Below are 55095 nucleotides of genomic sequence, written 5' to 3'. Positions count from 1 at the left end.
TTTCAAAGGCGCCGCCCCCAGGCCTGGTCCATCATTGCGGCGAGGCGGAAATCACGGTCGGTCAACTGCTTCCTCGCATGCGTCGTCAATTTGACATCCACGCGGGAATAACTGTTGCTCCAGTCGGGATGATGATCGAGCTTTTCCGCAGCCAACGCGCATTCTGTCATGAAACCGAATGCCTCGGCAAAAGATCGGAATTTGAAGCATTTGCGAATAGCAAGACCATCCGCCGAAAGCTCCCAGCCTTCGAGCTTGGCCAACTCCCGGCTGACCTCGTCCGGTTCCAGCAATTCGTAACTCATGGGCGCAACGCCCTTTCAGAAACAGCTCTCTTAGAAATAGCTCTTCGCCGTTTCCGCGTCACTATATTCGTAGGCGTAACTGTCATCCCTCAAGGAAAAGATCTCTTCGGTCACATATGGACCTCCGCCGACGGATTCCTTTGAAGACAGGAGCACGAAACGCGAGACCTTGAACGGCGCGGTATGAAAATTGCCCCGGCCCGAGAGGTAGTGCACCACGTCGTCGAGACGGCAGTGCTTCAATCTTGCAAGTGTCACATGCGGCATGAACTTGCGCGGATCGGGCGGCAGTGCGATCCGCTGGCAGATCCGCTCGATTTCGGCCTGCAGCGCCAGCATATCTGGAGAAATTGAGACACCGGCCCAGATAGAATGCGGCTTCTTCGATCCGAAAGAGCCGATACCTGTCAGTTGCGCCTGGAATTCGGGCCGGTCGATCCGGTCCAGCCGATCAACGATCTCGTCGGCGGTACGGTTGTCGACATCGCCGATGAAGCGCAGGGTGATATGATAATTCTCGACGTCGATCCATCGCGCGCCCGGTATTCCACCCCGAAGGAGGGACAGGCTCAAGGCAACATGGCGCGGGACTTCGAGGGCGGTGAAAAGTCTCGGCATACGCAGAACCTCCTCGAATCTCTAGCAGATATCAATAGCGGAACACGCAATCTCGTTCCGTGCAAGTTGTTATTTTGTGGCCGAACCGATCTCCCCCAAAAATGATTCCACCATGGGGAGAGTACGCTCGACCATCACGGCCACGCCCTTTGCGTTCGGATGCATTCCGTCTTCGAGCTGCATGCCCGGCACGGTCGTGACCCCGTCGAGAAAGAATGGATAGAGCGGCACGGCATGTTTTTCGGCGAGCCGTTTGTAGATCGGGTTGAACTTTTCCGCATAGTCGCCCCCCATGTTCGGTGGCGCCAGAATGCCGGCCAGGAGAACCTTGATGCCGCGTTCCTTCAGCCGCGTCAGCATAGCATCGAGGTTCTTTTCCGATTGTTCCGGCGCAATGCCGCGCAGCGCATCATTAGCGCCGAGTTCGAGAATGACGCCGCTCGTCCCGTCCGGAACCGACCAGTCGATGCGCGAAAGTCCGCCGGATGTCGTATCACCCGAAACGCCCGCATTGGTGATCGTCACATTCAGCCCCTTGGCTTTCAGCGCCGCTTCCAGCTGGGCCGTATAGGACTCCGAGGGCGCGAGCTGATATCCGGCCATCAGGCTGTCGCCGAAACCAACCAGATTGATCGCCTTCTCCTGCGCTCTCGCCGAACCTGAGCCGGCAAAGAGAGCAACCATGACGATGAAGTGAAGAAGGCTTGCTTTAAAACTCAACTCACGTCTCCTAGATTTCTACAACTGCGCTGCAGCAAAAGCCCGGCACTACTCCATGGATATAGGGTTATTCGCTTTGACTGAAACCGTTATCGACCTCAAAAATGCCGACCTCACTCTCGGAAGCGCTGCAGCCTCCGTCCATGTACTGAAAGGCATCGACCTGACGATCGCAGCCGGCGAAGCCGTCGGCATCATCGGCCCGTCCGGTTCCGGCAAGTCGACCCTGCTGATGGTTCTGGCCGGTCTCGAACGGTTGGACAGCGGCGAGATCTTCATCAAGGGCGAGCCCCTTCACAGCTTTTCCGAGGACGTTCTGGCGGAATTCCGCGGCCGCAACATCGGCATCGTCTTCCAGTCCTTCCATCTGATCGCCAACATGACGGCGCTGGAAAACGTCGCCGTGCCGCTGGAGCTCGCCGGCGTTTCCGACGCCTTCGACATTGCCAGGCGCGAATTGACGGCGGTTGGCCTGGGCGAAAGGCTCAGCCACTATCCCGGCCAGCTTTCCGGTGGCGAACAGCAGCGCGTGGCGATCGCCCGTGCACTCGCCCCCTCGCCCGCGCTGCTGATCGCCGACGAGCCGACCGGTAATCTCGATACCGAAACAGGAAGGCAGATCGCCGATCTTTTGTTTTCAAAGCAGGCCGAGCGCGGCATGACGCTGCTTCTCGTCACCCACGACAACAGTCTTGCGGCTCGCTGCTCGCGCCAGATCCGCGTAAGATCCGGCGAAATCGTCGAGGATAGCGCCGACCGCACCGCCGGTCAGGCGGTGTCGGCATGAGTGCGGCGATCGCCCGTATCTCCATCGCCTTCCGTCTGGCGCTGCGCGAAATGCGCGGCGGTCTCGGCGGCTTCTACATTTTCCTCGCCTGTATCGCACTTGGAACCGGAGCGATCGCGACCGTCAATTCCGTCTCGACGGCGATCACCGGTGCAATTGCCAATCAGGGCCAGGCACTGCTCGCCGGCGACATGCGCTTCGAACTCAACAACCGCGAAGCCAGCGAAAAGGAACGTGCCTTCCTTGATGGCCTCGGTGAAGTTAGCGTCTCGACCGGCTTGCGCTCGATGGCGCGGATGCCGGACGGCTCCGGCCAGGCGCTGGTCGAGGTCAAGGGTGTCGACGGCGCTTACCCGCTCTACGGGCAGATGCAGACCGATCCTCAGCAGCCGATTGACCAGCTTCTGGCACAACAGGGAAATACCTTCGGTGCCGTCGCCGCGCCGCTGCTTCTGGAGCGGCTGGGCCTTTCGGTCGGCGACGAACTCCTTCTGGGAAATACCCGCCTTGTGCTTAAAGGCACGATCGTCAATGAGCCCGACGCCCTTTCCGATGGTTTCGGTTTTGCACCAAGGCTGATGATCAGCGGAGATGCCCTCGCCGCATCCGGCCTGATCACCATCGGCAGCCTTGTTGAGCATTCTTACAAGATTCGTCTCGAGGACCCCTCGACCCGATCCGCAATCGTCACCCGCGCAAACCGTGATTTCCCCGATGCCGGCTGGTCGGTGCGCACCAGCGATCGCGCCGCGCCTTCGCTTGCCGAAAATATCGACCGTTTCTCGCAATTCCTCACGCTTGTCGGCCTCACGGCTCTCATCGTAGGCGGCGTCGGCATCGCCAATGCGGTGCGCGCTTTCCTCGATGCCAAACGGACGACCATCGCCACATTCAAATGCCTCGGCGCTCCGGCCTCGGTCGTGACGATGATCTATCTTTTCCAGATCATGCTTCTGGCCGCGATCGGAATTGTCGTCGGCCTCGTGATCGGCGCGATCTCGCCCTTCATCGCCTTCCGTTATCTCGAAGGCGTGCTGCCCGTTCCCGAACAAGCAACCATCTATGGCGGCGCTCTGGCGATAGCGTCCGCCTTCGGCCTGCTCGTCACCTTCGCCTTCACCATCCTGCCACTCGGCCACGCGCGGGAAGTGCCGGCAACGGCGCTGTTCCGTGAACAGGGTTTCGAGGCAAGGCGCCTGCCGTCATGGCCCTATCTGCTCGCAGCCGGAGCGGCACTCGCGGCACTCGCGGCGCTGGCTATCTTCTGGGCCGACGACCGGCGCATCGCCTCCGTCTTCCTTGTCGCGGTTGCCGGAGCCTTCCTTCTGCTGCGAGTGGTCGCCGCCGGCATTGCGGCGCTTGCCCGACGGAGCCCGCGAGTCAACTCGCCCGCCCTCCGCCTGGCGATCGGAAACATTCACCGCCCCGGCGCACTGACGCCATCCGTCGTATTGTCGCTCGGCCTCGGTCTCGCGCTGCTCGTGACACTGGCGCTGATCGACGGCAACATGCGCAATCAGCTGACCGGGCGCATCACCCAAGGGGCGCCGAACTTCTTCTTCGTCGACGTCCAGAGCGCCGAAGTCGACGGCTTCCGGCAGCTGTTGAAGACGCAGGCTCCCGAAGGAAAGGTCTTCGAGGTTCCGATGCTGCGCGGGCGCATTCTCGCCTTCAATGGCAAGGACGTCAGCCAGATGAACGTCCCGCCGGAAGGCCGCTGGGTTCTGCGCGGCGACCGCGGCATTACCTACGCGAAGAACAAGCCGGAAAGCTCGACGCTGACCGCTGGCGAATGGTGGCCGGAAGATTATGACGGCGAACCCCTCGTCTCCTTCTCTGCGGAAGAGGCGGGCGAACTTGGCCTGAAGCTCGGCGACACCGTCACCGTCAATGTTCTCGGCCGCAACATTACCGCAAAAATCGCCAGTTTTCGCAATGTCGAGTGGGAATCGCTCTCGATCAATTTCGTCATGGTCTTTTCGCCCAACACTTTCCGCGGCGCGCCCCACGCCTGGCTGGCAACCTTGACTGAGCCATCAGCTTCTGCAGCGAAGGAAGCCGAAATCCTGAGAACAGTAACCACGGCCTATCCGACGATCACAAGCGTCAGGGTCAAGGATGCGATCGACCTGGTCGATCAGCTGGTGGGTCAGCTTGCAACCGCCATCCGGGCGGCAGCGGCAGTCGCGCTCGTCGCGTCGGTTCTGGTCCTGGCCGGCGCGCTCGCCGCCGGCAACCGAGCCCGCACCCATGATGCGGTCGTGCTGAAGACGCTCGGCGGTACCCGCCGCATGCTGATGCGTGCCTTCGGTTACGAATACCTGATCCTCGGCACGGCGACCGCGGTCTTCGCACTGCTTGCCGGCGGATTGTCGGCCTGGTTCGTGGTTGCTCGCATCATGCGCATGCCATCCTCCTTCCTGCCGGACGTCGCAGTACTCACGCTTGTGATCTCGCTGGTTCTGACGGTCGGTATCGGCCTTATTGGCACCTGGCGCATTCTCGGCCAGAAGGCGGCTCCGGTGTTGCGGGAACTCTAGGGTCATTCCAGCATAAGCCAGAACCGGCTTTGCGTCCGGGGTTACACCAAAACAAAGAGATAGGACGGTTTCGCGGTTCGGAGAAGCGTGAAAACGCCCTGGTCACTCAGGGGTTGCAAAATACCGGAAATATCCGTCGAATTCGCGCAATAATATCCCAGAGGTTGCTAAATTACACGCGCAGTTGATGTTTTCCAGCGGCGAACCCCTTGTATGCAAAGCGATCTCGCATCATATTCTACGTCAGGCTTGCTGGAGCTCCGCAGCGGCGCCTGGGTCATATATTAGGGGGCCCGACACCGTAGTAATTCCGGAGCTTAAAGAGGAAACAATGGCTGACTTCAACAACTACCAGAACCGAATGGCGCAGTCCCGTGCGCAGTCCGGTGAGATGATCGATGCAGGCCTGCGCGCCTACATGCTTCGGGTCTACAACCTGATGGCACTCGGACTTGCGATCACCGGTGTTGCTGCTTACGGCACCTATGCATTCGCGGCCTCCAACCCGGCCGTTGCACAGGCGCTTTACGGCGGTCCGCTCAAGTGGGTTATCATGCTGGCTCCGCTGGGCATGGTGTTCTTCCTGAGCTTCCGCATCAACAAGATGAGCGTTCCGGCTGCGCAGATGACCTTCTGGGTCTATGCCGCACTGATGGGTCTCTCGCTGTCCTCGATCTTCCTGGTCTTCACCGGCCAGAGCATCGTTCAGACATTCTTCGTCACCGCAGCATCGTTTGGCGCCCTGTCGCTTTACGGCTACACGACGAAGAAGGACCTGTCCGGCCTCGGCTCGTTCCTGATCATGGGTCTGTTCGGCCTGATCATCGCGTCGATCGTCAACATCTTCCTACAGTCGTCTGCAATGGGCTTCGCGATCTCCGCCATCGGCGTGCTGATCTTCGCTGGCCTGACCGCGTACGACACGCAGAAGATCAAGGAAATGTACTGGGACGGTCACGACTCCGCCACGACGGGCCGCATGGCCATCATGGGCGCACTGACCCTGTACCTCGACTTCATCAACCTCTTCACCTTCCTGCTGCAGTTCATGGGCAACCGCGACGAATAAGCGGAAGAGTGATCGTTACGAAGAAGGCGGCTTTCGAGCCGCCTTTTTTGTTGCCTGGTTTTTTGAGCAAGCCTAGGCTGGACACAGTTTCAAACCAACATCCCGCTTGTTCCCCGCCATGACATTTTCCATTCGCAATGCTACTGCGGCCGACCTTCCGGCCATCACCGAAATCTATCGTGACAGCGTGCTGAACGGCACTGCAAGTTACGAAATCACTGCCCCCGACCTGATCGAGATGACCAGCCGCCAGTCCGGCATCATCGAAAAAGGGTACCCCTATATCGCAGCGGAAGCGGAAGACGGCAGCCTTCTCGGCTATGCCTATGCCTCAGCATTCCGCACCCGCCCGGCCTATCGCTGGCTAGTGGAGGATTCGATCTATCTCGCACCCGAAGCCCGCGGCAAAGGCGTCGGCAAGGCCCTGCTGAAGGAATTGCTGATCCGCTGTGAAGCGCTCGGCTTCCGGCAGATGGTAGCCGTCATCGGCGGCGCCAGCCCCGCTTCGGTTGCCGTCCACAAAAGTCTCGGCTTCGAGATGACCGGCACGCTGAAAGGCACGGGCTTCAAACATGGGAAATGGCTGGATACAGTCCTGATGCAGGTCTCGCTTGGTGAAGGCACTAAAACCGACCCGGATCTTGCAGCCTATCCCGGAACGCTGTTTGCGGGATAACGCGGACTCGTAAGCACCCATCGCTGCGCATCAATCGATCAGCTTCAAAGCCTTGTCGAAAACCTTCAGCACCTGCTGCAGTTCATGACCCCGTTTGATAATCATGCCGTTAGTGCTGATCACCGAATAGGCGCCCTGTTTGCCGGCAAGCTTGGGATTTTTCTCCACTCGGAAAAGCGGCATCTCACCGGATCGTTTGAAGATGGAAAAGACTGCCCGATCCTTCAGATGATCGATCGCATAGTCCTTCCACTCGCCTTCACCGACCATGCGGCCGTAAATCCAGAGAATGGCATCCAGCTCGCGCCGGTGAAATGTCACTGGAACAGGGTCAAGGCTCCGCTTGTATTCGCTGAGACTGACGACAACGGCCGCATCCTGGGGCCGCGCGCCCGCTGGCAAATCAGACTGATCGGCCATCAAAGCTCCAAACGTTACATGTCTTTGGTATGACAGTGTGCCCGACCCGTACAAAAATGCAAGTCATCGAGAAGGCTGCAGCAAGCGTCCCCCGCCGGGACAGATTTTTTCATCTGCCTAAATTCGGACAAAACAGCGCCAAAATCGGCATACATGTTGCGGCTGTTGGTTGGCGCGTTTAGCGCCATTGGCCCGGTCAGGTGCATTGACCCTTACCCCCAGCCCCCCAATGTTTCCGGGCCGGGCCATCCAACAACTTTCCAAGCTCATCGAAAAAAACGGCCGCCGGTTTCGCCCCAGGCAAAGACCGGGCACGATTTCCTGTTTTGAAAAAAGGCAGAAACGTCTTCGGAAAATATCCGGTCAGTCTTTTTTGCGGCCTGCCATCAAGACCGTCGCACCGATGATCGAGGCAGGCTCGCCTCCTGAACCAGATGTCTGCAGGAGGATGGCGCAGCCGTCCTTTTTGGTCTTGCCAAGCGCCTTGCCGGGCAGTTTCAGCGTCATCTTCTGGCCGTTCCACATACCGACCGACTGCACGTCGTAAACGGCATGCCAGTATTCCATGTTCTTGCCGCTGTTTTCGCCCTTGGTCACGTCCACCTGCTGGTGCTTGGTGAAATAGGCAACCACGACATCGGCCTGTCCCTGCCCTTCGCCGATCTCGATCTCGATCTCGTCCGCGTGCATGGTAGCAGCGACGGGGACGGTCAGGCCCTTGCCGGCTTTCTGCAGATCATTGACCTTGCCATTGATGACCGTCTGATCGGTGCCCTTCACATGCTCGCGGCCGTTGATGATCGCCTGCGGCGTGTAGACACCACTGCGCCCCATCGTCTTGGCGTAACCATATTGCCGCTCGGTGTTTTCCTTGGAGGACAGCGTGTCGGTCCAGCCGAGATAGTTCCAGTAGTCCACATGATAGGAAAGCACCACGAGATCACCCTGGGCCACCAGCTGCGACAGCGTGTTGTCGGCCGGCGGACAGGAAGCACAGCCCTGCGAGGTGAAAAGCTCGACGACGCCCTTTGGCGACCGCACCTCTCCGGCCGATGCGATACTGCCAACGAGCAGGCTCGCAAGGACGATAACGGCACGCAAGGCAAACGGCATGGATGACGAACCTTTTGTCAGGGCAATCGCAAGAAGCGGTTGCCATCGGCAGGAAAGAAAACAAATCTCTGGGCTGGCGGAAAATAACCATCCACAATTTCAAGAGAAAGTCACGATGGGGTGAGAACGGAGAATGTGATTAATCGTCGCCTTTTGGTTGTAAAACCAACTTGGGTAACACCGAAGGATTAGACGAGCTTAAGCAAACCCTGCGCGAGATAAACCGCACCTACGCCAGTCACGACCCAACGGGTCCAGGCGCGAAAATTTGCATCCGTCATCTTCTGCAGAATGCCGTTTCCGGCCCGTGCGCCCAGGATCGCAATCGGTGCAGCAATCAGCACAGCGATCGCGTCCACAGTCGGCAAATGCGAGGCTGCATCCCAGTAGAAGGCGATCTTGGCGAGATGCGACAACGTCTGGATCGACGCCTTGGTGGCGATGATCTTGCGGCGGTCCATCTGGGTGCGGATGAAGAAGATATCGACGGTCGGACCGGCGACACCGACGCTGATCGTCATCGCGCCGGAAAGAAGCCCCGCCAGAAACGCATGCGACGGCCGTGAGGCGTCAAGCTGCAATCTGTTGACCGGCAGCCAGACAAGGATCGGCATCAGCCCGACGCCGATCAGAACCACGATCAGGCTCGGCGTATAATTGGTCAGGAACAGGACGACCGCCGACAGCGCTACCCCGGAACACAGGATGGAAAGGATCCGCCAGTCGATATAGGCGCGAGAAAACCAGGCGCGCGATCCGTTCGATACCATCTGGATGACGCCCTGGATCGCGATCGCGGTGCCGACGGGATAGAGGAAGAGCAGAACCCAAAGCAGGATCAACCCGCCGGCCATGCCGAAAATGCCGGAAAGCAGTGACGTCAGAAAGACGGTTACGGCCATTCCGATGAAGATGATGAGAGACAATAGAATACGCCTGAGAGGTCGAGCAGCCCCTCATCCGCCTGCCGGCACCTTCTTCCCCCGCGAGCGGGAAGAAGGGATGTACCGCACCGTTCTGCCACATGTGCAACAACGACGTAGGCCACGTCCCCTCTCCCCGCAAGCGGGGAGAAGGTTAGGGTGAGGGGCGCCCCAATTATTGAAAACCACCCGCCGGAATGCCCGGCGGGTGGCTGATGTCGTTAAGCCGCGAGATCCCGCAGAACCGTCTGCAGGATGCCGCCATTGTTCATGTAGATAACCTCGTCGAGCGTATCGATGCGGCAGAGGATGTTGATCTCCTTCACCGTGCCGTCGCCATAGGTGATCTGGGCGGTCTTCCATTCGCGCGGCTTGATATCGCCTTCGAGGCCCTCGATGGTGACGACTTCGTCACCTTTGAGGTTGAGCGAAGCCCAGGTCGTACCCTCTTCGAAGACGAAAGGAACGACGCCCATGCCGACAAGGTTCGAGCGATGGATACGCTCGAACGACTGGGCGATCACTGCCTTGACGCCCAAGAGGTTGGTACCCTTTGCAGCCCAGTCGCGCGACGAACCGTTGCCATATTCAACACCGGCGAAGATGACCAGTGGAACGCCCTCTTCCTTGTATTTCATCGCCGCATCGTAAATCGACATCTCTTCCTTCGACGGATAGTGGATGGTGTAGCCGCCTTCCTTGCCGTTCGGGCCGAGCATGTGGTTGCGGATGCGAATATTGGCGAACGTGCCACGCATCATCACTTCGTGATTGCCGCGACGCGTGCCGTACTGGTTGAAGTCTGCAACGGCGACGCCGTTTTCGGTGAGATAAGCACCGGCCGGCGAGGACGCCTTGATTGAACCGGCCGGAGAAATGTGGTCGGTGGTGATCTTGTCACCGAAGAGACCAAGCACGCGGGCGCCCTTGATATCCTTCAGGCCCGAGCCCTTTTTGCCCATGCCGACGAAGTAAGGCGGGTTCTGCACATAGGTCGACTTGTCGTCCCAGGCATAAGTCTCGCCATCGGGGATCTGCACCGCCTGCCAGTTCTCGTCGCCCTTGAACACGTCCGCATACTTGCTTTCGAACAGTTCGCGAGTGACGTATTTGGCGATGAATTCCTGCACTTCGGCAGATGTCGGCCAGACATCCTTGAGGAAGACCGGCTGGCCATCGCTGCCGATCCCGAGCGGTTCCGTCGTCAGGTCCTTCTGCACCGTACCGGCCAGCGCATAAGCGACGACGAGCGGCGGCGAAGCCAGATAGTTGGCCTGGACATCCGGCGAGATACGACCTTCGAAGTTTCGGTTACCGGAAAGCACACCCGAAACGATCAGGCCCTTGTCGTTGATCGTCTTGGAAATCGGCGCAGGCAGCGGGCCGGAATTTCCGATGCAGGTCGTGCAGCCGAAGCCGACAAGGTTGAAGCCAAGCGCATCGAGATCATTTTGCAAGCCGGACTTGGCAAGATATTCGCCGACGACCTGTGATCCCGGTGCAAGCGAGGTTTTCACCCATGGAGCAGTCTTCAGACCCTTGGCAACAGCGTTACGGGCCAGCAGACCGGCAGCGATGAGAACCGAGGGGTTGGACGTGTTGGTGCACGACGTGATGGCGGCAATTGCCACATCGCCATGGCCGAGATCGAAATCCGTGCCTTCGACGGCATAACGGTTATCGAGCTGACCCGGCTTCTTGTAGTCGCTTTCCATCGAACCGGCGAAACCGGAAGCAATGTTTTCCAGTGGAATGCGGCCTTCCGGGCGTTTCGGACCGGCCATGGAAGGCACGACATCGCCGAGATCGAGTTCCAGCGTGTCGGTAAAGACAAGTTCGGAACCATCCGTATCACGCCACATGCCCTGCGCCTTCGAGTAGGCTTCGACGAGCGCGATACGCTCCTTGGTGCGGCCCGACATGTTGAGATAATTGACGGTTTCGGCGTCGACCGGGAAGAAGCCGCAGGTCGCGCCGTATTCCGGGCCCATGTTGCCGATGGTGGCACGGTCGGCGACCGGCATGTTGTCCATGCCCGGACCGAAGAATTCAACGAATTTCGAAACCACGCCCTTTTTGCGCAGCATCTGCACGACGGTGAGCACGAGGTCGGTCGCGGTGACGCCCTCTTTCAGCTTACCCGTCAGCTTGAAGCCGATGACTTCCGGCAGAAGCATCGAAACCGGCTGGCCGAGCATCGAGGCTTCCGCTTCGATACCGCCCACACCCCAGCCGAGAACGCCAAGGCCGTTAATCATCGTGGTATGGCTATCGGTGCCAACGCAGGTATCGGGATAGGCGGTGACTTCACCGTCTTCTTCATTGGTCCAGACGGTCTGGCCAAGATATTCGAAATTCACCTGGTGGCAGATGCCGGTGCCGGGCGGCACGACGCGAAAATTCTTGAACGCCTGCTGGCCCCATTTGAGGAAGCGGTAACGCTCGCCGTTGCGCTGGTATTCCAGCTCCACATTGCGGGCAAAGGCAGTCGGCGTGCCGAATTCGTCGACGATCACCGAGTGGTCGATCACGAGATCGACGGGCACGAGCGGATTGATCTTTTCCGGATCGCCGCCGAGCGATTTGATGCCGTCACGCATGGCGGCAAGGTCGACCACCGCCGGAACGCCGGTAAAGTCCTGCATCAAAACGCGGGCCGGACGATAGGCGATTTCGGCCTCGGTCAGCCCCTTATTGCTCAGCCATTCGGCAACAGAGAGGATCTGCTCCTTTGTGACGGACTTTCCGTCTTCGAAGCGCAGCAGGTTTTCGAGCAGCACCTTCATCGAGAAGGGCAGCTTGGAAACACCCGCCAGACCGTTCGCTTCGGCCTTGGGCAGTGAATAATAGACATAGTCCTTGCCGCCTACGGTAAGGACGGAACGACATTGAAAGCTATCGATAGACTTGGTCACGGATTAGAACCCCGCTGATATCAAGAGCCAACACGCGCGTGCGGACGCCTATGCATTAGAAATGCACTATAGGATGCGGGTGCGACCATTTCCGCTGTCCGCACGAGAAGATTTTGGTCTTCAGGTCCGGCGCTGAGTGGAAATCACGCCGGCCGCTGGCGTGGTTGCTATGTATATAGATAGTTTCTAAGAACCTTCCAGACACTTTGTCGCAGCGGGCAAAAGATTTTTTGCGGCTAGATGATTGAGAACTTAAACAAGGTTTCCGTGATGCGGCTGACGGCCGAAAACTTGAGCGCCAGACGCGGCGAAGACCTGATCTTCAAGGATATTTCCTTCACTTTGGAAGGGGGCGAAAGCCTTGTCCTGACGGGGAAGAACGGCTCGGGAAAGTCGACACTGTTGCGCACTGTGGCCGGGTTGTTGCGGCCCGAAAGCGGGCGAGTGACCTGGGAGCAGGATGGTGTAAAGGCTGAAATGCGCGCCGCCGAAGCCTGCCACTATCTCGGCCACCGCAATGCGATGAAGGCCGAACTGACGGTCTCGGAGAACCTTTCCTTCTGGCGCGATTTCCTCGGTGATTTTAATGGAAATGCCGGCATGAGCATCGGCGAGGCAGCCGAAGCGGTCGGCCTCGGCGGCATCACCCACCTGCCTTTCGGATATCTCTCCGCCGGCCAGCAACGCCGCATGGCCTTCGCCAAACTGCTCGTCGCCTGGCGCCCGGTCTGGATCCTGGACGAGCCGACCGCCGCGCTGGATGTGAATGCGGAAGAGGTGTTCACCGCGCTGATCAAGGAGCATCTGGCCGCTGGCGGCATCGTGCTTGCAGCAACCCACCAGCCGCTCGGACTGGAAGATGCGCAGGAATTGCGGATGACGGGGTTTGCCGGGGTGATGGAGGAGATGTGGTGACCCACTATCGTCTCGCCCAGTCAGCCCCCCTCTGCCCTGCCGGACATCTCCCCCACAAGGGGGGAGATCAGCTGGGCGCACGCTCTTCAGACCACTTCAGTCTTGCCGCAAAGCGCATGCTTTTTGGAAGAGCGACAGTCAGGCCGCTTGTGATCTCCCCCCTTGTGGGGGAGATGCCCGGCAGGGCAGAGGGGGGCAGCTCCACCCAGCAAGGCAGCGGTCCTCCTCCAATGGCCAGTAGCGGCACCAACGGAGATCAGCCAGAATGACCGTCCTCCTCCTCCGCGACCTGAAACTCTCAGTCCGCGCCGGCGGCGGTGCGTTGATCGGCGTGCTGTTCTTCATGACGGTCGTCGCCGTTATCCCCTTCGGTGTCGGCCCCGATCTCAATCTTCTCTCCCGTATCGGCCCGGCCATCGTCTGGATCGGCGCACTTCTCTCCGCGCTCCTCGGCCTCGACCGCATGTTCCAGACCGACCGCGAGGACGGCTCGCTCGACCTGATCCTGATGCAGGAACACCCACTGGCGCTGACAGTACTGGTCAAGTGCCTCGCCCACTGGCTCGGCAACGGACTACCGCTGGTCATCGCCTCGCCGCTTCTCGGCCTGTTCATGAACATGAGCGAAGTCGCGATCGGCGCGACCATGCTGACGCTTCTGGTCGGCACACCGGCGCTGACCTTCATCGGCGCGGTGGGTGCTGCCGTGGCCGTCGCTCTTCCCCGCGGCGGCCTGCTGGTCTCGATCCTCGTCTTGCCGCTGGCGATACCGGTATTGATCTTCGGCGTCAGCGCGTCTTATGCCGCTGTTGAAGATCCCGCCCCCTTCATGCCGCCTTTTCTGATATTGGTGGCCATCACGATGTTTTTTGCGGTGATCGGTCCTATCGGCGCGGCACTCGCTTTGCGAAACACGGCCGATTGATTAGAATCATTCTCGAAAACGCACGACCCGGTTAGAAAGTCCAATGCCCGAAAGCCTTGCCATCACGAAAATCTCCGATCTGGCCAACCCGACACGCTTCCTCGGCCTGGCGGCGCGTATCCTGCCATGGATGGCCGGCATCACCGCGATCCTCTTTGCAATCGGGCTTTATCTCACCTTTGCCAGCGAAGGCGATTACCAGCAGGGCATGACGGTGCGTATCATGTATGTGCATGTGCCGGCTGCCTGGCTGTCGATGATGTGCTATTCGGTAATGGCCATGTCGGCGATCGGCACGCTGGTCTGGCGCCACCCGCTGGCCGATGTTTCGCACAAGACGGCAGCGCCGCTTGGTGCAGCCTTCACCCTCATCGCCCTTGCCACCGGATCGCTCTGGGGCAGGCCGATGTGGGGCACATGGTGGGTCTGGGATGCAAGGCTGACTTCCGTTTTCGTGCTGTTTTTGATGTATCTCGGCCTGATTGCGCTCAATCGCGCCATGGACGATCCAAGCCGTGCTGCCCGCGTTTCGGCCGTGCTGATCCTGATCGGCTTCGTCAACATCCCGATCATCAAGTTTTCGGTCGACTGGTGGAACACGCTGCATCAGCCAGCGAGCGTCATCCGCATGGGCGGCCCGACGATCGACAAGGAATTCCTCTGGCCGCTGCTGATCATGGCCATCGCCTTCACGCTGTTGTTCTTCACCCTGCATATCGGGGCAATGCGCAACGAGATCTGGCGCCGCCGTGTCTCGGCACAACGCCGCATGGCCGCCCGCATGGCAGGCCGGACACCGGCGAAGGAGGCGTAAGATGAGCCATACGTTCTACATCTCCGCATCCTATGCCGTCGCCGCCATCGTTATGCTCTGTCTGATCGGCTGGGTCTGGCTCGATGGCCGTGCCCGCCAGCGAGAACTTGCAGAACTGGAAGCCTCCGGCATTCGCCGCCGCTCCGCTCGCCCTGCCCCAACAGACGGAGCCTCGTCATGACATCCGGCACGGAAGAGGCCAACCTCAAACCAAAGCACAACCGCAGCCGCTACGCACTGGCGCTGATCCCGCTTGCCGTCTTTGTGGGCTTTGCCGCGGTCGCCGGAAAGATGCTCTACGATCAGGACGTCAACGGGCTCGACGTTTCCGCCATCCCGTCTGCGCTGATCGGCAAGACGGCGCCATCGCTTGCCTTGCCGCCGCTGGAAGGTTCGAACACTGCCGCCCTTACGGATGCCGCCATCAAGGGCAAGCTGACCCTGGTCAACGTCTTCGCCTCATGGTGCGTGCCCTGCCGGCAGGAACATCCCATCCTGAAGCAGCTGGCGAACGATAGCCGGCTTAACATCGTGGGCATCAACTACAAGGACCGCAACGACAACGCCCTGCGTTTCCTCGGCGAGCTTGGTAATCCCTACAAGGCGATCGGCGTCGACCCGAATGGCAAGGCTGCGATCGACTGGGGCGTCTATGGCATTCCGGAAAGTTATCTGGTCGGCCCGGACGGTACGATCCTTTACAAGAAGGTCGGTCCCTTCGATGAGCGCGGCCTGACACAGCAACTATTGCCAGCGATTGAAAGGGCTTCGGGCGCAGCCAAGAGCTAACTTTATCTTTAAGAAACGATCCTGAGCGGCGGCGGTCCCTCCGGCGGCCGTTGCCCTTCGGTCACAACCCTGTTGCGACCGGAATTCTTGGCCGTATAGAGACAGGCGTCCGCCCGCGCGAGGGCATCATGCACGGAATGATCTCCGGGTGCGGTGGCCGAAACGCCGAAACTCGCTGTAATCATCCCATCGACCCCATGATCTTGCCAGCTCATGGCGGCAAACCCGAACCTCGCCTTTTCCACCATATCCGCCGCTTCCATTCGGCCGATACCAGGCAGAAAACTTACGAACTCTTCGCCCCCAAAACGCGCGATCGCAACACTTCTGAGGTTCGCTCTCAAAATCTGCGCAAACCCGATAATGACATGATCGCCGGCAGCATGGCCGAAGCGATCATTGACCTGTTTGAAGTAATCGATATCCCCGACGATAACAGCCCCTGCAGGAAAGGCACCTCCCTTTGCTTCGGGCAAAGCCAGCTCGAAACCGCGTCGGTTGAACAACCCGGTGAGAGGATCGCGGCACGCCGCATCACGATGACCCATAACCACATCCGAGACGACCGAACCCAAAACAGCCAGCGCCATGATGAAGCCGACGATGCTCGCCGCCATCTGCATCAGAAAAGCATATTCGGAAGACAGGAACTGGTCGAGTGAATCAAAATTGCCAGCAGACGTGGAAACAAGGAGAGCCGTCACCCGGATGGCGGTCTCCAGCACAACCATCGACGCCATAACCACGAGCAAACGATCAATCGCCGACTTGGCAAATCTCCACACGGAAACGATTGCAATACCAAGCAGCACCGCCAACGATGAATCGCCGATTGCAAGCTGCGATCTCAGATCTTCCTCGACAAGGATAAACCAGCAGACGACCGCAAAAGCCGTCAACGTGAAAAGCAGCCGCGGCAGCAACAATGTCGGGCGCCTGAACCTGACAAGCATGGCATGGCCATAGAGAAAAAATGCTGCGTAGAAGAACACGTTCGAGAGCACTGCCTGTGCAGGCAAAGGCAGCGCATAGGCAAGGATAGGAAAGGCAAAGCCGAGCGCCGCCGAAATGTAGCCCAGCCCCCAGTAACGAGCTGAGCCATCGGACCATCGGTCGGCGATCAGAAAAATGCTGCCGAAAACCAGAAAAATGAACGGCAAGAGATAGGAAAAATTATCGGTCTGTTCCATCTGACCCTGCGCAGAAAGCCTTCATGCATCCTGTCGGTTATGAAAAAGCCCTAGGCCCAGAACGTTAACATTTCAACGACAGTGGGGCTCGAAAAGGTACCTCTGCACAGGTTCAGCCGATGGCGCTCTGCCATGTCCTGACCGCATCTATCGGCCAGATCAACATCAGTACATTGAGCGTGAGGTTGTCACGGATCAACCAGCCGGTGAAAAGCTCGAAAACGATTGCGACCGTGACGGTCAGCCAGACGGGCATGCGGGAAGCAAACAGAAACCCGAGTGTCATGAACACCGTATCCATTGCCGAATTGAGGATGCTGTCACCCGAATAACCAAGCGCCATCGTCGCATTGCGATACCGGTCGATGATGAGCGGCGAATTTTCCGCGATCTCCCATGCGGCCTCGATGAAAACCGCCAGCGCCAGACGCTCGGAGATCGACCGGCGACGCAGGAGCAACCAGCCAAAAGCATAAAACAGGAAGCCGTGAATGATATGCGACGGCGTGTACCAATCGGCCAGATGCTGCGAGTTTCCCGGCGAATTCACCCCCGGTTCGAACAGCTTCACATATCCGCATTCGCAGATCGGCACGCGACCCATGAAATAGAGGATCGTGATCTGCAGCAGAAAAAGGACGAGTGCCGCGATCAGCCAGCGCCGGGAGACATCGTCGGTTTCCGGCGTAAAGGTCGTCACTTGTCACCTTCGGCAACGGTGTCCTGCACGGTGTGGCGCATGATCAGCGGCATCTGCGACAGCGTGAATAGAATGGTGATCGGCATCGTGCCCCAGACCTTGAAATTCACCCAGGCCTCGTCGGAGAAATTGCGCCAGACGACCTCGTTGAGCACGGCGAGAAACAGGAAGAATATCCCCCAGCGCAGGGTCAGCTTCTTCCAGCCCTCCGCGTCGAGATTGAACGCTGCATTGAAGACATAACCGAGCAGCGATTTGCCGAAGAACAGACCGCCGAGCAGCACGACGCCGAACAGCGTGTTGACGATGGTCGGTTTCATCTTGATGAAGGTCTCGTCCTGAAGCCAGATCGATAATCCGCCGAACACCATGACGACCACGCCCGAGACGAAGGGCATGACCGGCAGATGCTTGAAGACAATTTTGGAAATGACCAGCGAGATCACGGTCGCAACCATGAACAGCGCGGTGGCGATCAGCAGCGGCCCGCCAATGGCAGACAGTGCTGGAAACTTGCCGACAAGCCATTCGCCGCGCAGATTGCCAAAGAAGAAGACCAGCAAAGGCCCTAGTTCCAGCGCCATTTTCAGGCCCGGTTTCTGCTTCTCTTCCTTGGTCGGCGTAATATCGCTTTCGATCGTCTGCATAGGTCCCAACTTATTGTCTGTCGTTATCTGGAGCCAAATCGTTTTTCTGTGTCATCAATGCGGCGCAGGCGTAAGCCCTGCAATCGCCTCAGCAAAATCCTTCGCCTCGAAGGGTTCGAGATCATCAATGCCCTCGCCGACGCCGATAAAATAGACCGGTAGGCGATGCTTGGCCGCGATCGCGACCAGGATGCCGCCTCGCGCGGTCCCGTCGAGCTTGGTCATGATCAGACCGCTGACACCGGCAACATTTCGGAAGATTTCGACCTGGTTCATGGCATTCTGCCCGGTCGTGGCATCGAGCGTCTGCAAGACGGTATGCGGCGCTTCAGGATCGAGCTTGTTGAGAACACGCACGATCTTTTCGAGTTCCGCCATCAGTTCCGCCTTGTTCTGCAGCCGGCCGGCGGTATCGATGATCAGCACGTCGGATTTCTTTTCCTTCGCCTTAACATAGGCGTCATAGGCAAGGCCCGCCGCATCGGCGCCAAGCTTGGTACCGATGAATTCCGAATTGGTGCGATCCGCCCAGATCTTCAGCTGTTCGATAGCGGCAGCACGGAACGTATCGCCGGCAGCGAGCATGACCTTGAGGCCCGAGCCCGAAAGCTTTGCCGCAAGCTTGCCGATCGTCGTCGTCTTGCCGGTGCCGTTGACGCCGACCACGAGAATGACATGCGGCTTGTGATTGAGATCGAGCTGCAGCGGCTTGGCGACCGGCGCCAGAACCTTGGTAATTTCGGCCGACATGATGCGCGACACATCCTCGCCGGTCACGTCCTTGCCATAACGCTCGGCAGACAGACTCCCGGTGATCCGCATCGCGGTCTCCACGCCGAGATCGGCCTGGATCAACAGGTCTTCGAGGTCTTCCAGCGTCTCGTCATCCAGCTTGCGCTTGGTGAAGAGAGCGGCGATCTGCCCTGTCAGTTGCGAAGACGTCCGGGCAAGCCCGGCGCGTAGACGCTGGAACCAGGTCAACTTCAGCGGCGGCACGACTGCCACGACTTCCGGTTCGGATATCGAGGTGGAGAAACCCTTGGGGAGGACTGGGGCTGAGTCAGCGGACGCATTACCCACCTCTGTCCTGCCGGACATCTCCCCCACTGGGGGGGAGATCGGCTGGGGACTTACGAGCTGCTCCACATCAACCGTCGTATTTACAGCAGCGTGACCTTCGGAAAGCTCAGTATCTGGGGCAACAGCACCCTGTCCTTCAGCACCCTCATCAAAGGCAACCGGCGGCAGCGCATCCGTGACCTCCCCCCCTGTGGGGGAGATGCCCGGCAGGGCAGAGGGGGGTGTTTCCGCGGAAACGCCACCATCTGTCTCCGCCGCAGCCTCCGCCTCCAGCAGCGACAGAGGCACGATGCCGAGATCCGATGTTTCTTCCGCGCCTGCAAGAACCGCAACCGCTTCATCATCCCCCACGACATCGTCCGAAGGACCGCCGGCTGTCTCGATTTCGGCCGGTGCGACCGGATCAACCGGCGTCACAGGTAATTCCTCGACGGCAACGACGCCCGATACAGGCGACTGGTCTTCAACCGGCTTTTCGACCGGCTGCTCAGCGGGCCGATCGGCTGGCTTGTCGCCGAAGGTGAAGACGCGTTTGATGAAGCTTACCATTACTTACAATCCGTTTCGGTCAGGCCGCCTGCTCATGGGCAGCCAGAAGCCGCATGTCGAGATGTTTGCCGTTATGTCCAGTAATCATAACGCGCTGAATGTCGCGGGGAACCAGTCCCGGCGCTGCAACCAGCGAAAAGTTTTCCGTATGCGCCATGCCATTGTTTTCAATGATGACGGTCTGCTCGGTTCCGACCATCCGGTCGAGATGCGCAAGATGCAGCGCCTCGCCACGGGCGCGAAGCCTCGCGGCGCGCTCCTTGACCCGCACCCGGTCGACCTGCGGCATGCGCGCCGCCGGCGTGCCGGAGCGCGGACTGTAGGGAAAAACATGCAGAAATGAGATGCCGGCCTCTTCGGCCAGGGTCGCAGCCCCTTCGAACATCTCTTCTGTTTCGGTTGGAAACCCGGCGATCATATCCGCACCAAAAGCGATTTCCGGCCGCAGCCGCCGCGCCTGTTCCACGAAGGCAAGAGCCTCGGCTCGGGAATGACGACGCTTCATCCGCTTCAGGATCATGTCGTCGCCATGCTGCAGCGACAGATGCAGATGCGGCATGAAACGCGGCTCGCCAGCGATCAGGTCCCAGAGATGACTGTCGGCCTCGATACTGTCGATCGACGACAGCCGCAGGCGAAGAATTTCCGGTATCTGCTTCAAAAGCGTCTTGGCGAGATAACCGAGCGTCGGATTGCCCGGCAGATCCGTGCCATAGCTCGTCGCATCGACGCCAGTCAGCACGATCTCACGATATCCGCTTTCCGTGAGCTTTCGTGCTTGCTCGACAACTGCCCCCATCGGCACCGAGCGGGAATTGCCGCGCCCATAGGGAATGATGCAGAAAGTACAGCGATGGTCGCAACCGTTCTGCACCTGGATGAAGGCACGCACATGCCCGTCGATATGCTTGACCATCTGCGGCGCGGTCGCCTTGACGCTCATGATGTCGTTGACGCGGAGTTTCTCTTCCGCCGAAACGCCGAAATCCGGCAGGCCGCGATAGGAAGTGCTTTTCAGCTTTTCCTCATTGCCGAGCACGGCATCGACTTCCGGCATGTCGGCAAAGGTTTGCTTTTCCGTCTGCGCCGCACAGCCGGTGACGATGATGCGTGCATGCGGATTCTCCCTCCGCGCCCGTCGGATCGCCTGCCGCGCCTGCCGCACCGCCTCGCCTGTCACGGCGCAGGTATTGACTAGCACGGCATTGTTCAAGCCAGCCTTTTCGGCTTCAGCCCGCATCACTTCCGATTCATAGGTGTTGAGCCGACAGCCGAAGGTTATGACCTCGACGCCGCTCAATTTGCCTTAACCTCAAGTTCCGTATCGCGCGAAAACGTGCCGGTTTCAGGATCGACCTTGCCCGACCATTCCCATTCGGCAGGTCCCGTCATCACCACATGATCGTTTTCCCGCCATTCGATAACGAGCGGCTGGCGACTGGGTGCGGAAGCGACATCGATCGTCACCTTCCGGCCGGTACGACCGGTGCGGGCGGCAGAAACGCCAGCGGCACAGGCAGCCGAACCGCAGGCAAGCGTCAGGCCCGCGCCGCGCTCCCAGGTGCGGGTGCGCAAGGAACTGTCGCTCGTGACCTGCGCCAGCGTGATATTGGCCTTTTCCGGGAACATCGGATGGTTTTCCAGCATCGGCCCGAAACGCTCCAGATCGAAGGTCATCGGGTCCTTGTCGACCCAGAAGACCGCATGCGGATTGCCCATCGACATGGCGGACGGCGAATGCAGGATCGGCGCATCGATCGGCCCGATCTGCAGTTCGATCCGGCTGGTGTCGAAAAACTCTTCCGACAGCGGGATCTTGTCCCACTGAAAGACCGGCTTGCCCATATCGACGGAAATCGTGCCGTCCTCATGCTCCTGCGCATTCAAGATGCCGGCAACCGTCTGGAAGGTGAAGGTCTTGCGGCCGGTCTCTGCAGCCAGTGCCTGCACCACGCAGCGCGTGCCGTTGCCACAGGCCTGCGCCTTTGTGCCATCGCAGTTGAGAATATCGATCCAGGCATCGGTGCCTTGGGCCCTGGGATCATGGATCGCCATGATCTGGTCGAACTCGGTGGCCGGATCGGCTGCAAGAGCGATCGCCGCCTCAGGTGTCACCTTGTCGGTGCGACCACGCATGTCGACGACCAGGATCTTGTTGCCAAGCCCGTTCATGCGCGCGAATTCGACCTGTCCTGCCATGATGATATCCACTCTTCGGGCCGTCAAACCAGCAATGGCCCACTCTTCAAGGCGTATATGGCCGAAAGTGCTGCAAATTACCAGTGGCGGCGCATATGCCTAAAGATTGGCGCAAAGCCGCAACGCGTGTTAGGGGAGCCGCAAAAACGAGGCTTCACGATGTTACCCTGGGTTCAACTGGACAGCGCAAAGATACCGGACGATGGCGGCGAACTGCGCCTGAAACAGCGGGGCCAGGAATTCTCCATCATGCTCGGATCCAACGAGCTGATGAACAGCCGGCTGAGCGGTTCGGAAGAGGCGCTTGCAACGCTCTCCTGGGAAAAGATCAAGGACCGCTCTAAGCCATCCATCCTGATCGGCGGCCTCGGCATGGGTTTCACGCTCCGTGCAGCGCTCGCGATCGTCCCACCGGATGCCACCGTCACCGTCGCCGAACTGGTACCGGCGGTGGTGAAATGGGCGCGCGGACCAATGGCCGAGGTCTTCAAGGGTTGCCTCGACGACCCGCGGACGAAAATCCATCAGGGCGATGTCGGTGAGCTGATCCGCGGTTCAAAGAACAGGTTCGATGCCATCCTGCTCGATGTCGACAATGGTCCTGACGGCCTGACACGCGACAGCAATGATGCGCTTTATAACGGCCGCGGCCTGCGCGCCGCCCGTGAAGCTCTACGCCCCGGCGGTGTGCTCTCCGTCTGGTCATCCGGCCCGGATTACGGCTTTACCAAGCGCCTGAAGGATACAGGCTATGAGGCCGAAGTCGTCAACACCCGCGCCAACGGCAAGCGCGGCGCCAAGCACGTCATCTGGGTGGCGACGCGCCGCTGATGGCGACGCAAGAATAGATTATCCGAAGATTTCGTCGACCAGCGCATGCACGCGCCGGAAGGCAGCCTTGGCGCCCTCGGCAGCCTCAAGCTCTTCCGCTTCGGTAAGCGGCAAATCGTTATAGGCAGCGACAAAATTGCGCCAATGCAGGCCACGACCATCCGGATGCCCTGCCAGATGCCGTGCGCCAAAATCGTCCGACAGGCCGATCTTTGCAGCTTCCTTGCGCAGGAATGCCGCGCCGAGATTGGACCCTTCCGCGACATAGACCCAGCCGAGCGCCTGAGCCGGCGTCAACGGACCGGTCGTCGCGCTGAGTTCTTCCGGGGTGCCGCCGAGATCGGCGATATCCTGACGCAAAGCCTCGTAACGATTCCGCTCGGCCAGACCGGGCAGGCGGCGATTGAGGTCTTCGTCCGCAAAAAGCGGCGCGACATCGGCATGGAAATGATGCTGCACCTCGAGAAACAGGGCGTAACGCTCGCGGCTGGCAAACGGCTCGGCGCGCATGATGCGCTTGTCCAGCGTGTCATGGGTCCCGGTCGTCAGAGCCTTCAGGCGCTGGATACGGGTTTCTTCGGTCGGACGCTCGAGCTCTAACTGCATTACTTTCCCCATGCACTCATGTTTTCCGCATCAAGCAAATCAAGGTGCGACAAGTCAAGCAGGACGTGAAGCCGGAACCTCGAAAACTTCGCCTGGCCGCATCGGCCTGAAACGCTCGCGAGCGATCTTTTGCGCGTCGAGCGCCGCATGCAGCGCCTCCACCGGCTGCTCTATTCCCTCGTCGGTCAGTTTCACCGTGCCCCAGTGATGACCGGCAACGTAGGACGCGCCGCAAAGTTGCATGCCTTTGACGGCCTCTTCCGGATTCTGATGTTGCGCCTCCATGAACCAGCGCGGCTCATAGGCTCCGAAAGGAAGATTGGCGAGCCGGAACGGCCCATGCTTTTCGCCGACAGCTCGGTAATTCCGGCCCTCGTGAAAACCGGTATCGCCGATATGGTAGATTTTTCCGGCAGGCGTATCGAAGACGAAAGCCGCCCAGAGCGCCTGGCGACGATCTCCCAGACCGCGCGCCGACCAGTGGTGGCACGGCTCGCAATGGAAGGTGACGCCGGGGCCGACCGTCTCGTGGCCACCCCAGTCCATCACAGTGATCCTTGCATCCGCCACACGGGAACGAATGATTGCATCATTGCCGAGTGGAGTGATGAAATGCGGCTTGTCACGGCCCTGCAGTACCCAAAGCGTTTCGAGATCCATGTGGTCGTAGTGATTGTGGGTGACCAGCACGATATCGATTGGTGGCAGGTCACCCATTCGGATGCCCGGCGGGTTCACGCGTTTCGGACCTGCAAATCTGAATGGGCTCGTCCGTTCGGACCAGACCGGATCGGTCAGGATGTTTAGCCCCGCCACCTGGATCAGCATCGAAGCATGCCCAATCATCGTCACCACGACCCGGTCACCATCGATGCGCGTCCCCGGCACGGTTTGCGGGAATGGGCTGACGAAAGTTTCGGGCCACGGGATATTACCGTTGCCGAACTTCCAGCGCAAAAGGTCCAGTCCGCCGCGCGGCTCCACGCCCCCCGGATTGAAGAAGGCCTTGCCGTCAAAATGATCGGAGACGGGACCGGAATAATACTTATTACCGGCCATGGCGCTCCTTGCCGTAACCCCGCCGGCAAGTGCCGCGATGGCTGCAAGGCCGGACCATTTGAAGAATGTGCGTCGATTCATGGGATCCTGTATAAAAAGCCATATGGTGCGCTTCAAGCAGACAGACAATCGGCACGCAAATGTTACGAATGCCCGCCACACCTTGACTCTCCGCCCCATTTCCTGTTTAAGCCCGGCAATCTGCTGACAAGTCACGACTTGGAGCCGCCGACCGGGGCCGACATACTGAGCCCGGAGGTCAACATCCGACAGCGCGTTGCGCCCTCGGGTGCTTTTTGGCTTTGCGCGCTTTCGCGTCTTGTTTTTGCCGGCAAAAGACCCGACGTTTCCGGACACCAACTGGAAGCGAAGAAGGAAGACACGATGTTTGAGAACCTGCAGGACCGTCTTGGCTCCATTCTGAATGGACTGACCGGCCGTGGCGCGTTGAGCGAGGCGGATGTTTCCGCAGCGCTCCGCGAGGTTCGCCGTGCGCTTCTGGAAGCCGACGTGGCGCTCGAAGTCGTGCGCGCCTTTACGGATAGAGTACGTGAAAAGGCCGTCGGCGCCGAAGTCCTGAAATCGATCAAACCCGGCCAGATGGTCGTCAAGATCGTCCATGACGAACTGGTCGAGATGCTCGGCTCCGAGGGCGTCAGCATCAGCCTGGCAGCCGCTGCACCCGTCGTCATCATGATGGTCGGCCTGCAAGGCTCGGGTAAGACGACCACGACCGGCAAGATCGCCAAGCGCCTGACCGACCGCGACCGTAAAAAGGTGCTTATGGCGTCGCTCGATACGCGTCGTCCGGCAGCCCAGGAACAGTTGCGCCAACTTGGCGTACAGACCGGCGTGGATACGCTGCCGGTCATCGCCGGCCAGTCGCCGACCGATATCGCCGCGCGCGCCGTGCAGGCGGCAAAACTCGGCGGCCATGACGTCGTCATCCTCGATACCGCCGGCCGCACGCATATCGACGAACCGCTGATGCAGGAAATGGCGGAAATCAAGCGGAAGTCCAATCCGCATGAAATCCTGCTCGTAGCCGACAGCCTGACCGGTCAGGACGCCGTCAATCTTGCGCGCAATTTCGATGAACGCGTCGGCATTACCGGCCTCGTTCTGACCCGTATGGACGGCGATGGCCGTGGTGGTGCCGCGCTTTCCATGCGCGCCGTCACCGGCAAGCCAATCAAGCTGATCGGTGTCGGCGAAAAGATGACGGAGATGGAGGAATTCCATCCCCGCCGTATCGCCGACCGTATTCTCGGCATGGGCGACATCGTTTCGCTGGTCGAAAAGGCCGCCGAAAATATCGACGCCGAAAAGGCAGCCGCCATGGCCGCCAAGATGGCCAAGGGCAAGTTCGACCTGAACGACCTTGCCGACCAGTTGCGCCAGATGAAATCGCTCGGCGGCATGGGCGGCATCATGGGAATGATGCCCGGCATGGCCGGCATGAAGGACAAGCTCGCCGCATCGGGCATGAACGACAAGATGTTCGACCGCCAGATCGCCATCATCGGCTCGATGACCAAGGCCGAGCGCGCCAACCCGGACATGCTGAAACATTCCCGCAAGAAGCGGATCGCAGCCGGCTCCGGCACCGATGCTGCGGAAATCAACAAGCTTCTGAAAATGCACCGCCAGATGGCCGACATGATGAAAATGATGGGCGGCAAGGGCAAGGGCGGCATGATGAAGCAGATGATGGGCGGCCTTGCCTCCAAGATGGGTCTTGGTGGTGGCATGGGCATGCCCGATCTGTCGAAGATGGATCCGAAGCAACTCGAAGCCCTGCAGAAACAGGCGGAAGCCGCAGGCCTGAAGCCGGGCGGCATGCCGGGTCTTGGTGGCGGCCTACCCGGTGGAATGGGTGGCCTGCCCGGTCTCGGCGGAGCAAAGCTCCCCGGCCTCGGCGGTTTCTCCGGCCTGCCGGGCAAGAAGAAATAAGGGAGGACGCGAATGGTTGATCCTGAAGTGAAGGCACGGCTTTCGAGCTACCGCCAGTCGATCGACAATATCGATGCGGCGCTGGTGCATATGCTCGCCGAGCGTTTTCGCTGCACCAAGGAAGTTGGCGTCCTGAAAGCCAAGTACGAATTGCCGCCGGCAGACCCGGCGCGCGAGGAATACCAGATCGAACGCCTTCGCCGTCTGGCAAAGGAAGCCAATCTGGATCCGGATTTCGCCGAGAAGTTCCTGAACTTCGTCATCAAGGAAGTCATCCGGCATCATGAAGCAATCGCCGCCGAACACGGCGGTGCGAAAGAGACTGCCTAACCTTAAGCCCGCCTGACGGCGGCCTTGAAAAGAACCGGACCACCGGACGGTGGCCCAAAAGAAAACTAAGGAGTTAAACAATGTCCCTGAAGATTCGTCTCGCCCGCGGTGGTTCCAAGAAGCGCCCTTACTACACCGTTGTTGTTGCCGACGCCCGTTCGCCGCGTGACGGCCGCTTCCTCGAAAAGCTCGGTTCCTGGAACCCGATGCTCGCCAAGGACAACGAAAAGCGCGTTGAACTGAACGAAGACCGCATCAAGCATTGGCTCGCAAACGGCGCACAGCCGACCGACCGCGTTCTGCGCTTCCTCGCTGAAGCCGGCATCGCAACCCGCGACGCCAAGAACAACCCGGAAAAGGCAAAGCCGGGCAAGCGCGCTCAGGAACGCGCTGCTGAAAAGGCTCAGAAGGCTGCCGACGCAGCTGCCGCTGCAGAATAATTTCTGCAACGATTGCATTCGACGGGCAGTGCGGCAACGCACTGCCCGTTTTCTGTTTGGCCATGCTTGCGTTGCACCGCGAGCGGTTCATGGCTAAATGAGCGCAGACCAATCGGAACACCCGGCATGAAGAAGCTTGAAAACCCAATCCTGATGGCCACGATCGGCGCCGCCCAAGGTCTCCGGGGCGAAGTACGGGTCAAATCCTTCACTGCGGACCCGACAGCCCTTGGCGAATACGGTCATCTTTATGCAGAAGACGGGCGGCGGTTCGAAATCCTCGAAATCCGCGATGCAAAAAACGTCGTCGTTGTCCGCTTCCGCGGCATTAACGACCGTAATGCAGCCGAAGCCCTGAACGGGCTGGAACTCTTCGTCGAACGCGACAATCTTCCTGACGAAGAGCTTGATGAGGACGAATTCTATTATGCCGATCTCGAAGGCCTCGAAGCCGTCGATGCTGAAGGCAAAAGCTATGGCAAAGTCAGCGCGGTATTTGATTTCGGCGCCGGCGATCTGCTTGAACTGAAAGGCCCCGGTCGACGCCCGGCGCTCATCCCCTTTTCCGAAGCAGCGGTTCTGGAGATCGATCTGGACGCAGGCAAAATCCTGATTGACCCTGAGGCCGCCGGCCTGATCGAGGATCCGAACGACAGGGACCCAACCGCAGTCGGCAAACGTCCGCCCAAGCCCCGCCAGGGACCCTCCAAAAAAGCTCCCGGCCAGGACGAAGAATGACATTTCGCGCAACCCTCCTGACGCTCTATCCGGAAATGTTTCCCGGACATCTCGCTTTCTCCCTTTCAGGCAAGGCGATGGAACGTGGCGACTGGTCGCTCGATACGATACAGATCCGCGATTTTGCTGAAGACAAGCACCGCACCGTAGACGATACGCCGGCCGGCGGTGGCGCCGGCATGGTGCTGAAACCGGATATTCTGGCGAGAGCGATCGATTCTGTCGCCGCCGATACCCGCCCCCGCCTGCTGATGAGCCCGCGCGGCAAGCCGCTAAGCCAGAGCCGGGTGCGTGAACTCGCCGATGGCGAAGGCGTCGTCATCGTCTGCGGCCGCTTCGAAGGCGTCGACCAGCGCGTCATCGACGGACGCAACCTCGAGGAAGTGTCGATCGGCGACTACATCCTGTCGGGCGGCGAACCCGCAGCGCTGACCGTTCTCGACAGCATCATCCGCCTCCTGCCGGGCGTCATGGGCAATGCCCATTCCGGCACCAACGAAAGTTTTGAGCACGGCCTGCTGGAACACCCGCATTACACCCGCCCGCAGGTTTTCGAAGGCCAGGAAATCCCGACGGTCCTGACTTCAGGAAATCACGCAGCGATCGAAAAATGGCGGCTGGAGCAGGCTCTAAAGCTGACGCAAATACGTCGCCCGGATTTGCTTGCGGACGACTGACGCCACTATCACCCGGTTACGAAATAATAGACCGTCAGCGCCGATCCCACCGCGACCACGCACCAGCGAAGCACTGCCTGCGGCACGCGACGCGCCAGCCAGACGCCGGAATAACCACCGAGTGCACCTGCCGGGATCATCACCAGCGCCTCCGGCCATGCCACCACATCGCCACTGATGAAGACAACGATCGCCACGCCGGCAATCAGCATGGCAAACAGGTTCTTCATCGCATTGAGGTGATGATAGGTGCCACCGGTCGTGAGCCCAAGCACCGCCAGCATCATGATCCCCATCCCGGCACCGAAGAACCCGCCATAGATCGCGTTGAAAAACTGGCCGACGATGCTGGAAACACTATTGGCGCTATGCTCCTCGGAAGAAACCTTCGGTTTGAGCAAGGGTCCTGCCGCAAAAATTGCCGTCGCCGCAGCAAGCAGCCACGGCACGAGCGCGCGGAAGGACGGATTGTCGAGCGACAGCAGGATCAGAGCGCCGGCGAGCCCTCCCACAAGCGACACGACGCCCAGCACGGCAATGCTCCGCCATCGATGCAGAATTTCCGCTCGATAGGCGATCGTCGATGTCACATACCCTGGAAACTGCACGATCGATGACGTGGCATTGGCCGAGATTGGCGGAATGCCGGCGAGCGTCATCACCCCGAAAGTAAGAAACGTGCCGCCGCCCGCAATCGCGTTGACAGCACCCGACAGAAACCCCGCCGCGGCCAGCAGCAGAATCATCATTATTGTCATTTCGCAATTTCCTCTTCCCGGAAATCCAGATATCCCGTTCTGAGCAAGGCAGCAACGATGCCCGCGACAAAAATTGCGACTGCGGGATGACAAACGCCCCGTATTGGTGTATTGGCCGGCGCGGAAATGGGAAAACTCCCGTCGACCAGCAACAAAGAATGGCGAATTCGCTAGCCCACAAGGCACGTCGCGAGGCCCTCGGATGAGGTGACCAAGGACGGGAGGCGCTCTGGCTGTTTCAGAAGAACTGAAAAGGTTTGACCGATGAACATCATCCAGCAGCTGGAAGCCGAACAGGCAGCCAAGATCGAAGCTCAGCGCAAGCTTCCTGAATTCTCCCCGGGCGACACGGTCCGCGTCAACGTTCGCGTGACGGAAGGTACCCGTACCCGCGTACAGGCTTACGAAGGCGTCTGCATCGCTCGTTCAGGCGGCGGCATCAACGAGAGCTTCACCGTTCGCAAGATCTCCTACGGCGAAGGTGTTGAGCGCGTATTCCCGGTTTACTCGCCGCTCGTCGAAGGCGTCGAAATCGTTCGCCGCGGTAAGGTCCGTCGCGCCAAGCTGTACTACCTGCGCGATCGTCGCGGCAAGTCGGCTCGTATCGTCGAGAACACCGGCACCCGCGCCCGTAAGCTGAACGACGCCGAGCGCGCCGCAGTTGCCGAGGAAAAGGCACGCATTGAAGCTGAAAAGATTGCAGCAGCACAGGCACTGGCCGCCGAAAAGGCAGCACAGGAAGCCGCTGAAGCAAAGGCTGCTGAAGAAGCAGCAAAGGCAGCAGAAGCTTCTGCAGAATAAGATTGCCGGTTACGGCATGAGAAAAAGGCGACCTTCGGGTCGCCTTTTTTGTTTGTGCGACTAGCGTGGACCGTCCGCATGTGCCGACGGCGGCACGTCCTTCGTCTCGCGCCCGAGCATCTGGCCCACGATGATCACCAGCACACCCGCTACAGCAAGGCATGCCGCCAGGAAGAACATTGGCAGGATGTTACTGCCCGTCGCGTCATTGATCCAGGGCACGACATTTTGCGCGATGAAGCCGCCGAGATTGCCGACCGAGTTGATCGCAGCCAGCCCAGCCGCAGCCCCGGCTCCCTTCAGAAAGCGTGACGGCAGGCTCCAGAACACCGGCTGGCCGGCAAAGATGCCCGCTGCGGCAATGCAGAGGAAAGCGAACTGTAGATAGGGCGAGGTCACCAGGACGGAAGCCGCCAGGGCCGCGGCACCGACAAACGCTGGCCCCACAATATAAGGCGTCTTTTTCTCGGTCTTATCGGCAGCCGAAGGAACCACCCAAAGCGCGACGGCGACGATCAGCCAGGGAATGATGTTGATGAAGCCGTTGGTCGTGTTCGATACGCCAAAACCCTTGACGATCGTCGGCAGCCAGTAGCTCAGGCCATAGGCCGCCAGCGGGAAGCCGATGAAGCAGAGGGCCATCAACAGCACGCGCGGATTGATCAGCGCCTTGAAGCCGTGGCCCGCATCCTCGTCCATTCCAGCATTTTCCTGCGCCAGCCGATCTTTCAGCCATTGCTTCTCGTCAATCGTCAGAAACTCTGCCTTTTCGGGCGTGTCGTCGAGATAGAAGAAGGTGAAGGCGCCGGCGATGACGGCGGGAATGCCGGTCGCGAGAAACACCCATTCCCATCCCTCAAGCCCCAGTGTGCCATCGAGATCGAGCAGCATGCCGCCGAGCGGCGCGCCGACCGCATTTGCGAGCGCACTGAAGATCATGAACAGGCCGACCATGCGACCGCGATAATCTTTCGGAAACCAGAGCGTCAGCAGATAGAGCACGCCCGGAAAGAACCCCGCCTCACAGGCACCGAGCAGAAAGCGAAGGATGTAGAACATCGTCATGTTCTGGGTGAAGGCCAGCGCGATCGTCACCAGCCCCCAGGACACGATGATCCGGGTGAACCAGATTCGCGCCCCGAAACGGGTCAGGAAGAGATTGGCCGGCACCTCGAAGATGAAATAGCCGATGAAGAACAGCGAGGCGCCGAGGCCATAGGCATATTCGCTCATCCCGAGTGAATCGACCATCTGCAGCTTCGCGTAACTCACGTTCTGCCTGTCGATATAGGCAATGAGATACAGGACCCCGAGAAGCGGCATCAGCCGCCAGGTGATCTTAGAGATCGTATTGCTTTCAGAGACCAAGATTTCCTCCCCGGCCAGCAGCCGTGTCTGATCTGTGGGGAGGAAATTAGGTGCATCACTGGATGCGGCAAGAGACCGCAGGCCTCTTTGAGACGAGGAAGCCGTTGCCCCGTGCAGGATTACCGCAGCACAAACCGGTCGCGGCCCGCTTCCTTGGCTTGATAAAGCGCCTCATCTACGGCCTTTAAGAGACCCAGCCGCTCCGACCCCGCCTCCGGCGCGAGAGCAGCGCCGATGCTGAGACGCGCGGTGACGATGTTGTCGTCAACGACGAAAGGCCGGCGAAACTCTTGGAGCAGGGATTCGGAAAGCTCGGAAAGCGCTGCGACATCCGGCGGATCGGGCACGAAGATCGCAAACTCGTCACCGCCCATGCGCACGACCACATCCTGCGCCCGCACACACTCGCTGATCCGCTTGGCAGCATGGGTCAGAACCTGATCGCCCGCATGGTGCCCAAGCTTGTCGTTGATCTGCTTGAAACCGTCCATGTCGAGATAAAGCACGCCGAACCCCTGCTGCGAGGAAAGCGCGTTGGCGAGCATCACGTCGATCAACGAGACCAATGCCGACCTGTTGTAAAAACCGGTCAGCGGATCGGTCATGGCCGCAAGCTTCAGCTTTTCCTCGGCAAACTCCATCATGAAATTCGCCTTCTGCAGCCGCAGGAGACCGCTTGCTACATCGGCAAACTGGCGCAGGTTGCGAATCTCGACATCGGTAAGGTCCCGCTGCTCGACATCGAGTAGGCAGAACGAACCGACCGGAAGATCAGGCTCCAGCGATACCGGAGCACCGGCATAAAACCGGAAACCTGGAGCCCCTTGAATTGCGGGAAAACTTCGGAATTCCGGGTGCCGGCTGAGGTCGGGCACCACGACGACTTCGTTGGCATAAACCACGCGGGAGCAGACGGAATCTTCTCGACTGCATTCACCGATCGGAATGCTACCTACCTGGCAGGCAACCCGCTGCCAGTCCTCGTCTATGATATTGACCGCAGCACAAGGGGTGCCGAAAACATCCTTGGCCAGTTGCACGAGCGTGGAAAGTTCAGACGTCGCATTGCCATCGACCGAAATCAGCCCCCGGACGGAAAGCAGACGATCAGCTTCATTGGCAGGAAGCTGGGCTGTAAGTGCCATACGCACCTCCTCGTTGTCCTCATCACCGCCGCCGCATGCAAATAAGGACACAAAAAAAGAGCTTTAACTGCCCGTCGCTTGTGCCATGCGCCCCTAATCGAAGCAATTGCCGTCCCTCTAAAAAACTGGTAATAGACCGGCCATGGGATCGAAATTCGGATGCCTCGCGAACAAATTTATCGTGCTGCAAGACCACAAGCGTCTGCCGGCACGCTTCTTCGCATCCGTATCCGGCGCTCTCAACAGCCGACTTAGCTGACGGTCGCTTAAACGCGACCCGTGCTGCGGCACACGCTTTTGCCGCGACAAATCCCCCTTTTCAAAAAACTGTTCTCGAACGGAATGGCAGCCATGAGCGCACCTCGCACCCTCTACGACAAGATCTGGGACGACCACGTCGTCTCTCAGGACGAAAACGGCACCTGTCTTCTCTACATCGACCGTCACCTGGTTCACGAGGTGACGTCGCCGCAGGCTTTCGAAGGCCTGCGCATGGCCGGCCGCAAGGTCCGCGCCCCCGAAAAAACGCTCGCCGTGGTCGACCATAACGTCCCGACCACGGCCGACCGCCACGAAGGCATCAAGAACGAGGAAAGCCGCATCCAGGTCGAGGCGCTTGCCCAGAACGCTCGTGATTTCGGCGTTGAATACTACTCCGAAAAGGACGTCCGCCAGGGCATCGTCCATATCGTCGGACCGGAACAGGGGTTCACCCTGCCGGGCATGACCATCGTCTGCGGCGACAGCCACACCTCCACCCACGGCGCATTCGGCGCATTGGCGCACGGCATCGGCACATCCGAGGTCGAGCATGTTCTCGCCACCCAGACGCTGGTGCAGAAGAAGGCCAAGAACATGCTGGTGCGTGTCGATGGCAAACTGCCGGAAGGCGTCACCGCCAAGGATATCATCCTCGCCATCATCGGCGAGATCGGTACCGCCGGCGGGACCGGCCACGTTATCGAATTCGCCGGCGAGGCGATCCGGTCGTTGTCCATGGAAGGCCGCATGACCGTCTGCAACATGACGATCGAAGGCGGCGCTCGCGCCGGCCTGATCGCGCCGGACGAGACGACTTTCGAATACATCAAGGACAAGCCGCGCGCCCCGAAGGGCAAGGCCTGGGACATGGCACTCGACTACTGGAAGACGCTCTACACCGAAGAAGGCGCTCATTACGACAAGGTCGTCGTCCTCGATGCCGCAAACCTGCCGCCGATCGTCACCTGGGGTTCTTCGCCGGAAGACGTCACGACCATCGAAGGCACAGTGCCGAATCCGGACGAAATCCAGGATGAGAACAAGCGCACGTCGAAATGGCGCGCACTGGATTACATGGGCCTGAAGCCGGGCACGAAGATGACTGACATCACCGTCGATCGCGTCTTCATCGGCTCCTGCACCAACGGTCGCATCGAAGACCTGCGCGCCGCCGCAAAGGTGGTCGAAGGCAAGAAGGTGGCCTCCAGCGTTTCCGCCATGATCGTGCCGGGCTCCGGCATCGTCAAGGAACAGGCGGAAGCCGAAGGCCTCGACGTGATCTTCAAGGATGCCGGCTTCGAATGGCGCGAGCCGGGCTGCTCGATGTGCCTTGCAATGAACGACGACCGTCTCAGCCCCTACGAGCGCTGCGCCTCCACCTCGAACCGCAATTTCGAAGGTCGCCAGGGCTACAAGGGCCGTACCCACCTCGTCTCGCCTGCAATGGCGGCGGCGGCGGCCGTGGCAGGACACTTCGTCGATATCCGCGACTGGAAATAAACTGCTTTCGTTGAATGACGTTTGAGATGCCCGGCCAAAGTGCCGGGCATTTTGTTTTGGACTACCCCAGAACCTTCACTAACGTCCCTTTTCGCAGATGCGGCAACAGCCGCTTCATGTCGCGCGGATGAACCGCCACGCACCCGGCCGTCGGCTGATAACCCGGCTTGATCAGATGAAAAAAGATTGCCGAGCCGCCGTAGCGCTTGCGAGAGGTAATGTTCCAATCCATCACCAGACAGACATCATAAAGCCCGTCCGTCCGCTTCATTTCTTCATGGCTCGGCTTGAACGGTGCCCCCACGCGCTGAGTGACCAGCCGGTTATAGACCGCATGCTTCGGCTCGTCGCACCACAACATGTCTCCGGATATTCGCCGCATCGAAAGCGGCGTCTGCGGCAGCCTGATCCGCTCGCCGCGGGTGAAGCCGGAAATCAGCTTCATGGCCGCAATCGGCGTCGCCCCATCCCCTTCCCGCTTGAAGGCGGAAGTGCCGGAACCACCGATCGCGGCCTGCAAAGTGATTCCCTTGAACGAGACAATCGCCCTTTGCCGGTTGCGAGGCGCAGTCCGGACGGTCACGACGGATTGCTTTTTGGACTTTTGCACACGGAAAAGCGGCATTTTCTCACGAGGTTTTGCTTTGAATATCATTTTGTTTGAAATCATAGCATCTTGGGCTTTACATCGGGGAGCCCTAAATACGCTTAGATTCCGACAACACGGACGAAAAACGGGCGACACGAAAGGCAAGAGCTGTATGGCAAGAACGATACTCCTGGTAGATGACGACAACGACCTGCGCGAGACGCTGGTCGAGCAATTGTCGTTGTACGACGAGTTTTCGCTGTTGCAGGAGGAGAATGCCACCAAGGCCATGAACACGGCCAAGACGGCGCAGGTCGACCTTCTGATCATGGATGTCGGCCTTCCCGACATGGATGGCCGCGAAGCCGTCAAGCTCCTGCGCAAGAACGGCTTCAAGGCGCCGATCATCATGCTCACGGGCCATGACACCGACAGTGACACGATCCTCGGCCTCGAAGCCGGCGCCAACGATTATATCGTCAAGCCGTTCCGCTTTGCCGTCCTGCTCGCCCGTATCCGCGCACAGCTGCGCCAGTACGAGCAGAGCGAGGATGCGACCTTCACTGTCGGCCCCTACATCTTCAAGCCGAGCCAGAAGCTGCTGACCACTGACGACGGCAAGAAGATCCGCCTGACGGAAAAGGAAGCGGCAATCATCCGGTATCTTTACCGCGCCGGCCAGAAGGTTGTTACCCGCGATGTGCTACTGGAAGAGGTCTGGGGTTACAATTCCGGCGTCACCACACACACGCTAGAAACCCATGTCTACCGTCTTCGCCAGAAGATCGAACGCGACCCGTCCAACGCCGAGATCCTCGTGACCGAAAACGGTGGCTACAAGATCGTCCCGTAAATGGCACTGAACGACGATATAAAGCTTCTTTCAAGCGTTCCGCTGTTCCGCGAACTGGATGGCGATCAGCTGCGTCTGATCGCCTTTGGCGCGGAACGCCGTTCGCTTGCCGAAACGCAGGAACTCTTTCGCGAAGGCTCTCCCGCAGAAGCAGCCTATATCGTCGCCAGGGGGCAGATCGGGCTTTATGCAGCCGACCGCTTTGGCGATATCCGCCACCAAAAAACGGTCGGTCCCGGCACGCTTCTGTCCGAACTGGCGCTGGTGACGATGGTAGAACGTAAATTCACCGCCGTTGCGGCTTCCGATGCCGAAGTGATGAAAATCAGCCGCCAGCTTTTTCAGCGCCTGCTGGAAGAATACCCGCAGGTCGGTCGGTTGATCGAAACCCGTATCCGGGAAAATATCGCCGGGCTTGCCAAGGCGGCTGCGGCGATGGAACACCGGTTCCGGTAAAGCGCCGCCTCTTACGCTCTCACAGCGCTTGTGTTTCGATCCTCGGGTCAAGCCCGAGGATAACGAGTGTTGGACCGATGATATGCCCAAAGCAGGCTTCAATAATGGAAATATGCTCGCTCACCGCGAGACACCAGGAAATTTACGCAGTGCATTTCCTATTTATATCTGGCAGGGCGCTTGATTTGGGCACCAATGCCCCCCTCCTCCGTCATCCTCGGGCTTGACCCGAGGATCCAGACACAAGCCTGCCAGCCTCAGAACTTGAACACCGCCGTCACCGGCACATGGTCCGACGGCTGGTTCCAGCCGCGAGCCTCTTTCAAAATATCGATCCGCTCGAGGAATGGCCCAAGCTCCGGCGAGGACCAGACGTGGTCCAGGCGACGGCCCTTGTTTGCGGCTTCCCAGTCCTTGGCGCGGTAGCTCCACCACGTATAGATCTTCTCCGGCTCCGGCGTGAACTGGCGCATCAGGTCCAGCCAGCCGCCCTTGGCGATCACGTCCTTCATCCCGTCCGTCTCGACCGGCGTGTGGCTGACGATCTTGAGCAACTGCTTGTGCGACCAGACGTCGTGCTCGAGCGGCGCGATGTTGAGATCGCCGACAAGGATCGACGACACGCCGGGCATATCCGCCTTCAGCGCCTTCATCTCCTCGACGAAATCGAGCTTGTGGCCGAATTTCGGATTAATTTCCCGGTTCGGTTCGTCGCCACCGGCCGGGACATAGAAATTATGCAGGCGGATGCGACGCGAGCCGCGCTCGAAGATTGCCGAAATATGCCGGGCATCGCCCATGCCGCAATAGTTCTGGCGATGATCCTCGAGAAGCGGGATCTTCGAGGCTATGGCGACACCGTGATAACCCTTCTGGCCATGCACGATGATATGCTCGTAGCCGAGATCCTTGAGCGGCTGATACGGGAACTCCGGCTCCTGGCACTTGATTTCCTGCAGGCATAGAATGTCCGGCTGGTTGCGGACGATGAACTGCTGCACGATCGGCATGCGCAGGCGTACCGAATTGATATTCCAGGTGGTCAGGGAGAATGTCATGGAAAACCTCGATTGTCGGTCGAGGTCTAGGCCATTTCGGGAATCATGAGAAGCAAAAAGGGCCGCGAATGTCGCAGCCCTTCAGATAGCCCGATGATGTGAAATTTACCCCCGGCCGCGAACCTCGGCATAGTCGATCGCAAACACCTTCTCGTCGAGGCTGACGCCTGTCTTGACGTTATAAATCATCACCGAGGTATCCTTGCCCTGATTGTCGGTGATCGTCCACTGGCGCAGGTCATAGGTCTTGCTGTCGAACATCATGGTGATCGTCGAATCGCCGAAGATCGTCTTGTTACCGAGCACGATCGTGGTGAGATCGCTCTCTTCTTTCACGCCGCGCACGGCATCGTTGGAAAGATCGATCCGGTCTGCCAGAAGCAGCGTCAAAGGTGTCTTTGAAAGCGGATAGAGATCCCAGGTCTTCAGTTTGATATTGCCGACAACGACATTTTTTCCATCGGAAATCACGCGCAGCGGCGATGGATCTTCGAAATTGAAACGCAGCCTGCCGGGACGTTCGATATAGAATTTTCCGCCCGTCTGCTCGCCGCGCGGGCCGAACTGCACAAACTCGCCCATCATTGTCTTCACGGACGAAAAGTGGTCGGCGATCTTCTGCGCAGCCGCGCCGCCACCGCTCTGTGCGGAAGCCGCCACAGGCAGAAATGCGGAAGCGGCAAGGCCGAACAGGCCTGCGGAAAACTGTCTACGATCAATCCGGATGGAAAGAGCTGTTTTTTCTTTGGTCATTCTGGTCTCCATCCAAATGCACTGGGCCGCAAACGCGGCGTCATGATGACTTGCCGGCGGCTTGGCAAGCCGTAGCCGACACGATCACGAAAGACTTACCCGCGACTAGCGCTCGATAATGTCGGCCTCGGTCGGCACGAGGATCTCGCGCTTGCCGGCGTGGTTTGCCGGACCGATCAGCCCTTCCTTCTCCATCCGCTCGATCAGCGAAGCGGCACGGTTGTAGCCGATACCGAGACGCCGCTGGACATAGGAGGTCGAAGCCTTGCCATCTCTCAACACAACAGCAACGGCCTGATCGTACGGGTCATCCGAATCCGACAGATTGGAGGTGCCCGCAGGGCCGCCACCGCCGCCGTCTTCATCCTCATCGTCGGCCGTGATCGCTTCGAGATATTGGGGCGACCCTTGAGTTTTCAAGTAGGCGACGATTTCTTCCACCTCATTGTCTGAAACAAACGGACCGTGAACGCGCTGGATGCGCCCGCCGCCGGCCATGTAGAGCATGTCGCCTTGACCAAGCAGCTGTTCGGCGCCCTGTTCGCCGAGGATCGTGCGGCTGTCGATCTTCGACGTCACCTGGAAGGAAATACGCGTCGGGAAGTTCGCCTTGATCGTACCGGTAATAACGTCGACCGACGGACGCTGCGTTGCCATGATGACATGGATGCCGGCCGCACGCGCCATCTGCGCCAGACGCTGCACGGCGCCTTCGATATCCTTGCCGGCGACCATCATCAGGTCGGCCATTTCGTCGATGATGACGACGATATAGGGCATCGGATCGAGATCGAACTCTTCCGTCTCGTACATTGCTTCGCCCGTCTGGCGGTCGAAGCCGGTCTGCACGGTGCGGGTCAGGATCTCACCCTTTTCCTTCGCCTGTTCAACGCGGGAATTGAAGCCGTCGATATTGCGAACACCAATCTTCGACATCTTCTTGTAGCGCTCTTCCATCTCGCGGACGGTCCACTTGAGCGCAACGACGGCCTTTTTCGGATCTGTCACGACCGGAGAAAGCAGATGCGGAATCCCGTCATAGACGGAAAGTTCTAGCATCTTCGGGTCGATCATGATCAGGCGGCACTTCTCCGGTGTATAGCGATAGAGAAGCGACAGGATCATCGTGTTGATGGCGACAGACTTACCCGAACCGGTGGTACCAGCGACGAGAAGGTGAGGCATCTTGGCAAGATCGGCTACGACCGGCTCCCCGCCGATCGTCTTGCCGAGCGCCATGGCAAGCTTTGCCTTGCTGCCTTCAAAGTCCTTCGAACCGATCATTTCGCGCAGATAGACCATCTCGCGGGTACGGTTCGGCAATTCGATGCCGATCGCGTTGCGACCCGGAACGACCGCGACACGGGCGGCGATCGCGCTCATCGAGCGAGCGATGTCGTCCGCCAGGCCAATGACGCGGGAAGACTTGATACCTGGCGCCGGCTCCAGTTCGTAAAGCGTCACGACCGGGCCGGGGCGCACATGGATGATCTCGCCCTTGACGCCAAAGTCTTCCAGCACGCCTTCCAGCATGCGGGCATTCTGTTCCAGCGCATCGGCCGAAAGCGATGCATCACGTGCAATGGCCTTCGGCTCGGTGAGCAGATGGACCGAAGGAAGCTGAAAACCGTCCGGACGAATAAACGAGCCCTGCGCATCGCGCGAGACGCGTGCACTAGGCTTCGGCGCGGGAGCTGCAGGCGTGACACGTGCAGAACGGCCACCGGCCTGAGGTGTACGCGATGCCAGGAACGGAGCGTCGTCATCATCCTCGTCATCGGCAAGAATGCCGGACGGACGGCGGGGGATGTCGTCCATGTCGAATGGCGGATCATCATCGTGGTCATGGCCGTAGATCGGCGGAGCGGAAACCACCCGGCGCGGATTGCCGGAAACCCGTTCACCAGCGCCGTCGAGCGACGGCTCCGTCCGGCGCGTGTCGCCACCGGCAGCCTTTGCCCGCACGGGCTCGTTCAGCTTGCCGAACTCGTCCTCGTTGAAATCGTAAGGCTGGTCGTAAGCCTGGCGCGTACGCGGCTTCATACCCACCATACGGCGCAGACGGGCCTGGGTAATGTACCAATAATGCGCGGCAAGGCCGAGCGGCAGGAAGCGTTCAAGGAACCCGCCGTCATCCTCCTCTTCGTCTTCCTCGTCGCGCCGCGCGCGAGAGACGACGGCCGCAACAGGCTTGTCGTCGTCTTCCTCTTCCACATCCAGCTCGAGCGGATCACCGACGAGACCGGAGGCGAACAGCATCAGCCAGATGCAGGGAACGGTGAAGATGCCGCCCAGCACCATAGCGACCATGCCGGTCGGATAGGCGCCGACAAACAGTGCCGGAAACCGCAGGATCATGTCTCCGATAACGCCGCCGATACCGTTCGGGATCGGCCATGTCTGCGGCGCGGGAAAACAGCCGAGCGTAGCCGAAGCCAGCAGCGTTCCACCGCCCCAGGCGGCGATACGCGCCGGAATGCGATCGAAACGACGGCCGGAGATCAGCGCCAGCGCAAAGGAAAGCACAGGCAGAAGCGCGATGAGCCCGGCAAGGCCGAGAAACTGCATCATCAGGTCGGCAAAGGCCGCACCGCCGAAACTTAGAAGATTGGTGGGGGGATTATCGGTAGCGTAGGAAAAGCTCGGGTCGGCGACATTCCAGGTGGCAAGCGCCGCAACGGCAAGCGCAAGGCCCAGGAAAATACCGAAGCCGATCAGCGCAAGCGCCTGCCGGAGCACGAAAGAGCTGAGAACTGAGCGGGTTGACCGGTTTGCCAATGCCGCCGAACTGCTTCTGCTCATCGTATCTGCCCGCCACCTGTGAAACGAAATAAGGTGCGCAATCCGGCAATGGCCGTCGCACAATTCCAAGACAAGGTAACGCGGGGATGGTTAACGCAGCTTTAACCACATGATCCACAGGCCGCTTCCAAAGACGAAAATGGCCCGGCGCCAGGCCGAGCCATCTGATTGTGGTGAAGAATCAGGCCGGTTGAAACGGCCTTGCCTCTTAGCTGTGATATGCGGATTCGCCGTGTGCAGCGAGGTCGAGACCTTCGCGTTCGGCTTCGACCGGAACGCGCAGGCCGACGATCAGGTCGACAACCTTGTAGAGGATGATCGAGCCGATACCGCACCACAGGATGGTGACGACGACAGCCCAGACCTGGGTCATGAACTGGCCGCCCATGGTGACGCCTTCGGCATAACCGATGCCGCCGAGCGACGAGGATGCGAAGATGCCGGTTGCCAGAGCGCCGAAGAGACCGCCTGCCCCGTGAACGCCGAACACGTCGGCCGTGTCGTCATAACCGAACTTGTTCTTGATGACGGAGACAAAGAAGTAGCAGATCGGCGAAACGAGCAGACCCATGATGATCGCGCCCATCGGACCGGCAATGCCGGCAGCAGGCGTGATGGCGACGAGACCTGCGATCATGCCCGAAACTGCGCCGAGCAGCGAAGCCTTGCCGCGGGTGAAGGTTTCGACGACCGACCAGGAAACGACGGCAGCAGCGGTTGCCAGGAACGTGTTGACGGTTGCGAGCATCGCACCGCCCGAAGCTTCGAGGTTCGAACCGGCATTGAAGCCGAACCAGCCGAGCCACAGCATGGCGGAACCGACGAGCGTCAGCGTCATTGAGTGCGGAGCCATCATGTCCTTGCCGAAGCCGGTACGCTTGCCGACCATGATCGCACCGATGAGGCCTGCAAGACCCGCATTGATGTGAACGACGGTGCCGCCGGCGAAGTCAAGCGCGCCCCAGCCGAAGATCAGGCCGTTTGCGTCCCAGACCATGTGTGCGATCGGGAAGTAGACGAAGGTGACCCAGAGCAGGCAGAAGAGCACGGCAGCCGAGAACTTGATGCGTTCGGCGAAGGCGCCGACGATCAGAACCGGCGTCAGGGCCGCAAACGTCATCTGGAACAGCATGAAGATGAATTCCGGAATGACGACGCCATCCGAGAAGGTCGAAGCCGTCGACTCGATCGTGACGCCGGAGAGGAACATCTTGGCCGTACCGCCCCAGAAGGCAGAGGTGCCGCCGCCGAAGGCGAAGGAATAACCGTAGATGACCCAGGCGAGCATGATGGAGGAACCGATCACGGTGCACTGCATCAGCACGGAGAGCATGTTTTTCGAGCGGACGAGACCGCCGTAGAACAGCGCAATGCCCGGCATGATCATGAAGAACACCAGAAGGGTGCAGAGGAACATGAAGGCGGTGTCGCCCTTGTCCGGAACTGGAGCGGCAGCAGCAGCCTCGGCAGCGGGTGCTGCAGCGGTCTGCGCGAAAGCGACAACCGGCGCAAACAGGGCTGCAGCAGCTGCGCCCATGCGTCCGAGGTTGGAAATCTTGGTCAATTGCATGGTTTGAAAACTCCCCTGTAAGCCGTGCTTAGAGCGCTTCGGTATTGGTTTCGCCGGTACGGATGCGCACGGCCTGCTCGATCGAATAGACGAAGATCTTGCCATCCCCGATCTGGCCGGTCTTCGCAGAAGAAGCGATCGCCTCGACAGCCTTCTCGACGAGATCTGCGGAAACCGCGATCTCGATCTTCAGCTTAGGCAGAAAGCTGACGGCGTATTCGGTGCCGCGATAGATTTCGGTGTGTCCCTTCTGGCGTCCGTAACCTTTGACTTCGGTGACGGTCAGGCCTTGGATACCGACAGCCGTGAGTGCTTCGCGCACCTCATCCAGCTTGAACGGCTTGATAATGGCCATCACGATTTTCATCTGGCTTCCCATCCTTTGTTTATTTCGGCCAAAGCCGACTCTCCTCATCACCGGCAGTAAAGCCTGCGACTGAGCATCTACATTCAAAGGGCGTGCCAGTTTCGAAAGGCTCTTAAGTTATTGAAAAATAAAGATAGAAATCCGAGGCTTCATAAATGAGGCAAGCGAGCGCCATAAAGACGCCGAATTTCTGTGCATTTTAAATTTTTCGCACAAAAATTACTCATTTGCCTTTTTACGAATCAAACCTTCCTGAGCCACGGACGCCACCAGCACTCCTGAGCGCGTGTAGAGACTGCCACGCGTCATTCCCCTGCCGCCGGAAGCGCTTGGGCTGTCCTGACTGTAAAGCAGCCATTCGTCGAACCGAATGGGCCTGTGGAACCACATGGCGTGATCGAGGCTTGCTGCCTGCAGGCGCGGATCGAAAACGGAGGTGCCGTGCGGATAAAGCGAGGCATCGAGCAGCGTCATATCGGAGAGATAGGCAAGGATGGCCGCCTGCAAGCCACGATCGCCGGGCACATCACCGACCGTGCGAACCCAGACATCCTGAAGCGGCTCCAGCTTCTCCGTCGTCAGGTAATGCTTGAGCGACGTAGGGCGAAGCTCAATCGGGCGCGGCCGCTCCCAATAGCGGCGAATGGCTTCCGGCGCCTTGGGCAGGAAAATCCGTTTGAACTCGGCCTCGTCCATCAGCTCCTCCGGTGCCGGCACATCCGGCAGGGCGATCTGATGCTCATAGCCCTCCTCATCCCGCTGGAACGATGAGGACAGGGTGAAGATCGCCCGCCCATGCTGGATCGCCTGCACCTGGCGCGTGGCAAAGCTGCCGCCATCACGAAGCCGCTCCACCTGATAGACGATCGGAACGCTCGGATCGCCAGGACGCACGAAATAGGCATGCAGCGAATGAACGAATCGATCGGCATCGACCGTTCTTTGCGCCGCCACCAGCGCCTGCGCGATCACCTGTCCACCGAACACGCGCTGCCAGCCGATATCCGGGCTCGTGCCGCGATAAAGATTGTGCTCCAGCTGCTCCAGATCGAGCGTCTTGATGAGCTGTTCCATCGGGTTAGGGCGCGAACCTGACATTTTTACGAACTCCGGCAATAGGAAGCGACGACCGGATGATCTATATCCACCCCATCAACAACCACAAGACTGACGGGAGCCTGTGAGATGCTGGACATGATGGTGGTCGGAGCGGGATATGTCGGCTTGGCGGCAGCAGTCGCGGTCAAGCAGGCCGCCCCGCACCTCAACATCGAAGTCGTGGAAGCGGCTCCGGCGCATGTATGGGAGAAGGATGAGCGCGCCTCCGCGATCATCACGGCTGCCAGCAAGATGCTCGACGTACTAGGCGTCTGGGACGATATCCTCGTCCACTCCCAGCCGATCAATCGGATGATCGTCACCGACAGCCGCACCTCCGATCCCGTGCGCCCGGTTTTCCTCACCTTCGACGGCGAGATCGAGGAAGGCAAACCCTTCGCCCACATGGTGCCGAATGTCGAAATGGTGAGAGCACTAAGGGGAGCCGCAGAACGGCTGGGGATCGCCATCCGCCACGGCCTTTCCGCTACTGCTTTCACGACCACGAACACCAGCACGACCGTCACGCTGTCAGACGGCTCCACCATCGAGACCAAGCTGCTCGTCGCCTGCGATGGCGTGCGCTCGAAATTGCGCGACATGGCCGGCATCCGCACAGTCAACTGGCAATACGGACAGTCGGGTATTGTCACGACCGTCGCCCATGAGCGTCCGCATGAAGGCGTGGCCGAAGAACATTTCCTGCCCTCCGGCCCCTTCGCCATCCTTCCCCTACCGAACAACCGCTCGTCTCTGGTCTGGACGGAACGGACGGACGATGCGGAAAGGCTGATCGCCTCCGATGATCTGATCTTCGAGGACGAATTGCAGCGCCGCTTTGGCCACAAGCTCGGCGAACTGACAGTTGTCGGCGGCCGCAAGGCCTTTCCGCTCGGCCTCACCCTGTCACGCGCCTTCGTCGCCCCGCGTTTCGCCCTTGCTGGCGATGCGGCCCACGGCATCCATCCGATCTCCGGCCAGGGCCTCAATCTCGGCTTCAAGGATGTCGCAGCTCTTGCCGAGACCATTGTCGAGGCCGATCGACTGGGTCTGGATATCGGCTCGCTCAACGTACTGGAGCGCTACCAGTCCTGGCGCCGCTTCGACACGTTCCGCATGGGCGTCACCACTGATGTCCTCAACCGGCTATTCTCCAACGACATCACTCCGATCCGCATCGCACGCGATTTCGGCCTCGGCCTCGTCGAGCGCATGCCGAAACTGAAGGATTTCTTCATCACTCAGGCAGCCGGAACGGGCGCGGAAGGAAACCCGAAGCTTCTGGCCGGCGAGCAGATTTGAGTAGCGCAGCGATCACAGGCAAAGCCAACGTACATTGCCGTCATCCTAGGGCTTGTCCCTAGGATCTAATCACGTCGCAAAAAATCGAAGCCCAGCAGATCCTCGGGACATCCTCGGGTTAAACCCGAGGACGACGAAGAGCGATAGGAAACGTCAGTCCTCGATCTTCCGCGCTTCGGACACCAGCATGATCGGAATACCGTCACGGATCGGATAGGCGAGACGCGCGCCTTCCGAGACCAGTTCGTTGCGCTCGCGATCCAGCGAAAGCGTGCCCTTTGTCAGCGGGCACACGAGCAGATCGAGCAGCTTCGGATCGACATTGCTGAGCTTTTCGTCCACCACTTAGAGCCTTTCCTGGTTAAATTGAAACGTTCTGTTGGCTCAAACGGAGTCGGATAGTCGTCCGGCCGGCGCGAGTCGTAGCCAAAGCATACGGCCAAGCCGGCCGGACGACTAGGCGGCCCGTTTCAGCCAACCCGAAGGGCCGGGCATCTTTCCGCCAGGATCAAAGGCGATCGGCTCGACCGTACCTTCGGGTATGCCCTTCGCCAATCGCCTTTGCCCTGACGAAAACCTGCTCCGGCAGAACGCTTCAATTTAACCAGGAAAGGCTCTGAGGCCTCACTGTAAAATCGTATCGGTATCCGCCAGCCCTCTTGCCAGCATGATTTCCGTGATCGCGATCAGCGTTTCCGCCCGCGTCTTAAGATCCGGCGCTTCGAGCAGCGCCTGCTTTTCCGCCGGACCGAAAGGCGACATCATCGATAGCGAATTGACGAGTGTGCGATTGCCCGCGCGCCCGACGCTATCCCAGTCCACTTCCAGCTTGTTGGCGTCGAGATAGGCCCTGAACACCCGCAGCAGTTCCCGCCGGTCGACGGAGGCCTCGTCATCCTCTTCCGACAGATCGCTCATGAAAGGGGCGAACCGGAACATTCGATAAGGCTGACTATCGTCTGCTTCGTCCAGCAGCCGGAAACGGCACACACCGCTGAGCGAAAGGATATAGCGCCCGTCGCCGGTCTCCGCGAAAGAAGTGATACGCCCCAGGCATCCGACGGAGGAAAGCGCTGGCCGCAACGGATCGGACGCATCCGATGGCTCCAGCAGGGAAGGCTGCACAACGCCGATCAACCGGTCGCCGGCAAGGGCCGCATCGAACATGGCAAGATAACGCGGTTCAAAGATATTCAGCGGAAGCTGGCCGCCCGGAAGCAAAAGCGCTCCAGTCAGCGGAAACACCGGCATGACTTCCGGCAGATCTTCACGTTTTACGTACCGCGCGTTTCCCACGTGCATCGGTTCGGCACCTCCCGCAGACTGCTCCTGATTACAGGTCTATAACCCGATATCTGGGGCTCCAACCGCCGATCGCAAGACCGGCGGCAGTGGATAACGTATTGTTTAGGAAAAGAGGATGGACGAAAGACGGCGACGGGCTGCAATCGTCGCGGGATCCTTCGGACCCCAAACCTCGAAGAACTGCAAAAGTTCCCGACGCGCGCCGTCATCGTCAAAAGTCCGGTCCTTGCGCATGATCGTCAGAAGATGGTCGGCCGCCTGTTCACGCTCGCCTTGAACGTTGAGGATTTTCGCAAGCTTCATCCGCGCCGCATGGTCGTCCGGATTGGCTTCCAGTTCGCGCATCAGCGCCACGGGATCGCCGAGCTTGCGGGCTTCGATGATCTGGTCGAGTTTCTTGGAAACCGCCTGGATCGCCGGATCGGCCGCCATCTCTTCAGGCAGCGATTGGAGCATCTGGCCGACACGTTCCGTTTCGCCCATGGCGATCAGGCACTGCATCATGCCGGCGGCAGCCTTGGCGTTTTCCGGATCGGCCTGCAGCACGGCACTATAAAGCTGCGCTGCTCCCTCGATGTCACTCGCGGCAAGCAGGCCATCCGCTTCACCGAGGATCGCCTCGATCTCGGCTGCCTGATCGGCACCGGCCGGGCCTGCAACCTTGTCGATGAACTCGTTGACCTGGCTTTCAGGAACCGCACCCATGAAACCGTCGACCGGACGGCCGTCGACGAAAGCAATGACCGCGGGGATCGACTGGATGCCGAGCTGGCCGGCGATCGACGGATGATCGTCGATATTCATCTTGACCAGCCTGACGCGCCCCTGGGCTTCGTTGACCGCCTTCTCGAGCACCGGAGTTAATTGCTTGCACGGACCGCACCAGGGCGCCCAGAAATCGACAAGAACCGGCTGGCGGCGCGATTCGTCTAGAACATCCTTGGCAAAGCCGGCCGTCGTGGTGTCGCTCACGTAACCACCTGCTGCCGTGGCTTCAGGCGCGGGGCTGGCAGCGGGCGAACCGAAGCTTGCCGTCTGGCTGCCATATCCGCCGCCATAGGATCCGGCGCCGTAAGATCCAGCGTAGGGATTATCGTTGCCGCTCATGGATGTTCTCCCGGGAAATCAGGGTGTGAACCCTTTTAATTGTCTGCCCGAAACATCGTATGTCAGTCTGTAACTTTCAAGACAAGCGGCGTGTGACCGGTCGCCTCCAGAAAACGGATGAGATCGTTTCGTCCAATTGATGTCGTCGCATCATTGGAAAGCGGATGGCCGTTGACGACCTCGTGTTTCATCAGGTCTTCATCCAGCACAAAGGTGACATTCCTGTCCGTGTCGCAAAACGCGCCGAACACCGTCACCGAACCCGGCACGACGCCGAGATATTCGAGCATCATCTCCGGTCTGCCGAACGAGACACGGCTCGACGCGCCGATCACCTTGTGAACCGTCTTGAGATCCACCACCGCATGCTCCTCGACCGTCAGGACGAAATACTGGTCCTTCTTGTCCTTCACGAACAGGTTCTTGGTGTGCCCGCCGGGAATCTGATCTCTCAGCTCCTGCGATTCGGCTACGGTGAAAACCGGTTTGTGCTGTTTCGTTGTGTGGGAAATGTCGAGACTGTCGAGAAAAGCGAACAGATCGGCGGCTGTCTTTGGCATATTTTCGGTCACATCCGGGATCGGGATTAGCGGGAGATGCGAACTATAAAGATAAGCCCGTCCACCTCCAAGCCATTCTCCACATAATCACCGAAAGCCAAAACCCCTGCAAAGCAAGGGACTTAGCGGAAAATGAAAAAATCTTTGCCCGGATCGTCATTTCTCTGTTGCATTTGAAAATCGTCTGGGCCATATAGCGCCTCGTCGGCGGCAACGAGCCACTGACCAGCCGGTTCCGAACTACCACACGGACCGACGGATTGATGAGCGGGTGTAGCTCAGTGGTAGAGCACAACCTTGCCAAGGTTGGGGTCGAGGGTTCGAACCCCTTCGCCCGCTCCAGTCCCTCCCAGGGAAAAAAAGCAATCAGGCTGATGAAGCGTCGGATCAAACCTGACGCATAACATTTTCTTGTAGATCCAGCCATTTTTGATCTTTTCTCTGACCCGCCTCAGGAAAATCTTTCTAGATTGCCGATTGACTTATTCGCCCAAAGCAGAACAAAGTGGGAACGAACAAGGATATCCAAATGGCCCACGCGGAAAAATTCATCGTCCTGCAATTCAAGAAGAATCGCGGCAACATCGTGCCGGGCGAAATGCGTCAGGCGTCAAACGCAGTATCCGCAGAAAAGATTGCCGCTGCCATGGCATCGCGTGTAGTGGGTGTCGCTGCCTATGCAGTGATGGTAGATGAGGAAACCGGCGACATGGCATCACCCCGCCTCATTTCCCAGCATGGTGAAACTACCGATATCGCCGCATAATTCACCGGAACACTGTGTGCTGCCCGCAAACAGGGAGCGCAACGCGGCTGAAAGCGGCTAACGGTCTTGCGGTGAACCGAGCAGGCGACACGCACTTGCTTCAGTCACACAAGAACCCGCCCCGCCGCCTCAACTCTTCGAAAACACATAATCCGTTTCCTGACGCAGCACTTCGCCCGGACGTAAGACCGCGTTCGGGAAATTCGCATGATTGACGGCATCCGGCCAGACCTGCGTTTCAAGGCACAAGCCGGCATAGTTTCCGTATTTGCGGCCATCGAAGCCCGGCACCGGCACATTGACCATCACGCCGGCATAAAACTGCACGCCCGGTTCCGTGGTCCTCACTTCCATCGAGACGCCTGAATAGAGGCTGCGCACCAGCGCCACCGATCGCTTGGACACGCGCTCGTTCGACAGGCAGTAATTATGGTCAAACGGCACCTGGCGACTATCCTCGAGCGTGCGACGCACCGGGCCCATCTGCCTGAGATCAAAGGGCGAGCCGCTCAGGTCGTTGAGCTTGCCAGTCGGAACCAGCCTTGCATCGACATCCGTTATCCTGTCGGCGGCAATCATGATCTCGTGGCCGAATATGTCTTCGCGGCCGTCGAGATTGAAATAGGAGTGCTGACAGATATTGGCAGGCGTCGGCTGGTCCGACACGCTTTCATAGATGACCGAGAGCACGCCATCCGCCTTCAACCGGTAGGTCGCGGTCACCGTGCAATTGCCGGGATAACCCGCGCGCCCATCGGCATCGGTAATCGAAAGCACCACCCTGTCGGACTGATGTTCGACAATCATCCAGTTGCGCTTTCCCATGCCGTCCGAGCCGCCATGCAGATGCGTGACACCGCGCTCGTTCAGTTCGAGCTGGTAATCGCGGCCATCGATCGAGAATTTTCCATCGCCGATCCGGTTGGCGCAACGGCCGGGCGTGGCACCGAAATAGGGTGAATAGGCCGGATAGGAGGCAAAATCGTCGAAACCGAGCACCAAAGGCGCATCATGCCCTTCAAGGCGCAGGTCCTGAATGACCGCACCCCAGGTCATCACATTGGCTGTCAGCCCGCCGCCGCTGATCTGGACACGATAGACGGGCTCCCCGTCCTGCGTGGTGCCGAACACCTCGAATGCCTGCCCTGCCATGAGTTTCCTCCGCCGTTTTTATCGGCGGCAAACTGCGCGATTTGGCAAGGTCCCGCAATGGGAAACGGCGACGCGCGGCGTCTTTTCCCGACGCCGCCCCAGAAGCCACACCAAGCGCCTATTCGGTGCCAATCTTGTCCATGTCGTAATGGGTCGTCTGGTACATCTCGTTGATCCAGTTTCCGAACAGAAGATGCGCATGACTGCGCCACCGGTTCTGCGGCGTCAGCGTATCGTCGTTATGCGGAAAATAGTCATGCGGCATCTTGATCGGGATACCGGCATTCACGTCGCGAAAATATTCGTCCGCCAGCGAGGTGGAATCATATTCGACGTGGTTGAACATGTAGAGACGGTTACCCTTCTTCTCATGCACGAGGCAAAGGCCCATCTCGTCGGATTCCATCAGGATTTCCAGATCGGACTTCTTCTCGACATCCTCGCGACGCACCTCTGTCCAACGTGACACCGGCACCTGGAAATCATCGGAAAAGCCGTTGAGATAAACCGAGGCCGGCGCAAGATTGCGGTGACGGTAAACGCCGAAAGCCTTTTCAGTGAGTGCATGTTTCGGCACGTCGTGAAAATGGTAGATCGCCGCCATCGCGCCCCAGCAGACATTCATCGTCGAATGCACATTGGTCGTCGTCCAGTCAAAGATCTGGCGCATCTCGTCCCAATAGCTCACATCCTCGTAGTCCATCTGCTCCACCGGCGCGCCGGTGATGATGAACCCGTCGAACTTGCGGTCCTTCACCTCTTCCCAGGTGTGATAGAAGGAGAGCAGATGTTCCTCGGACGTATTCTTCGCCTTGTGCGTGCCGAGCCTTATCAGCGAAAACTCCACCTGCAGCGGCGAAGCGCCGACTAAGCGCGCCATCTGCACCTCGGTCTTGATCTTGTTCGGCATGAGGTTGAGAAGCCCGATCTGCAGCGGACGAATGTCCTGGCGCACGGCGACCGTTTCGGTCATGACGCGCACGCCCTCGGAAACGAGGGTGGTAAACGCTGGAAGCGTATCGGGAATCTTGATCGGCATAGTAAGGCCCCACAAACAAAAAGCCGGCAACGAAAAATCGCAACCGGCCCGTGGGAAGTGAAGTCTAACTTCTCGCGGCCCTTTAGCGACTTTTTTAACGTGGCTGCAAGCCGGCCGGCCAAATCACCACGGAAGTTCGGTTTATCAGATAATCCTTGCGGGAGCCTCCGTCAATGGGAGCAAATTTGACCTGACGCCACCATGGCGCGACTGAAATAGGCATATGCACTGTTTCCCTTCCGCTACCCTTTGCGCTATGGGCAATGCCCATGGCCAATTCGACCTTCACAATCCTGCTCGGCGGCAATCTTGTCGTCACCGATCGCGTAAGAAACGCGATCGCGGGAAGCCGTGTGATTGCCGCAGATAGTGGCATGCGCCACGCGGCCGGGCTTCGTGTGATACCGGAACTCTGGGTCGGCGACTTCGACTCTTCCGACGAAGACCTGATCGCCCGTTTTCCCGAGGTGGAGCGAAAGACTTATCCACTGGCCAAGAACGAGACCGATGGCGAGATTGCCACGGCCGAGGCGATCGAACGCGGCGCAAAGCGTCTGATCCTGATCGGCGCACTTGGCGGCGAGCGTTCCGACCACGCGCTGCAGCATCTTCTGCTTGCCATGAGCCTTGCCGAACGCGGCTTCGACATACTTCTCGCCTCGGGTGATGAAGAGGCCATTCCCTTTCTGCCGGGCAAAAAAGCGATCGACCTCCCCAAGGACGCGCTGTTTTCCGTCCTCGGCTTTTCCGCCCTGTCGGGCCTCGACATTTTGGGCGCAAGATATCCCTTGAAGGATTTCTCGCTGCCTTTCGGTTCATCCCGCACGATTTCGAATGTTGCGGAAGGGCCGGTCGAATTCCATCTAAAGAGCGGCAAGGCGATGATCCTTGCCCGTCCCCACGATTTTTCCGGAGCATAAACGGTCCTCATGGCACCTCCCATTCTCAAGCTTGACGATATCTTCCTGAGCTTCGGCGGCGCGCCGCTGCTGAACGGCGCAGGCCTGCAGGTGGAACCGGGTGACCGCATCTGCCTCGTCGGCCGTAACGGCTCGGGTAAGTCGACACTTATGAAGATCGCGGCCGGCATGGTCGAGGCGCAGTCGGGCGAAGTTTTCCGTCATCCATCTGCGACGATCCGTTATCTCGAACAGGCTCCCGATTTCGCCGGGTATTCGACCGTGCAGGCCTATGCCGAAGCGGGCCTCGGTCCGGGCGACGATCCCTATCGTGTCACCTATCTGCTCGAACATCTGGGCCTGACCGGCGAGGAAGATCCGAACCGGCTGTCCGGCGGCGAAGCGCGCCGCGCAGCACTTGCCCGCGTCATGGCGCCGGAACCCGATATCCTTCTGCTCGACGAGCCGACCAACCATCTCGACCTGCCCACCATCGAATGGCTGGAAGACGAGTTGCGCAAGACGCGCAGCGCGCTTGTGGTCATCAGCCACGACCGTCGTTTCCTCGAAAAAGTCTCGAATGCAACGGTCTGGATCGATCGCGGCACCGCCCGCCGGCTTTCCCGAGGTTTCGGCCATTTCGAAGCCTGGCGCGATCAGGTTCTCGAAGAGGAAGAGATCGAACAGCACAAGCTCGGCAAGGCGATCGAGCGCGAAGAGCACTGGATGCGCTACGGCGTCACCGCACGACGCAAGCGCAACATGCGCCGTGTTGGCGAATTGCAGGCCATGCGCGCGAGCTATCGCGGCCATAACGGACCGCAGGGCAGCGTTCAGGCCTCGGTTGCCGAGGGTCGCGAGTCCGGCAAGCTGGTTGTCGAAGCCGAAAACATCACCAAGGCTTACGAGGAGCGCACGATCGTGGCGCCCTTCTCGATCCGCGTCCATCGCGGCGACCGTATCGGTCTCGTCGGCCCGAACGGCGCCGGCAAGACGACACTTCTGAAGATGTTGACCGGCCAGCTGGAGCCTGACAGCGGCTGGATCAAGCTCGGCACCAACCTGGAAATCGCCACCCTCGACCAGAAGCGCGAGGACCTCGATCCCGAGGATACCCTGTCCCATTATCTGACTGACGGCCGCGGCGAGACCCTGCTGGTCAACGGCGAACAGCGCCATGTTGCCGGTTACATGAAGGATTTCCTGTTCCAGCCTGAACAGATCCGCACGCCGATCAAGAACCTGTCGGGTGGCGAGCGCGCCCGTCTGATGCTGGCCCGCATGCTGGCAAGGCCTTCGAACCTCTTGATCCTCGACGAACCGACCAACGATCTCGACATCGAGACGCTGGACCTGCTGCAGGAAATCGTCGCTGGCTATAACGGCACCGTCATCCTCGTCAGCCACGACCGCGATTTTCTCGATCGCACAGTGACCTCGACCATCGCACCCGCCGCCCCGGATGCGCCCGATGGCCGCTGGATCGAATATGCCGGCGGCTACACGGACATGCTGGCGCAGCGCAAGGGCGCGCAGGAAGAGCGGAAAAAGGCGGAGAAAGCAGCCGAAAAGCCAAAGGCCGAAAACGCAGCCTCTTCCTCCGACGCGCCCAAAGCCAAGGGAAAGCTCTCCTACAAGCAGAAGTTCGCGCTGGAGAATATTCCCAAGGAAATGGAAAAGGCCGAAGCCGAGATCGCTCTGCGAGAAAAGAAAATGGCCGATCCCAACCTCTTCACCAAGGACCCGGCAAGCTTCAACAAGTTGGCTGCCGAAATGGAAAAGCTGCGCGAAAAGCTGACCCAAATGGAGGAGGAATGGCTGGAGCTGGAAATGTTGCGCGAGGAAATCGAGGGCTGAGCACGATGCGCCAGGCATTCGAAAATTAAATATTTGTTAGCCTTAACAAATATTTAATCAAGAAAATCAGTGTCTCGCCCCGGAACAATCCCGACATTCATCGCGTTTGGTGCGTGTCAGGTTGCTAAAACATGCAACCGGCAAAACCGAGATGAACTCTGGAGATGTCCAATGCTGACAAGTGTATCGCGTCGTCGGCTGGCAAATGAGGCGATGAATCAGCGCGTATTGATTATCGAGGATGAGTTTCTGATTGCGCTCGACGTGGCCGACACGATCGAGAACATGGGCCTGAAGGTCGTGGGGCTGGCGAATGCCCGCAAGCACGCGCTTTCGCTCGCAGCCCATGCGGATATCGCGCTCGTCGATGTCAATCTCGCCGATGGCCGGACGGGACCGGAAATCGGCCGCGAACTTGCCGAACAATATGGCCTCACGGTCGTATTCATGACCGGCAATCCGGAAGATATCGCGGATGGCGTAGAAGGAACGCTCGGCGTTCTGACCAAACCCGTCAGGCCTGAAGTAGTCGAACAGACGATCGGTTATGCGATCGCCAACCGCCTCGGCGGCATGGCCATCGTTCCCCGCGAACTCAAGGTTTTTCGCGGAAACGCAAACTGAGTCAAAATTCCTGCATGGACTTGTCGAATCCGTGCCGCATCTTTCGTCCTTGGAGGAAGGGCGCCAGCTGATGGCGTCCATAATCAAGGAGGAATATCGACATGCGGATGATTTTCGTGAACCTGCCGGTGGCGGATCTTCAGGCTTCCACGGCGTTTTACACGGCGCTCGGTTTCACCAAGAACCCCGATTTTTCCGATGACACCGCAAGCTGCATGGTCGTCAGCGAGCAGATCTACGTGATGCTTCTCACCCACGACAAGTTCCGCATGTTCATCAATGGCGATATCTCCGACGCCAGGAAGACGAAAGAGGTGCTGAACTGCCTTTCCGCATCGAGCCGCGACGAGGTTGACGGCTTCAAGGCAAAGGCGCTTGCCGCCGGCGGCGCGGAGTGGAAGCCCAATATGGAAATGGGCCCGATGTACGGCTGCAGCTTCCAGGACCTCGACGGCCATGTCTGGGAAGTCATGTATATGGACATGTCTGGTGGGTGATCCACTGGCAATTGCGGCTCACCGATAAAAGCCCCCTCCCAACCCTCCCCACAAGGGGGAGGGCTAACCTGGACGCGTCG

General features: G+C 59.4%; 56 protein-coding genes, 1 tRNA gene, 2 pseudogenes and 1 riboswitch. Of the genes and pseudogenes, 27 read left to right on the top strand and 32 right to left on the bottom strand.

What is annotated here, in order from left to right; translation table 11 throughout:
- Positions 1-2: 2 nt before the first annotated feature.
- From ACI3K0_RS18020 to ACI3K0_RS18010, 3 genes are all read right to left on the bottom strand, one after another.
- Entirely contained in the window at positions 3-305 is a 303-nt protein-coding gene (locus ACI3K0_RS18020; protein ID WP_183828490.1) for a 4a-hydroxytetrahydrobiopterin dehydratase, read from the bottom strand.
- A gap of 30 nt (positions 306-335) precedes the next feature.
- On the bottom strand, positions 336-923 hold the full coding sequence (thpR, locus tag ACI3K0_RS18015) for an RNA 2',3'-cyclic phosphodiesterase (protein WP_183828492.1): 588 nt from the start codon (positions 921-923) through the stop codon (positions 336-338).
- 69 nt (positions 924-992) lie between these two features.
- The gene (locus ACI3K0_RS18010) at positions 993-1643 is read right to left on the bottom strand and encodes an arylesterase (protein ID WP_394353685.1); all 651 of its coding nucleotides are present in this window, start codon (positions 1641-1643) and stop codon (positions 993-995) included.
- 55 nt (positions 1644-1698) lie between these two features.
- Here ACI3K0_RS18010 and ACI3K0_RS18005 point away from each other — a divergent pair, with 55 nt between their 5' ends.
- The 4 genes from ACI3K0_RS18005 (at position 1699) to ACI3K0_RS17990 (ending at position 6715) form a co-directional block, all read left to right on the top strand.
- A complete protein-coding gene (locus tag ACI3K0_RS18005; protein WP_394353684.1) occupies positions 1699-2430 on the top strand; it encodes an ABC transporter ATP-binding protein in 732 nt (243 codons plus the stop codon).
- Positions 2427-4970, top strand: a complete 2544-nt coding sequence (locus tag ACI3K0_RS18000; protein ID WP_183828498.1) for an ABC transporter permease — start codon at positions 2427-2429, stop codon at positions 4968-4970. The genes ACI3K0_RS18005 and ACI3K0_RS18000 overlap by 4 nt, the downstream gene beginning before the upstream one ends.
- Before the next feature lie 331 nt (positions 4971-5301).
- Positions 5302-6039, top strand: coding sequence for a Bax inhibitor-1/YccA family protein (locus tag ACI3K0_RS17995; protein WP_148147808.1), 738 nt, complete (start codon positions 5302-5304; stop codon positions 6037-6039).
- A gap of 118 nt (positions 6040-6157) precedes the next feature.
- Complete coding sequence (locus ACI3K0_RS17990) at positions 6158-6715, top strand: GNAT family N-acetyltransferase (RefSeq protein WP_148147807.1); 558 nt, start codon at positions 6158-6160, stop codon at positions 6713-6715.
- 30 nt (positions 6716-6745) lie between these two features.
- Here ACI3K0_RS17990 and ACI3K0_RS17985 read toward each other — a convergent pair whose 3' ends face one another.
- Both ACI3K0_RS17985 and ACI3K0_RS17980 read right to left on the bottom strand, forming a co-directional pair.
- Positions 6746-7135: a DUF2794 domain-containing protein gene (locus ACI3K0_RS17985; RefSeq protein WP_404945853.1), complete on the bottom strand. Its 390-nt coding sequence runs from the start codon at positions 7133-7135 to the stop codon at positions 6746-6748.
- Between the two features lie 363 nt (positions 7136-7498).
- Positions 7499-8248, bottom strand: a complete 750-nt coding sequence (locus ACI3K0_RS17980) for a thioredoxin family protein (protein WP_183828505.1) — start codon at positions 8246-8248, stop codon at positions 7499-7501.
- On the opposite strand from ACI3K0_RS17980, the gene ACI3K0_RS17975 reads away from it, so the two are divergent.
- Positions 8247-8372, top strand: a complete 126-nt coding sequence (locus ACI3K0_RS17975) for a hypothetical protein (protein ID WP_281388878.1) — start codon at positions 8247-8249, stop codon at positions 8370-8372. The genes ACI3K0_RS17980 and ACI3K0_RS17975 overlap by 2 nt on opposite strands.
- A 64-nt stretch (positions 8373-8436) precedes the next feature.
- Here ACI3K0_RS17975 and ACI3K0_RS17970 read toward each other — a convergent pair whose 3' ends face one another.
- Positions 8437-9174 (bottom strand): sulfite exporter TauE/SafE family protein, encoded by a 738-nt coding sequence (locus ACI3K0_RS17970; protein ID WP_210297992.1) that lies wholly within the window; start codon positions 9172-9174, stop codon positions 8437-8439.
- A 218-nt stretch (positions 9175-9392) separates the two neighbouring features.
- Complete coding sequence (gene acnA / locus ACI3K0_RS17965) at positions 9393-12086, bottom strand: aconitate hydratase AcnA (protein WP_183828508.1); 2694 nt, start codon at positions 12084-12086, stop codon at positions 9393-9395.
- A gap of 270 nt (positions 12087-12356) precedes the next feature.
- On the opposite strand from acnA, the gene ccmA reads away from it, so the two are divergent.
- From ccmA to ACI3K0_RS17940, 5 genes are all read left to right on the top strand, one after another.
- Complete coding sequence (gene ccmA, locus ACI3K0_RS17960; RefSeq protein WP_183828622.1) at positions 12357-13001, top strand: heme ABC exporter ATP-binding protein CcmA; 645 nt, start codon at positions 12357-12359, stop codon at positions 12999-13001.
- 265 nt (positions 13002-13266) lie between these two features.
- Positions 13267-13926, top strand: a complete 660-nt coding sequence (ccmB, locus tag ACI3K0_RS17955; RefSeq protein WP_183828511.1) for a heme exporter protein CcmB — start codon at positions 13267-13269, stop codon at positions 13924-13926.
- Positions 13927-13969: 43 nt separating this feature from the next.
- Complete coding sequence (locus tag ACI3K0_RS17950; RefSeq protein ID WP_183828514.1) at positions 13970-14740, top strand: heme ABC transporter permease; 771 nt, start codon at positions 13970-13972, stop codon at positions 14738-14740.
- Between the two features lies 1 nt (position 14741).
- Entirely contained in the window at positions 14742-14921 is a 180-nt protein-coding gene (ccmD, locus tag ACI3K0_RS17945; protein ID WP_183828517.1) for a heme exporter protein CcmD, read from the top strand.
- Positions 14918-15529: a DsbE family thiol:disulfide interchange protein gene (locus ACI3K0_RS17940; protein ID WP_183828520.1), complete on the top strand. Its 612-nt coding sequence runs from the start codon at positions 14918-14920 to the stop codon at positions 15527-15529. The genes ccmD and ACI3K0_RS17940 overlap by 4 nt, the downstream gene beginning before the upstream one ends.
- A gap of 8 nt (positions 15530-15537) precedes the next feature.
- Here ACI3K0_RS17940 and ACI3K0_RS17935 read toward each other — a convergent pair whose 3' ends face one another.
- The 6 genes from ACI3K0_RS17935 to dapF all read right to left on the bottom strand — a co-directional run bounded on the left by ACI3K0_RS17935 (position 15538) and on the right by dapF (position 21894).
- Positions 15538-16719: a diguanylate cyclase gene (locus ACI3K0_RS17935; protein WP_183828523.1), complete on the bottom strand. Its 1182-nt coding sequence runs from the start codon at positions 16717-16719 to the stop codon at positions 15538-15540.
- A gap of 112 nt (positions 16720-16831) precedes the next feature.
- A complete protein-coding gene (locus ACI3K0_RS17930) occupies positions 16832-17419 on the bottom strand; it encodes a DUF2585 domain-containing protein (protein ID WP_148147798.1) in 588 nt (195 codons plus the stop codon).
- Complete coding sequence (locus ACI3K0_RS17925; protein ID WP_183828529.1) at positions 17416-18066, bottom strand: septation protein A; 651 nt, start codon at positions 18064-18066, stop codon at positions 17416-17418. Before ACI3K0_RS17925 ends, ACI3K0_RS17930 begins: the two co-directional genes overlap by 4 nt.
- A 54-nt stretch (positions 18067-18120) precedes the next feature.
- Positions 18121-19695: a signal recognition particle-docking protein FtsY gene (ftsY, locus tag ACI3K0_RS17920; RefSeq protein WP_183828532.1), complete on the bottom strand. Its 1575-nt coding sequence runs from the start codon at positions 19693-19695 to the stop codon at positions 18121-18123.
- 19 nt (positions 19696-19714) lie between these two features.
- On the bottom strand, positions 19715-20995 hold the full coding sequence (gene mtaB, locus ACI3K0_RS17915; protein ID WP_183828535.1) for a tRNA (N(6)-L-threonylcarbamoyladenosine(37)-C(2))-methylthiotransferase MtaB: 1281 nt from the start codon (positions 20993-20995) through the stop codon (positions 19715-19717).
- Positions 20992-21894 carry a diaminopimelate epimerase gene (dapF, locus tag ACI3K0_RS17910; RefSeq protein ID WP_183828538.1) on the bottom strand — a complete coding sequence of 301 codons (903 nt, stop codon included), beginning with the start codon at positions 21892-21894 and terminating at the stop codon, positions 20992-20994. The genes mtaB and dapF overlap by 4 nt, the downstream gene beginning before the upstream one ends.
- Positions 21895-22053: 159 nt before the next feature.
- Here dapF and ACI3K0_RS17905 point away from each other — a divergent pair, with 159 nt between their 5' ends.
- Positions 22054-22725 carry a spermidine synthase gene (locus tag ACI3K0_RS17905; protein ID WP_183828541.1) on the top strand — a complete coding sequence of 224 codons (672 nt, stop codon included), beginning with the start codon at positions 22054-22056 and terminating at the stop codon, positions 22723-22725.
- An 18-nt stretch (positions 22726-22743) separates the two neighbouring features.
- Here ACI3K0_RS17905 and ACI3K0_RS17900 read toward each other — a convergent pair whose 3' ends face one another.
- On the bottom strand, positions 22744-23331 hold the full coding sequence (locus tag ACI3K0_RS17900) for a biliverdin-producing heme oxygenase (protein ID WP_183828544.1): 588 nt from the start codon (positions 23329-23331) through the stop codon (positions 22744-22746).
- Positions 23332-23385: 54 nt separating this feature from the next.
- Positions 23386-24471, bottom strand: a complete 1086-nt coding sequence (locus ACI3K0_RS17895) for an MBL fold metallo-hydrolase (protein WP_183828547.1) — start codon at positions 24469-24471, stop codon at positions 23386-23388.
- A gap of 303 nt (positions 24472-24774) precedes the next feature.
- Between ACI3K0_RS17895 and ffh the strand changes: the two are divergent.
- Positions 24775-26049: pseudogene (gene ffh / locus ACI3K0_RS17890) on the top strand (signal recognition particle protein); the annotation flags it as partial.
- On the opposite strand, the pseudogene ACI3K0_RS17885 reads toward ffh, so the two are convergent.
- Positions 26012-26446 (bottom strand): annotated as a pseudogene (locus ACI3K0_RS17885) (hypothetical protein); the annotation flags it as partial. The pseudogenes ffh and ACI3K0_RS17885 sit on opposite strands and share 38 nt — an antisense overlap.
- Here ACI3K0_RS17885 and ACI3K0_RS17880 point away from each other — a divergent pair.
- The 4 genes from ACI3K0_RS17880 (at position 26356) to trmD (ending at position 28528) form a co-directional block, all read left to right on the top strand.
- The gene (locus ACI3K0_RS17880) at positions 26356-26673 is read left to right on the top strand and encodes a chorismate mutase (protein ID WP_183828555.1); all 318 of its coding nucleotides are present in this window, start codon (positions 26356-26358) and stop codon (positions 26671-26673) included. The pseudogene ACI3K0_RS17885 and the gene ACI3K0_RS17880 sit on opposite strands and share 91 nt — an antisense overlap.
- A gap of 80 nt (positions 26674-26753) precedes the next feature.
- Entirely contained in the window at positions 26754-27113 is a 360-nt protein-coding gene (gene rpsP / locus ACI3K0_RS17875; protein WP_148147788.1) for a 30S ribosomal protein S16, read from the top strand.
- 126 nt (positions 27114-27239) lie between these two features.
- The gene (rimM, locus tag ACI3K0_RS17870; RefSeq protein ID WP_183828558.1) at positions 27240-27851 is read left to right on the top strand and encodes a ribosome maturation factor RimM; all 612 of its coding nucleotides are present in this window, start codon (positions 27240-27242) and stop codon (positions 27849-27851) included.
- Positions 27848-28528, top strand: a complete 681-nt coding sequence (gene trmD / locus ACI3K0_RS17865; RefSeq protein ID WP_183828561.1) for a tRNA (guanosine(37)-N1)-methyltransferase TrmD — start codon at positions 27848-27850, stop codon at positions 28526-28528. The genes rimM and trmD overlap by 4 nt, the downstream gene beginning before the upstream one ends.
- 8 nt (positions 28529-28536) lie before the next feature.
- Here the strand turns inward: trmD and ACI3K0_RS17860 are convergent, their stop codons facing one another.
- Positions 28537-29286, bottom strand: coding sequence for a sulfite exporter TauE/SafE family protein (locus ACI3K0_RS17860; protein WP_183828564.1), 750 nt, complete (start codon positions 29284-29286; stop codon positions 28537-28539).
- 264 nt (positions 29287-29550) lie between these two features.
- Between ACI3K0_RS17860 and rplS the strand changes: the two genes are divergently transcribed.
- Positions 29551-30087 (top strand): 50S ribosomal protein L19, encoded by a 537-nt coding sequence (gene rplS / locus ACI3K0_RS17855; protein WP_148147784.1) that lies wholly within the window; start codon positions 29551-29553, stop codon positions 30085-30087.
- A 60-nt stretch (positions 30088-30147) separates the two neighbouring features.
- On the opposite strand, the gene ACI3K0_RS17850 is transcribed toward rplS, so the two are convergent.
- Together ACI3K0_RS17850 and ACI3K0_RS17845 are read right to left on the bottom strand one after the other, a co-directional pair.
- Complete coding sequence (locus ACI3K0_RS17850) at positions 30148-31455, bottom strand: MFS transporter (RefSeq protein WP_183828567.1); 1308 nt, start codon at positions 31453-31455, stop codon at positions 30148-30150.
- 119 nt (positions 31456-31574) lie between these two features.
- Positions 31575-32600 carry a sensor domain-containing diguanylate cyclase gene (locus tag ACI3K0_RS17845; RefSeq protein ID WP_148147782.1) on the bottom strand — a complete coding sequence of 342 codons (1026 nt, stop codon included), beginning with the start codon at positions 32598-32600 and terminating at the stop codon, positions 31575-31577.
- A gap of 351 nt (positions 32601-32951) precedes the next feature.
- On the opposite strand from ACI3K0_RS17845, the gene leuC reads away from it, so the two are divergent.
- Positions 32952-34361 carry a 3-isopropylmalate dehydratase large subunit gene (gene leuC, locus ACI3K0_RS17840; protein WP_148147780.1) on the top strand — a complete coding sequence of 470 codons (1410 nt, stop codon included), beginning with the start codon at positions 32952-32954 and terminating at the stop codon, positions 34359-34361.
- Positions 34362-34422: 61 nt separating this feature from the next.
- Here leuC and ACI3K0_RS17835 read toward each other — a convergent pair whose 3' ends face one another.
- The gene (locus ACI3K0_RS17835) at positions 34423-34986 is read right to left on the bottom strand and encodes a L,D-transpeptidase (protein ID WP_183828570.1); all 564 of its coding nucleotides are present in this window, start codon (positions 34984-34986) and stop codon (positions 34423-34425) included.
- Positions 34987-35122: 136 nt separating this feature from the next.
- Between ACI3K0_RS17835 and ACI3K0_RS17830 the strand changes: the two genes are divergently transcribed.
- Together ACI3K0_RS17830 and ACI3K0_RS17825 are read left to right on the top strand one after the other, a co-directional pair.
- Positions 35123-35803: a response regulator transcription factor gene (locus ACI3K0_RS17830; RefSeq protein WP_112453880.1), complete on the top strand. Its 681-nt coding sequence runs from the start codon at positions 35123-35125 to the stop codon at positions 35801-35803.
- Positions 35804-36259, top strand: a complete 456-nt coding sequence (locus tag ACI3K0_RS17825) for a cyclic nucleotide-binding domain-containing protein (RefSeq protein ID WP_183828573.1) — start codon at positions 35804-35806, stop codon at positions 36257-36259.
- A 257-nt stretch (positions 36260-36516) separates the two neighbouring features.
- On the opposite strand, the gene ACI3K0_RS17820 is transcribed toward ACI3K0_RS17825, so the two are convergent.
- The 6 genes from ACI3K0_RS17820 to tesB all read right to left on the bottom strand — a co-directional run bounded on the left by ACI3K0_RS17820 (position 36517) and on the right by tesB (position 43907).
- Entirely contained in the window at positions 36517-37317 is an 801-nt protein-coding gene (locus tag ACI3K0_RS17820; RefSeq protein ID WP_183828576.1) for an exodeoxyribonuclease III, read from the bottom strand.
- Between the two features lie 105 nt (positions 37318-37422).
- Complete coding sequence (locus ACI3K0_RS17815) at positions 37423-38070, bottom strand: outer membrane lipoprotein carrier protein LolA (RefSeq protein WP_206828017.1); 648 nt, start codon at positions 38068-38070, stop codon at positions 37423-37425.
- Positions 38071-38175: 105 nt separating this feature from the next.
- Positions 38176-40872, bottom strand: a complete 2697-nt coding sequence (locus tag ACI3K0_RS17810; protein WP_183828582.1) for a DNA translocase FtsK — start codon at positions 40870-40872, stop codon at positions 38176-38178.
- A gap of 208 nt (positions 40873-41080) precedes the next feature.
- Positions 41081-42442: an ammonium transporter gene (locus ACI3K0_RS17805; protein ID WP_148147774.1), complete on the bottom strand. Its 1362-nt coding sequence runs from the start codon at positions 42440-42442 to the stop codon at positions 41081-41083.
- A gap of 28 nt (positions 42443-42470) precedes the next feature.
- Positions 42471-42821: a P-II family nitrogen regulator gene (locus ACI3K0_RS17800; RefSeq protein WP_183686359.1), complete on the bottom strand. Its 351-nt coding sequence runs from the start codon at positions 42819-42821 to the stop codon at positions 42471-42473.
- Between the two features lie 207 nt (positions 42822-43028).
- Entirely contained in the window at positions 43029-43907 is an 879-nt protein-coding gene (tesB, locus tag ACI3K0_RS17795) for an acyl-CoA thioesterase II (protein WP_246436412.1), read from the bottom strand.
- An 87-nt stretch (positions 43908-43994) separates the two neighbouring features.
- On the opposite strand from tesB, the gene ACI3K0_RS17790 reads away from it, so the two are divergent.
- Positions 43995-45209, top strand: a complete 1215-nt coding sequence (locus ACI3K0_RS17790) for a ubiquinone biosynthesis hydroxylase (RefSeq protein WP_183828585.1) — start codon at positions 43995-43997, stop codon at positions 45207-45209.
- A 153-nt stretch (positions 45210-45362) separates the two neighbouring features.
- On the opposite strand, the gene ACI3K0_RS17785 is transcribed toward ACI3K0_RS17790, so the two are convergent.
- The 4 genes from ACI3K0_RS17785 to ACI3K0_RS17770 form a co-directional block, all read right to left on the bottom strand.
- Positions 45363-45551, bottom strand: a complete 189-nt coding sequence (locus ACI3K0_RS17785) for a Trm112 family protein (protein WP_112505770.1) — start codon at positions 45549-45551, stop codon at positions 45363-45365.
- 282 nt (positions 45552-45833) lie between these two features.
- Positions 45834-46511 carry an LON peptidase substrate-binding domain-containing protein gene (locus ACI3K0_RS17780; RefSeq protein ID WP_183828588.1) on the bottom strand — a complete coding sequence of 226 codons (678 nt, stop codon included), beginning with the start codon at positions 46509-46511 and terminating at the stop codon, positions 45834-45836.
- A 105-nt stretch (positions 46512-46616) separates the two neighbouring features.
- Positions 46617-47621: a thioredoxin gene (gene trxA, locus ACI3K0_RS17775; protein ID WP_404945852.1), complete on the bottom strand. Its 1005-nt coding sequence runs from the start codon at positions 47619-47621 to the stop codon at positions 46617-46619.
- Positions 47622-47683: 62 nt separating this feature from the next.
- Entirely contained in the window at positions 47684-48193 is a 510-nt protein-coding gene (locus ACI3K0_RS17770; RefSeq protein ID WP_404945851.1) for a prolyl-tRNA synthetase associated domain-containing protein, read from the bottom strand.
- 255 nt (positions 48194-48448) lie between these two features.
- On the opposite strand from ACI3K0_RS17770, the gene ACI3K0_RS17765 reads away from it, so the two are divergent.
- Positions 48449-48523, top strand: a tRNA-Gly gene (locus ACI3K0_RS17765).
- A gap of 187 nt (positions 48524-48710) precedes the next feature.
- Complete coding sequence (locus ACI3K0_RS17760) at positions 48711-48947, top strand: hypothetical protein (protein WP_404945850.1); 237 nt, start codon at positions 48711-48713, stop codon at positions 48945-48947.
- Positions 48948-49076: 129 nt separating this feature from the next.
- Here ACI3K0_RS17760 and ACI3K0_RS17755 read toward each other — a convergent pair whose 3' ends face one another.
- Positions 49077-50099 (bottom strand): aldose epimerase family protein, encoded by a 1023-nt coding sequence (locus tag ACI3K0_RS17755; RefSeq protein WP_404945849.1) that lies wholly within the window; start codon positions 50097-50099, stop codon positions 49077-49079.
- A gap of 118 nt (positions 50100-50217) precedes the next feature.
- Complete coding sequence (gene metA / locus ACI3K0_RS17750; protein ID WP_148147766.1) at positions 50218-51138, bottom strand: homoserine O-succinyltransferase; 921 nt, start codon at positions 51136-51138, stop codon at positions 50218-50220.
- Between the two features lie 62 nt (positions 51139-51200).
- Positions 51201-51278, bottom strand: a riboswitch (SAM riboswitch).
- Positions 51279-51401: 123 nt separating this feature from the next.
- Here metA and ACI3K0_RS17745 point away from each other — a divergent pair.
- The 4 genes from ACI3K0_RS17745 (at position 51402) to ACI3K0_RS17730 (ending at position 55015) form a co-directional block, all read left to right on the top strand.
- Positions 51402-52058: a thiamine diphosphokinase gene (locus ACI3K0_RS17745; RefSeq protein ID WP_404945848.1), complete on the top strand. Its 657-nt coding sequence runs from the start codon at positions 51402-51404 to the stop codon at positions 52056-52058.
- 9 nt (positions 52059-52067) lie between these two features.
- Entirely contained in the window at positions 52068-53894 is a 1827-nt protein-coding gene (locus tag ACI3K0_RS17740; protein ID WP_404945847.1) for an ABC-F family ATP-binding cassette domain-containing protein, read from the top strand.
- Positions 53895-54065: 171 nt separating this feature from the next.
- Positions 54066-54518: a response regulator gene (locus tag ACI3K0_RS17735; protein WP_183829170.1), complete on the top strand. Its 453-nt coding sequence runs from the start codon at positions 54066-54068 to the stop codon at positions 54516-54518.
- A 101-nt stretch (positions 54519-54619) separates the two neighbouring features.
- Entirely contained in the window at positions 54620-55015 is a 396-nt protein-coding gene (locus tag ACI3K0_RS17730; RefSeq protein ID WP_183829175.1) for a VOC family protein, read from the top strand.
- The last annotated feature ends 80 nt before the right edge of the window (positions 55016-55095 follow it).

The sequence above is a fragment of the Rhizobium sp. ZW T2_16 genome, from assembly GCF_044987325.1.
Classification (GTDB): domain Bacteria; phylum Pseudomonadota; class Alphaproteobacteria; order Rhizobiales; family Rhizobiaceae; genus Neorhizobium; species Neorhizobium cellulosilyticum.
This window is presented reverse-complemented; position numbering and strand designations above follow the sequence as displayed.

Coding starts and splice junctions, on each gene's coding strand:
- ACI3K0_RS17740 (WP_404945847.1), top strand. CDS start 52,068: ATGGCACCTCCCATTCTCAAGCTTGACGATATCTTCCTGAGCTTCGGC.
- ACI3K0_RS17735 (WP_183829170.1), top strand. CDS start 54,066: ATGCTGACAAGTGTATCGCGTCGTCGGCTGGCAAATGAGGCGATGAAT.
- ACI3K0_RS17805 (WP_148147774.1), bottom strand. CDS start 42,442: ATGCAATTGACCAAGATTTCCAACCTCGGACGCATGGGCGCAGCTGCT.
- ACI3K0_RS18020 (WP_183828490.1), bottom strand. CDS start 305: ATGAGTTACGAATTGCTGGAACCGGACGAGGTCAGCCGGGAGTTGGCC.
- ACI3K0_RS17815 (WP_206828017.1), bottom strand. CDS start 38,070: ATGACCAAAGAAAAAACAGCTCTTTCCATCCGGATTGATCGTAGACAG.
- rimM (WP_183828558.1), top strand. CDS start 27,240: ATGAAGAAGCTTGAAAACCCAATCCTGATGGCCACGATCGGCGCCGCC.
- rpsP (WP_148147788.1), top strand. CDS start 26,754: ATGTCCCTGAAGATTCGTCTCGCCCGCGGTGGTTCCAAGAAGCGCCCT.
- ACI3K0_RS17800 (WP_183686359.1), bottom strand. CDS start 42,821: ATGGGAAGCCAGATGAAAATCGTGATGGCCATTATCAAGCCGTTCAAG.
- ACI3K0_RS17880 (WP_183828555.1), top strand. CDS start 26,356: ATGGTTGATCCTGAAGTGAAGGCACGGCTTTCGAGCTACCGCCAGTCG.
- ACI3K0_RS17985 (WP_404945853.1), bottom strand. CDS start 7,135: ATGGCCGATCAGTCTGATTTGCCAGCGGGCGCGCGGCCCCAGGATGCG.
- ACI3K0_RS17975 (WP_281388878.1), top strand. CDS start 8,247: ATGGATGACGAACCTTTTGTCAGGGCAATCGCAAGAAGCGGTTGCCAT.
- ACI3K0_RS17900 (WP_183828544.1), bottom strand. CDS start 23,331: ATGCAGTTAGAGCTCGAGCGTCCGACCGAAGAAACCCGTATCCAGCGC.
- ACI3K0_RS17980 (WP_183828505.1), bottom strand. CDS start 8,248: ATGCCGTTTGCCTTGCGTGCCGTTATCGTCCTTGCGAGCCTGCTCGTT.
- ccmB (WP_183828511.1), top strand. CDS start 13,267: ATGACCGTCCTCCTCCTCCGCGACCTGAAACTCTCAGTCCGCGCCGGC.
- metA (WP_148147766.1), bottom strand. CDS start 51,138: ATGCCGATCAAGATTCCCGATACGCTTCCAGCGTTTACCACCCTCGTT.
- ACI3K0_RS18000 (WP_183828498.1), top strand. CDS start 2,427: ATGAGTGCGGCGATCGCCCGTATCTCCATCGCCTTCCGTCTGGCGCTG.
- ACI3K0_RS17790 (WP_183828585.1), top strand. CDS start 43,995: ATGCTGGACATGATGGTGGTCGGAGCGGGATATGTCGGCTTGGCGGCA.
- ACI3K0_RS17820 (WP_183828576.1), bottom strand. CDS start 37,317: ATGACATTCTCCCTGACCACCTGGAATATCAATTCGGTACGCCTGCGC.
- trxA (WP_404945852.1), bottom strand. CDS start 47,621: ATGAGCGGCAACGATAATCCCTACGCTGGATCTTACGGCGCCGGATCC.
- ACI3K0_RS17830 (WP_112453880.1), top strand. CDS start 35,123: ATGGCAAGAACGATACTCCTGGTAGATGACGACAACGACCTGCGCGAG.
- tesB (WP_246436412.1), bottom strand. CDS start 43,907: ATGTCAGGTTCGCGCCCTAACCCGATGGAACAGCTCATCAAGACGCTC.
- ACI3K0_RS17760 (WP_404945850.1), top strand. CDS start 48,711: ATGGCCCACGCGGAAAAATTCATCGTCCTGCAATTCAAGAAGAATCGC.
- ACI3K0_RS17995 (WP_148147808.1), top strand. CDS start 5,302: ATGGCTGACTTCAACAACTACCAGAACCGAATGGCGCAGTCCCGTGCG.
- ACI3K0_RS17745 (WP_404945848.1), top strand. CDS start 51,402: ATGCCCATGGCCAATTCGACCTTCACAATCCTGCTCGGCGGCAATCTT.
- rplS (WP_148147784.1), top strand. CDS start 29,551: ATGAACATCATCCAGCAGCTGGAAGCCGAACAGGCAGCCAAGATCGAA.
- ACI3K0_RS17730 (WP_183829175.1), top strand. CDS start 54,620: ATGCGGATGATTTTCGTGAACCTGCCGGTGGCGGATCTTCAGGCTTCC.
- trmD (WP_183828561.1), top strand. CDS start 27,848: ATGACATTTCGCGCAACCCTCCTGACGCTCTATCCGGAAATGTTTCCC.
- ACI3K0_RS17935 (WP_183828523.1), bottom strand. CDS start 16,719: ATGGAACAGACCGATAATTTTTCCTATCTCTTGCCGTTCATTTTTCTG.
- thpR (WP_183828492.1), bottom strand. CDS start 923: ATGCCGAGACTTTTCACCGCCCTCGAAGTCCCGCGCCATGTTGCCTTG.
- ccmA (WP_183828622.1), top strand. CDS start 12,357: ATGCGGCTGACGGCCGAAAACTTGAGCGCCAGACGCGGCGAAGACCTG.
- leuC (WP_148147780.1), top strand. CDS start 32,952: ATGAGCGCACCTCGCACCCTCTACGACAAGATCTGGGACGACCACGTC.
- ACI3K0_RS17990 (WP_148147807.1), top strand. CDS start 6,158: ATGACATTTTCCATTCGCAATGCTACTGCGGCCGACCTTCCGGCCATC.
- ACI3K0_RS18005 (WP_394353684.1), top strand. CDS start 1,699: ATGGATATAGGGTTATTCGCTTTGACTGAAACCGTTATCGACCTCAAA.
- ACI3K0_RS17780 (WP_183828588.1), bottom strand. CDS start 46,511: ATGCACGTGGGAAACGCGCGGTACGTAAAACGTGAAGATCTGCCGGAA.
- ACI3K0_RS17950 (WP_183828514.1), top strand. CDS start 13,970: ATGCCCGAAAGCCTTGCCATCACGAAAATCTCCGATCTGGCCAACCCG.
- ACI3K0_RS17905 (WP_183828541.1), top strand. CDS start 22,054: ATGTTACCCTGGGTTCAACTGGACAGCGCAAAGATACCGGACGATGGC.
- ACI3K0_RS17940 (WP_183828520.1), top strand. CDS start 14,918: ATGACATCCGGCACGGAAGAGGCCAACCTCAAACCAAAGCACAACCGC.
- ACI3K0_RS17845 (WP_148147782.1), bottom strand. CDS start 32,600: ATGGCACTTACAGCCCAGCTTCCTGCCAATGAAGCTGATCGTCTGCTT.
- ACI3K0_RS17825 (WP_183828573.1), top strand. CDS start 35,804: ATGGCACTGAACGACGATATAAAGCTTCTTTCAAGCGTTCCGCTGTTC.
- ACI3K0_RS17925 (WP_183828529.1), bottom strand. CDS start 18,066: ATGCAGACGATCGAAAGCGATATTACGCCGACCAAGGAAGAGAAGCAG.
- ACI3K0_RS17895 (WP_183828547.1), bottom strand. CDS start 24,471: ATGAATCGACGCACATTCTTCAAATGGTCCGGCCTTGCAGCCATCGCG.
- ccmD (WP_183828517.1), top strand. CDS start 14,742: ATGAGCCATACGTTCTACATCTCCGCATCCTATGCCGTCGCCGCCATC.
- ACI3K0_RS17755 (WP_404945849.1), bottom strand. CDS start 50,099: ATGGCAGGGCAGGCATTCGAGGTGTTCGGCACCACGCAGGACGGGGAG.
- ftsY (WP_183828532.1), bottom strand. CDS start 19,695: ATGGTAAGCTTCATCAAACGCGTCTTCACCTTCGGCGACAAGCCAGCC.
- ACI3K0_RS17835 (WP_183828570.1), bottom strand. CDS start 34,986: ATGCCGCTTTTCCGTGTGCAAAAGTCCAAAAAGCAATCCGTCGTGACC.
- dapF (WP_183828538.1), bottom strand. CDS start 21,894: ATGGCAGGACAGGTCGAATTCGCGCGCATGAACGGGCTTGGCAACAAG.
- ACI3K0_RS17860 (WP_183828564.1), bottom strand. CDS start 29,286: ATGACAATAATGATGATTCTGCTGCTGGCCGCGGCGGGGTTTCTGTCG.
- ACI3K0_RS17810 (WP_183828582.1), bottom strand. CDS start 40,872: ATGAGCAGAAGCAGTTCGGCGGCATTGGCAAACCGGTCAACCCGCTCA.